Raw genomic sequence first — 55926 nt, forward strand, 5'->3', positions numbered from 1 at the left:
GGCCGAGGAGGAGGGCGGGCAGGAGCAGCAGGCCGCCGCCGCCCACCACCGCGTCGATCCAGCCGGCCGCCGCGGCGGCCACGCACAGCACGATGATCATGGTCGTTGATATGTCAGGCACGACCCGACCCTATGGACCTGTCGGGTGCAGTGACCATCAATCTCCGGAAAGTTGCGCAAAGGTTGAGCTTCGCCGGTCCGTGGCCCGGTCCGGGGCCACCGGCGCCGCCGGGTCGAGCACGGCCGTCAGCACGGTCGCGGCCAGTACGCCGGCCAACCCCAACCCGACCGCCAGGCACTGCCCGGGCCCCGCGGAAACCGGTACGACCGACCGCCGCGGCTTGCGGTGCCGGGCACCCGGCGCCGCCTCGACGGACACGGAAACGGCCACGGGCGCGGCCACCGGCACGGGCACGGCGACGTGGAGCGGATGGCGCATGGAACGGCACACCTCTCGGATCGGAAGGGGCTCAGAAGCTGAAGCACTCGGAATGGACGCGTCCGGCCGGCACCCCGGCCCGCAGCAGCGCGCCCCGGGTCGCCTCGGCCATCCCCGGCGGCCCGCACAGGTACACGTCGTGCTCGGTCAGGTCCGGCACGAGCTCGGTCAGCGCCTGCGGGGCCAGCGGATCGTAGGCCGCGCCCGACGGCCCGAGCAGGTAGTGCAGGCCCGCCTGCCGCTCGGCCGCGATGGCCTCCAGTTCGCCGCGCAGTACGAGGTGTTCCTCGGCCCCGGCCCGGTAGAGCAGGGTGATGTCCCCGGGCCCGCCGGGCAGGGTCTCGAACAGCGCCCGCATCGGGGTGATGCCGACCCCGCCCGCGATGAGCAGCACCTTGGGCCTGGTCCGCCGGGCCGCGGTGAGCGCGCCGAACGGACCGGTCGCCAGGACCCGCGTGCCCGGGCGCAGCCGGCGGATCCGCCGGGAGTGCCCGCCGAGCCCCTTGACGGTGATCCGCAGCGCGTCCCCGTACACCGGCGCGGACAGCGAGAACGGCAGGGCCGTGTGCCACAGCCGCCGCTCCAGGAACCGCCAGCGCAGGAACTGCCCCGGCTCCGCGCGCAGTTCGGCCAGGTGCTCCCCGCGGATCACGACGGAGACCACCCCGGGGCCCTCCGCCCGTACCTCGGCGACCCGCAGCCCGTGCCGCAGGGCCTGCCGTACGGGGACCACCGCGCGGTACCAGACCAGCAGCACCGCGACCGTGGTGTGGGCGAGCGCCCAGAACCAGGCGACCGGGGCGAGGTCGGGCCCGGCGAGCTGGTGCACGAAGGCGAGCGCGGCGGCGAGGTACACGAACAGGTGGACCCCGCGCCAGGTTTCGTGCGAGACCCGGCGGCGTACCGCCCTGGCGGAGGTCACGCCGACCGCGGCCAGGAGGACGGTCCCGGCCGCGGCGGCGGCGAGCGCGCGGTAGCCGAGCAGTTCCCGGACGGCGGAGACCACGTCGACTTCCTCGTGCACGGCGTATCCGAGCAGGGCGAACAGCCCGTGCCCGAAGCAGAGCAGCAGTACGTGCCGGCCGCCGAAGGCGTGCCAGCGCGCGAGCCGGTCACCGCCGACCCCGTGCTCGACCGCGGGCACCCGCGCCATCAGGAACAGGAGCACGAGCACCCCGTACCCGGCGAGCAGCCCCGTCAGGTGCGCGGCGGTCGCGAACAGCGCGTCGGGGCGGGCCGAGGGCCGCACCTGCGCCGCCCAGAGCAGGGCCACCACCCCCGCTCCGGCCGCGATCCCGCCCCTGACCCGCACCGCCGCATCTCGCATGCACAGCACGCTAAGGGCCCCGGAGGCGGCGCGGTTGATCCTTAAGACGGCGTTGAGGGAGGCCTCACCGACCCTTAATCCCGGCGCTGAGGCCGGCGTTCCGTCCGGGTAACAGGAGCGATGCGGAGGGGAAACAGCGGCCCCGCAGGCTCGTCCCATGACAGCGGAGCAGCGTGTGGTGGTGATCGGCGGCGGCCTCGCGGGCCTGCGACTCGCCGCGCGGCTCAGCGGCGCGGCGGCGGTGACGGTCCTCGGCGAGGAGAGTCACGTGCCGTACAACCGGGTGCTGCTCGCCGAGGTCCTGGCGGGCCGCTACGCGCCGGAGGTGGCCGCCCTCCCGGCGGTCGGACCGGCGCTGCGGCGCGGGGTGCGGGCGGTCCGCGTGGACCGCGCCGACCGTACGGTCCACTGCGACGACGGCGCGGCGCTGCCGTACGACGCGCTGGTACTGGCGACGGGCTCCAACGCGGTGCTCCCGCCGCTGCGGGGCCTGTTCGAGCCGGGGGGCAGGGAACTCCCGGACGGGGTCCACGCCTTCCGCACGATGGACGACTGCCTGGCCCTCTCGGCGGCCGTGGGCCCCGGGGTCAGGGCGGTGGTGATCGGCGGGGGCCTGCTGGGCGTCTCGGCGGCCCGTGCGCTGGCCGCGCGGGGCGCGCAGGTCGTTCTGGCGCAGCAGGGCGAACGGCTGATGGAACGCCAGCTGGACGCCGATGCCTCTGCCTTGCTGGCCACCCACCTGACCGCCCTCGGCGTGGAGATCCACTTGGAGTGCCGGGTGCGCGGCCTGACCAGCGGCCCGCTCCCGGGGCTCCGCCCCGGACCCCGCGCCTCAAACGCCGGCGAGGCGGGATTTGGGCTGATGTCGCCGGTCAACCGTCCGGACCCGCCGAGCGAATCCCCGGCCTCGCCGGCGTTTGAGGCGCGGGATTCCGGGGGCAGCGCCCCCGCAACGGCGCCGCACGGCAACCGCCGCGTCACCGGGGTGGAGCTCGCCGACGGGTACCGCCTGGCGGCCGACGTCGTCGTGCTCGCCTGCGGCGTCCGCCCCCGCACGGGCCTGGCTCGGGCCGCCGGGCTGCAGATCCGCACCGGCATCGTGGTCGACGACCACCTCCGCACGGACGACCCCCGCATCCACGCCGTCGGCGACTGCGCCGAGCACGCCGGCCAGGTGTACGGCCTGGCCGGTCCCGCCCTGGAGCAGGCCGACGCCCTGGCCGCCACCCTCTCCGGCCGCCCCACCCCCTACACCGGCACCCGCGCCCTCACCCGCCTCACCCTGCCGGGCGCACAAGGCTCCCTCGACCTCGCCGCCTTCGGCGAGACCACCCCGCTCCCCGGCGACGACGTGGTCCGCCTCGCCGACGCCACCCGCCGGACCTACCGCAAGGTCGTCGTCCGCGGCGACCGCCTCGTCGGCGGGGTGCTGCTCGGGGAGCTCTCGACCGTGGGGGCCCTCGCCCGCACGTGGGAGGGCGACGAAACACCGCACGACCTGTTCCACCTGCTCACCGACGACGGAGGCCACTGACATGACCGTGACCGAGCCCTTGCCCTCGATCGTGCTCATCGGGCACGGCATGGTCGGCCAGCGCTACCTCGAAGCGCTCGTCGAGCGCGGGGTCAGCGCCACCCACCGGATCACCGTGCTCTGCGAGGAGCCCCGGCCCGCCTACGACCGCGTGCACCTGACCTCGTACTTCTCCGGCAGCACCCCCGAGGACCTGTCCCTGACGCCCCGCGGCTTCATGGCGGAGCACGGCATCGCCCTGCACCTCGACGACCCCGCCGAACACATCGACCGGGCCGCCCGCACCGTCACCTCCCGCTCCGGCGAGGTGTTCCCGTACGACGTCCTGGTCCTGGCCACCGGCAGCTACCCCTTCGTGCCGCCCGTCCCCGGCAAGGACGCGCCCGGCTGCTTCGTCTACCGCACCATCGAGGACCTCCTCGCCATCGAGGAGTACGCGAAGGACAAGACCGCCGGCGCGGTCGTCGGCGGCGGTCTGCTCGGGCTGGAGGCCGCCGGCGCCCTCCAGGGGCTCGGACTCGCCACCCGAGTCGTCGAGTTCGCCCCGCGCCTGATGCCCGTACAGGTCGACGAGGGCGGCGGCGCGGCCCTGCTGCGCACCATCGAGGGCATGGGCCTCACCGTCCACACCGGCGTCGGCACCCAGGAGGTGCTGACCGGCGACGACGGCCGCGTCAGCGGGATGCGGCTGTCCGACGGCTCCACCGTCGACACCGAACTCGTCGTCTTCTCCGCCGGCGTCCGCCCCCGCGACCGGCTGGCCCGCGACTCGGGCCTGGACGTCGGCGAGCGCGGCGGCATCTCGGTCGACGCCCGCTGCCGCACCTCCGACCCGTACGTCTACGCCATCGGCGAGTGCGCCCTCGCCGTCGACGGCCGCGTCTACGGCCTGGTCGCCCCCGGCTACGAGATGGCCGAGACCGCCGCCGACGACCTGCTGGGCCGCGACAAGGAGTTCACGGGGGCCGACCTCTCCACCAAGCTCAAGCTGCTCGGCGTGGACGTGGCCTCCTTCGGAGACGCCCACGGCAGCGCCCCCGACAGCCTCGACGTCGTCTGGTCCGACTCCCGCTCCGGCGTCTACAAGAAGCTCGTCGTCTCCCCCGACGGGGTCCTGCTCGGCGGGGTCCTGGTCGGCGACGCGGACGCGTACGGGCTGCTGCGCCCGCTCACCGGGAGCGTGCCGCCCGTCGCCCCGGAGCAGCTGGTGCTGCCCGCCGGGGTCGGCGCGCCCGTCGCGCTCGGTCCGTCCTCGCTCCCCGACCACGCGGTGATCTGCTCCTGCCACAACGTCACCAAGAAGGCCATCACCGCCTGCGCCACCCTCCCCGAGGTCAAGAAGTGCACCAAGGCGGGCACCGGCTGCGGCAGCTGCGTCAAGGTGATCGGGCAGCTGCTGCCGGCCGCCGCCGACAAAGGACTCTGCGGCTGCTTCCCCTTCACCCGTGCCGAGCTCTACGAGATCGTCCGCACCCGCCGCCTGACCTCGTACCGGGAGATCCTGGACGGGCACGGCCGCTCCGAGGCGCGCGGCGGCGAGGGCTGCGAGGTCTGCAAGCCGGCCGTCGGCTCGATCATCGCCTCGCTCGCCCCCACCCTCGGCGCGAGCGGCTACGTCCTCGACGGGGAGCAGGCCGCGCTCCAGGACACCAACGACCACTTCCTCGCGAACATGCAGCGCAACGGCTCCTACTCGGTCGTCCCGCGCATCCCGGGCGGCGAGATCACCCCCGACAAGCTGATCGTGATCGGCGAGGTGGCCCGCGACTTCGGCCTCTACACGAAGATCACCGGCGGTCAGCGGATCGACCTCTTCGGCGCGAGCGTCGACCAGCTCCCCCGGATCTGGGCCCGGCTCGTCGACGCCGGTTTCGAGTCCGGGCACGCGTACGGGAAGGCCCTGCGCACGGTGAAGTCCTGCGTCGGGCAGACCTGGTGCCGCTACGGGGTCCAGGACAGCGTGCGCATGGCCATCGACCTGGAGCTGCGCTACCGGGGGCTGCGCGCGCCGCACAAGCTGAAGTCGGCGGTCTCCGGCTGCGCCCGCGAGTGCGCGGAGGCGCAGAGCAAGGACTTCGGGGTCATCGCGACGGCCGCCGGATGGAACCTGTACGTCGGCGGCAACGGCGGGGCCACCCCGCGCCACGCCGATCTCCTCGCCCAGGACCTGTCGGACGCCGAACTGGTCCGGCTCATCGACCGGTTCCTGATGTTCTACATCCGCACCGCGGACCGGCTGGAGCGGACCTCCACCTGGCTGGAGCGGCTGGAGGGGGGCCTGGGGCACCTGCGGGACGTGATCGTGCACGACTCGCTGGGGCTGTGCGACGAGTTGGAGGCCTTGATGGCCGACCACGTCGCCCACTACCGGGACGAGTGGGCCGAGACGCTCCAGGACCCGGAGCGGCTACGCCGGTTCGTGTCCTTCGTCAACGCGCCCGGCGCCCCGGACCCGACGGTGCGGTTCGTGCCCGAGCGCGACCAGGTCAAGCCCGACCTGGCCGTCCTGACGATCGGAGGAGTCCGATGACCGTGGAACTGCAGGTGGAGGAGGGCTGGTTGACCGTGTGCGAGCTGTCCTCGCTCACGCCCGGACGCGGGGTGGCGGCGCTGCTGCCCGACGGGAGCCAGGCCGCCGTGTTCGTCGACCGCTCGGGGCGCACGTACGCCATCGCCAACCAGGACCCCTTCACCGGGGCTCAGGTGCTCTCGCGGGGCCTGCTGGGAGCCGCGGAGGGCCGGCCCTTCGTGGCCTCGCCGCTGCTCAAGCAGCGCTTCGACCTGGAGTCGGGGCGCTGCCTGGACGACGAGGAGGTGGCGGTCCGGACCTATCCGGTGCGGACCGCCGCGACCTCGTAGCCGCCGGGGCTCAGCCCTGGACCGCGGCAGGGTCCATCCACACGAGCTCCCAGACGTGGTGGTCGAGGTCCTCGAAGGCGCGGCCGTACATGAAGCCCATGTCCATGGCCGGGCGGGGTTCGGTGCCGCCCGCCGCCAGGGCGGCGTCGACGATCTCGTCGACCTTCTCGCGGCTCTCGGCGCTGAGGGCGACCATCACCTCGGTGACGGAGCCGGCGTCGGCGATCGGCTTGGTCGCGAAGGTCTTGAAGTGGGCCTCGGTCAGCAGCATCGCGAAGATCGTGTCGCTGATGACCAGACAGGCCGCGTTCTCGTCGGTGAACTGCGGGTTGGTGGAGTAGCCGAGCTTCGCCCAGAAGTCCTTGGCGGCGTCCAGGTCCTTGACCGGCAGGTTGACGAAGATCATCTGGGGCTGGGACATCTCGGTCTCTCTTCTCTCGCGTGGTGTGCGCCGGCGCTTGCCGCTGCTCGCTGTTCGCTGCTTTCGAGAGGTAGACCGGGACCCCGCGGCAAACTCATCGCTCCCGCGCGAAGTTTTTCGAGGAATCTTTCCGGCGGTACGAAACCGCAGGTCAGACCGTGGCAGACGAGCGCAGCTCCAGTGCGGCCAGCGGGATGAAACCGATGCCGTCCTCGCCGGCCGTGGACGCGTCGCCGCCCGCGAGCCGCTTGTGCAGGGTGAGCGCGATCCGCTCGCCCTGGGCCTTGGCCCGCTCCGCGATCGGTCCGCGGTGCAGGCCGTCGACGGTCGCGTGCCACAGCTGCACCCAGCGGCCGAAGTCCGCGGCGGTCATCGCCCGTACCGAGTTCAGGGCGGCGTGCGGGGCGAAGGCGTTGCGCCGGTAGTCCGTGCCGCGGAACAGTGCGCGTTCCCAGAAGTCGGTGATGCGGGGCAGGTGGACCTCCAGGTCCGTGCCCGCGATCTCGGTGAAGAAGGGCCCGATCCGGGCGTCTGCGAAGGCCGCCGTGTAGAAGCGGCGCAGCACGACGTCGAGGTCGGCGCGGCCCGAGATGTCGGCGGCGGCGGCGAAGTGGTCCATGAGACCACCATCCTCCCGCACGCCCGGCCTCCCCAGGGCAGAAAGTCCCGTGCTCCCGGGCCCGCGGACCCCGCCCGCGCATTGAACGCGAAGCGGTCGCTCGCGCGTCACGCGGAATTGGAGCCGCGGCAACTCGGCACTCCTAGGTTCCTCGACGCGTGCGACCCCGCATCCGACCGGGCGCGGGGCCCCGACTCCCCCCAGGAGCGACCGTGGAACGACGTACCTTCCTGCGCGGCGCCGTCATCGGCTCGTCGGCTGCCGCCTTCGGCGGCACGCTGATGCACGGGGCCGCCTACGCGGCGCCCGCCCAGCCCGGCACCGGGCCCTACGGGGCGCTCGGCGCGGCGGACGCGAACGGCATCATGCTGCCCGCCGGATTCAGCAGCCGGGTGATCGCCCGCTCCGGCCAGAACGTCGGCTCCACCTCCTACAAGTGGCACAGCGCCCCCGACGGCGGCGCGTGCTTCGCCGACGGGACGGGTTGGATCTACGTGTCGAACTCGGAGGTCAACCCGTCGGGCGGCGCGAGCGCGGTGAAGTTCGACTCCGCGGGCACGATCACCGGCTCCTACCGGATCCTCTCCGACACCCGGCAGAACTGCGCGGGCGGCAAGACCCCGTGGAACACCTGGCTGTCCTGCGAGGAGGTCAGCCTCGGCTACGTCTACGAGACCGACCCGTACGGCGTGAACGCGGCGGTGCAGCGCCCCGCGATGGGCCGCTTCAAGCACGAGGCGGCCGCCGCCGATCCGGTGCGCCAGGTGATCTACCTGACCGAGGACGAGACCAGCGGCTGCTTCTACCGCTTCATCCCCACCACCTGGGGCAACCTCTCCTCCGGCACCCTCCAGGTGCTCGTCGCCGGGACCGCCGCCTCGGGCTCCTTCACCTGGCAGAACGTCCCGGACCCGGACGGCTCCCCGACCACCACCCGCACCCAGGTCTCGGGCTCGAAGAAGTTCAACGGCGGCGAGGGCTGCCACTACGCCAACGACACGGTCTGGTTCACCACGAAGGGCGACAACCGGGTCTGGCAGCTCAACCTCGCGAACAGCACGTACGAACTGGCCTACGACGACTCGCTCGTCCCCGGCGGCGCGGCCCCGCTGACGGGCGTGGACAACGTGACCGGCTCCTCGTACGGCGACCTGTACGTCGCCGAGGACGGCGGCAACATGGAGATCTGCCTGATCACCCCGGACGACGTGGTCGCCGTCTTCCTCCGCGTGGGCGGCCAGTCCTCCTCGGAGATCACGGGCCCCGCCTTCTCCCCCGACGGCACCCGCCTGTACTTCTCCAGCCAGCGCGGCACGACGGGCAGCTCGACGGGCGGCATCACGTACGAGGTGACGGGCCCCTTCCGCGTTTGAGGCGCGGGGCCCGGGGCGCAGCCCCGAATCCAGCCCCGCCGGCGTTTGAGGCGCGGGGGCCCGGGGGCAGCGCCCCCGCAACGGCGCCGCACGGCACCACCGGCCGCTGCCCCGACGGGTTCCGCACCCGCCGGGGCGCGGCGCGTCACGAAGCCACGGCCCCACCCTTCAGCAGCGCGGCCCCCAACGGCGTCACGGTGTGCAGCACCGCGTTCCCGTGCCGCAGCGTCGTCACCAGCCCCGCCTCCCGCATCACGCACGCGTGCTGGCTCGCGGAGGCCAGCGAGACCCCGGCCCGCCGGGCCAGCTCGCTGGTGGTGGCGCCGTCCCCTATGGCCCGCAGCACCACCGAGCGGGTGTGCCCGACGAGCTTGCCCAGGGTGCGTACGCGCTGTTCCTCCACCGCCGGCCGCGCCGCCTCGCCCCCCGCCGGCGCCGAGGCGAGCTGCGCGGCGGCCGGGTAGACCAGGACCGGCGGCAGCTGCGGGTCGTGGAGTGTCACCGCGGTGCGGCGGCAGAAGAAGGACGGCTGGAGCAGCAGCCCGCGCCCCCGCAGCCGTACGTCCCGGTCCACGGGGTAGTCGCACTCCAGCACCGGGGCCCGCCAGCGCAGCATCGGCGGCAGCGAGGCCAGCAGCTCGTCCGCGCCCCCGTCCAGCAGGGCCCGGCCGCGCGCGGCCCGCTCGGCCTCGATCTGGGCCTGGATGTGCGTCCAGTACGGCTCCACGGCCGCCCGGTGGTACGCCCGCAGCTCGCCCAGCAGCCTCGGCAGGTGCTTGGCGGAGTCGTCCATGAACTCCCGCAGCCGCGGCGGCAGCGCCACACCGGCACCGGACCCCGCACCGGACCCCGCACCCGAGCCGCCACCCAGCAGCTCCAGCTCCCGCCGCATCCGCTCGGGACGGATCCCGCGCAGCGCGTCGAGGCCCACGTCCCAGCCGTACCGCCCCTCGACGGGCGTCAGGAAATCGGGGAAATAACCCCTGCTCGGTATAAGCATACCGAGCGTGCGTGTTTCACTGTTCAACCTGATTCGCGATTCCGTCCGCCATTCACCGAACAACCGGACATCTCGCCGGTCTCTTAGCCGATGAAAGCTGAGAATCGTTTCCCACAACGCATCGGGACGCCCTGCCATCCGTACGCGTGCCAGGTCCACTCCAGTGAAATGGATACGCAGCACCGAACCCCCACCTGTGCAACCGCAATCCCCCCGCCCCATGAGTATGCATGCAGTCACACGTTGTCACCACGCCCTTTCGGCCACAGTTGAAACCCCTTTCGGCAGAGGCGTGACAACCGAAATCCTGTACTCCGCCGGGCACACTCCGATGCGACCGAAACGCTCCGCGAAGGCCGTGGGGGGCTTTGCGGGGCCTGGCGGTCGGTCGCACGGGAAGCGCCGACGTGCCCGGCAGAATGACAGCGGCGGTGGACGGGTGGGGATCCGTCCACCGCCTGCTGGCGTAAAGATTTGTTGAACAAGAAAAAATGGGCGCGTCTGCCCTCGGGGGTCAGGGAACCCGGGGGCAGACGCGCCGTCTTGCGGGGCCCTTCTCAGGGCCGGGGGTCAGCGGCTGTCGCTGCCCTTCGCCTCGGCGGCCGCACGACCGGCCTCCAGGCGCGCCACCGGAATCCGGAAGGGCGAGCAGGAGACGTAGTCGAGGCCGACCTCGTGGAAGAAGTGGACGGACTCGGGGTCACCGCCGTGCTCGCCGCAGACGCCGAGCTTGAGGTCGGGGCGGGTGGCCCGGCCCTGCTTGACGGCGTGGCGGACCAGCGAGCCGACGCCGTCCTTGTCGATGGTCTCGAAGGGCGAGACCCCGAAGATGCCCTTCTCCAGGTAGGCGGTGAAGAAGCTGGCCTCGACGTCGTCGCGGGAGAAGCCCCACACCGTCTGGGTCAGGTCGTTCGTGCCGAAGGAGAAGAACTGCGCGGCCTCGGCGATCTGGGCGGCCGTCAGGGCGGCGCGCGGCAGCTCGATCATGGTGCCGATGGAGAGCTTGAGCTCGGTGCCGGTGGCGGCCTCGACCTCGGCGATGACCTGGTCGGCCTCCTCGCGGACGATCTCCAGCTCCTGGACCGTGCCGACGAGCGGGACCATGATCTCGGCGCGCGGGTCGCCCTTGGCGTTCTTGCGCTCGGCCGCGGCCTCGGCGATCGCCCGGACCTGCATCTTGAACAGGCCGGGGATGACCAGGCCGAGACGGACGCCGCGCAGACCCAGCATCGGGTTCTGCTCGTGCAGCTTGTGCACGGCCTGGAGCAGGCGCAGGTCGTTCTCGTTGTGGTCCTGGCGGGACTCGGCGAGGGCGACGCGCACCGACAGCTCGGTGATGTCGGGCAGGAACTCGTGCAGCGGCGGGTCGAGCAGGCGGACGGTGACGGGCAGGCCGTCCATCGCCTCGAAGAGCTCGACGAAGTCCTTCTTCTGCAGCGGCAGGAGGGCACTGAGTGCCTCCTCGCGCTCACCGTCGGTGTCCGCGAGGATCAGTCGCTCCACCAGTTCGCGGCGCTCACCGAGGAACATGTGCTCGGTGCGGCACAGGCCGATGCCCTGGGCGCCGAAGCGGCGGGCGCGCAGCGCGTCCTCGGCGTTGTCGGCGTTGGCGCGCACCCGCAGGCGGCGGACGCGGTCCGCGTACGCCATGATCCGGTGCACGGCGGCGACGAGCTCGTCGGCGTCGTCGGCGCCGGCGTGCATGCGGCCCTCGAAGTACTCGACGACCGGGGAGGGTACGACGGGTACCTCACCGAGGTAGACCTTGCCGGTGGAGCCGTCGATGGAGACGACGTCGCCCTCTTCGATGACCGTCTCGCCGACCGTCATCCGGCGGCGCTTGGTGTCGACGTCGAGCTCCTCGGCGCCGCAGACACAGGTCTTGCCCATGCCGCGGGCGACGACGGCGGCGTGCGAGGTCTTGCCGCCGCGCGAGGTCAGGATGCCCTCGGAGGCGATCATGCCGTCCAGGTCGTCGGGGTTGGTCTCGCGGCGGATCAGGATGACCTTCTCGCCGGAGCGGGACCACTTGACGGCCGTGTAGGAGTCGAAGACGGCCTTGCCGACCGCCGCGCCCGGGGAGGCGGCGATGCCGCGGCCCAGCAGGGTGGTCTTGGCGCCCTCGTCGAAGCGGGGGAACATCAGCTGGGCGAGCTGGTGGCCGGTGACGCGCTGGAGGGCCTCGGCCTCGTCGATCAGGCCCTGGTCCACGAGCTGGGTGGCGATGCGGAAGGCGGCGCCGGCGGTGCGCTTGCCGACGCGGGTCTGGAGCATCCACAGCTGGCCGCGCTCGATGGTGAACTCGATGTCGCAGAGATCCTTGTAGTGGGTCTCCAGCGTCGTCATGATCGTCATGAGCTGGTCGTACGAGGTCTTGTCGATGGCCTCGAGGTCCGCGAGCGGCACGGTGTTGCGGATGCCCGCGACGACGTCCTCGCCCTGGGCGTTCTGCAGGTAGTCGCCGTAGACGCCCGCGTGGCCGCTGGCCGGGTCACGGGTGAAGGCGACGCCGGTGCCGGAGTCGGGGCCGAGGTTGCCGAAGACCATGGAGCAGATGTTGACGGCGGTGCCCAGGTCGCTCGGGATGCGCTCCTGGCGGCGGTAGAGCTTGGCGCGGTCGGTGTTCCACGAGTTGAAGACCGCCTCGACGGCGAGGTCCAGCTGCTCGCGGGCGTCCTGCGGGAACTCGCGGCCGGCTTCCTTCGCCACGATCTTCTTGAAGACCTTGACGAGCTTCTTCAGGTCGGCGGCGTCGAGGTCGGTGTCGACGGTGACCTTCTTGGCGGCCTTGGCCTCGTCGAGGGCGTCCTCGAAGAGCTCGCCCTCGACGCCGAGGACGGTCTTGCCGAACATCTGGATCAGGCGGCGGTACGAGTCCCACGCGAAGCGCTCGTTGCCGGCCTGGGTGGCGAGGCCGGTCACGGACTCGTCGGAGAGGCCGATGTTGAGGACCGTGTCCATCATGCCGGGCATGGAGAACTTGGCGCCGGAACGCACGGAGACCAGCAGCGGGTCGTCCGACTGGCCGAGCTTCTTGCCCATCTTCGATTCGAGGGCCGCAAGGTGGGCGCTGACCTCGTCGCGCAGGACGGCCGGGGCCGAACCGCTCTCGAGGTAGACCTTGCAGGCCTCGGTGGTGATGGTGAAGCCGGGAGGGACCGGGAGGCCAAGGTTGGTCATCTCGGCGAGGTTGGCTCCCTTGCCGCCGAGAAGGTCCTTGAGGTCGCGGTTGCCCTCGGTGAAGTCGTAGACGAACTTCTGATCTTTGTTTTCCGACACGGGTCTCGACTCCTCGAGGCTCGGTGGCTGCCCTGACGGCCAGGAACATACCCAGATCGAAGGCTTATGGGTACGTCCACTTGGCCGTCATGCGGCCGTAACCACCCGTGCGCCAGCAGATCGAAAGTAACTCACGGGTAATGCGAAAGTACGAAGAGCGTTCACAAGCCGAAGGGGGAGGGTCTGTTTAGGCCGCAATCCCGCTCGGATGAGCGATCATCGATACATTTGTGTTCAAGTCTTGAACGCACAAAGGGTGGCACCCAGTGCCACCCTTTGGAAGTCTTACCCGTGACTTATGCGCTCATCTGAGCAAACCCCCACCCATGCGTGGCGTATATCACGCGCCACGCAGGGCGATTTGTCAGCCGCCGGAGGTGTCCAGTTCGGCGTCCTCGCTCACACCGGCGCAGTCGTACGGGTCCTTCAGCCAGCCGTCCGGCAGGACAACTCGGTTGTTTCCGGACGTCCTGCCGCGCGGGCCGTCCGCGCTCTCGGGCCACCCCTGGTCCAGGTCAAGCTCGCTCAGATGAGCGTCCAATTCGGCCAGCGAAGAGGTCACCGCGAGCTTGCCCCGCATCTCGGAGCCCACCGAGAAGCCCTTGAGGTACCAGGCCACGTGCTTACGGAAGTCGATCACCCCGCGCGTCTCGTCCCCGATCCACTCCCCCAGCAACTGCGCGTGGCGGTGCATGGTCGCCGCGACCTCCCGCAGCGTCGGCTTGTGGAAGTCCTCGGGGCGCCCCTCGAAGGCCGCCACGAGGTCGTTGAAGAGCCACGGCCGCCCGAGGCAGCCCCGGCCGACGACCACGCCGTCGCAGCCGGTCTCGCGGACCATGCGCAGCGCGTCCTCGGCGCACCAGATGTCGCCGTTGCCGAGGACCGGGATCTCCGGCACGTGCTCCTTGAGCCGCGCGATGGCGTCCCAGTCGGCGGTGCCGCCGTAGTGCTGGGCGGTGGTGCGCCCGTGCAGGGCGATCGCGGTGATCCCCTCCTCGACCGCTATCCGGCCGGCGTCGAGGTAGGTGAGGTGCTCGTCGGTGATGCCCTTGCGCATCTTCATGGTCACCGGCAGGTCGCCGGCGCCGGCGACGGCCTCGCGCAGGATCGCGCGCAGCAGGTTGCGCTTGTAGGGCAGGGCCGAGCCACCGCCCTTGCGGGTCACCTTGGGGACGGGGCAGCCGAAGTTGAGGTCGATGTGGTCGGCGCGGTCCTCTTCGACGATCATGCGGACCGCCTTGCCGACCGTCACCGGGTCGACCCCGTACAGCTGAATCGAACGGGGCTTCTCGGTCTCGTCGAAGTGGATCAGCTGCATGGTCTTCTCGTTGCGCTCGACCAGGGCGCGGGTCGTGATCATCTCGCTCACGAACAGCCCCTTGCCGCCCGAGAACTCCCGGCAGAGGGTACGGAACGGGGCATTGGTGATACCGGCCATGGGCGCGAGCACCACCGGGGGCTGCACGGTGTGCGGGCCGATCGCGAGAGGCGGGGGGAGCGTGGTCATCCGCCCATTGTCCCGCATGCCGCGGACACGGGTGCGGACGTACCATCGGCCGCATGATCGAGACGAGTTCCCGGCAGCGCATGCTCGTCCTGGCGATCTGCTGCATGAGCCTGCTGATCGTCAGCCTCGACAACACCGTCCTGAACGTCGCGCTCCCCACGATGCGCACGGAACTGGACGCGTCGGTCGCGGGCATGCAGTGGACCATCGACGCCTACACGCTCGTACTGGCCTCGCTGCTGATGCTCATGGGCTCCACGGCCGACCGGATCGGGCGCCGCAAGGTGTTCGTCACCGGCCTGGTGCTCTTCACCGCGGGTTCCGTGCTGTGTTCGCTGGCGCCCGGCCTCGAATGGCTCATCGCCTTCCGGATGGTCCAGGCGGTCGGCGGCGCGATGCTGAACCCGGTGGCGATGTCGATCATCACCAACACCTTCACCGATCCGGCCCAGCGGGCGCGGGCCATCGGCGTGTGGGGCGCCGTCGCGGGCATCTCCATGGCCGCGGGGCCCCTGATCGGCGGGCTCCTGGTGGATTCCGTGGGCTGGCGCTCGATCTTCTGGGTCAACCTGCCGGTCGGTCTCCTGGCGCTCGTGCTGACCCTGCGCCACATCCCCGAGTCCCGGGCGGCCCGGCCGAGGCGCCCCGACCCGGTCGGGCAGGTACTGATCATGGTGCTGCTGGGCTGTGTGACGTACGGGATCATCGAGGCGCCGTCGGCGGGCTGGAGCTCGCCGGTGATCGTGGGCTGCGTCCTGGTGTCCGTCGTCGCGCTGGTGGGGCTGTTGGTCTACGAGCCCCGGCGGGAGGAGCCGCTGATCGATTTCCGGTTCTTCCGGAGCGTGCCGTTCAGCGGGGCGACCGTGATCGCGGTCAGCGCCTTCGCCTCGATGGCCGGCTTCCTCTTCCTGAACACCCTGTACCTCCAGGACGTACGGAACCTGGACGCGCTGAACGCCGGGCTCTACATGCTGCCGATGGCCGCCATGACGCTGGTCATCGCGCCGTTGTCGGGGCGGCTGGTGGGCAGTCGCGGGCCCCGGTTGCCGTTGCTGATCGCCGGGTCGGCCATGGGGGCGAGCGGGCTGCTGTTCGCCGTCTTCCGCGGGGAGACGTCCACCCCGCTGCTGTTCACCGGGTACGTGCTGTTCGGGATCGGCTTCGGCATGGTCAACGCGCCGGTGACCAATACGGCCGTCTCCGGCATGCCGCGCTCCCAGGCGGGCGTCGCGGCCGCCATCGCCTCCACCAGCCGCCAGACCGGCAGCACGCTGGGCGTCGCCGTCGTGGGCGCGGTGCTGGCCGCGGGGATGGCGGACGGTCGGGACTTCACGGAGGCGGCCGTGCCGGCGTGGTGGATCATCACGCTGTGCGGGGCGCTGGTGCTGGTGCTGGGCGCGGCGTCGACCGGGGCGTGGGCCCTTCGCACGGCGGACCGCACGGCCCGCGCCCTGGAGGAGCCGGCGAGCCCCGTGGCGGAGGTGGGCGCCCCGCGCGCGTGAGGCGCGGGTGCGCGCTGCCCGTTGGTGACCGATGCCCGCAGGTGACCGATCCCCGCGGGTGACCGATCCCCGTGGGTGACTGCCTGCCGCAGGTGACTACTCCCCGCAGTCGAAGTCCTCGGCCGAGGTGTTGACCCGGTCGAGGAGGCCGCGCAGGACCTCGCGCTCGCGGACCGACAGAGCGGCGAAGATGCCGCCTTCGACCTCGTCGAGGGCGGCGTTCGTGGTGCCGAGCGCGGCTTCGCCGGCAGCGGTGATCACCACGTTGTGACGGCGGCGGTCGGCCGGGTCCCGGCGGCGTTCGGCGAGGCCGTCGCCCTCCAGGTCGTTCAGGATCCCGACGAGCACGCTGGGGTCCACCTCCAGCCGGTCGGCGAGCGCCCGCTGGCTGATGGGGCCGTCCTCCAGGTGCATCAGCGTCATCGCGTGCCGGGGGGTGAGCCCCGCCGCCCCGAGCGCCTTCTTCATGCGGGTCTGGGTGATCGATCCGTGCCAGGCGAGCAGCAGGCCCAGCCGCTGCGGGGGGTGCGATCCGTCCTGATCTGCCGTCATGTATCACATCGTAGCAACGAAGAAATGATTGCATGGATCATATCGTTGATGTTATTCAATGATTAGCAATCATCGACTGTTGGAGATTTCCATGTTCATCGCCTACGCCGTCGTCGGCCTCCTGCTCGCCCTCGCCCTCACCGCCTCCGCCACGTTCACGCTCCAGCGCAATGACCAGATCGTCACGAACATGCGGAAGGTCCAGGTTCCGGACGCGTGGCTGCCGCGACTGGCCGGCCTCAAGGCCGCCGGGGCGATCGGCCTGGTCGTGGGCGTGTGGGTGACGCCGCTCGGCGTGGCCGCCGCGATCGGCGTGACCCTCTACTTCATCGGCGCGGTCGTCGCCCACCTGCGCGTCAAGGACTACGAGCTGGCCCCGGCGGCCGTGCTCACGCTGGTCGCGGCGGCCACTCTGGCGCTGCGGATCCTGGCCTGACACTGACGAGTGACAGATATTGAAATCTGTCACTCGTCATGCCATTCTCGTTGCATGGAGACGAACGAGAACACCCTTGCGACCACCACCGACCACCGAGACGACGCTCACCGGGGCCGCGCCCACCGCGCCCTCGGCAGCACCGGCCCCACCGTCTTCCCGCTGGGGCTGGGCTGCATGGGGATGTCCGCCCTGTACGGGACGGCCGACCGCGCCGAGTCCATCGCGACCATCCACGCCGCCCTGGACGCGGGCGTCACGCTGCTCGACACCGGCGACTTCTACGGGATGGGCCACAACGAGCTGCTGATCAACGAGGCCCTGCGCACCGCGCCCGCAGCGGCCCGCGAGCAGGCGCTGACCAGCGTCAAGTTCGGCGCCCTGCGCACGGTCGAGGGCGGCTTCACCGGGTACGACGGCCGGCCCGAGGCCGTGAAGAACTTCCTGGCCTACTCCCTCCAGCGGCTCGGCCGGGACCACATCGACATCTACCGGATCGCCCGCGTGGATCCGGCCGTGCCGATCGAGGAGACCGTGGGGGCCATCGCCGAGGCCGTCGAAGCCGGGCACGTGCGCCACATCGGCCTCTCCGAGGTCGGCGCCGACACCCTGCGCAGGGCCGCCGCCGTGGCCCCCATAGCCGACCTCCAGATCGAGTACTCGCTGATCTCCCGAGGCATCGAGGCGGAGATCCTGCCGACCGCGCGCGAGCTCGGCATGGGCGTGACGGCGTACGGGGTGCTCTCCCGCGGCCTGATCAGCGGCCACTTCACCCGGGACCGGGAGCTCTCCCCGGGCGACTTCCGCGGCATGAGCCCCCGCTTCCAGGGCGAGAACCTCGACCGGAACCTCGATCTGGTCGACGCCCTGCGCAAGGTCGCCGAGGGCAAGGGCGTCAGCGTGGCCCAGACCGCCATCGCCTGGGTCCTCTCCCGCGGCGAGGACATCGTGCCGCTGATCGGCGCCCGGACCCGCGAGCGGCTGGCCGAGGCACTGGGTGCCATGGAGATATCCCTCGACGCCGGGGACCTGGCCGCCATCGAAGAGGCCGTGCCCGAGGGCTCCGCGGCCGGAGACCGCTACCCGGCGGCGCAGATGGCCCACCTGGACAGCGAGCACTGAGCGGGCGGTACGGTCGTACCCATGTCCCCCGCCGCGGCCGAGCCCCTGACACCCGAGCGCATCCTCGAGACCACCGAGGACGTACTGCGACGCTTCGGCCCGACCAAGGCCACCGTGGTGGACGTGGCCCGCGCCCTGGGCGTGAGCCACGGCAGCGTCTACCGGCACTTCCCGTCCAAGGCCGCGCTGCGCGAGGCCGTCACGGACCGCTGGCTCGCCAAGAGCGTGGCCGTGCTGGAGGAGATCACCTCGGCGCCCGCCGAGAGCGCGCCCTCCAAGCTGGAGGCGTGGCTGGAGGCGCTCTTCGAGGCGAAGCGTCACAAGGCCGGCGACGATCCCGAGCTGTTCGCGACCTACACCGTGCTGCTCTCCGAGAACAGCGGCGTGGTCGACGCACACCTCGGCGAGCTGATCGACCAGTTGGCCCGGATCATCGCCGAGGGTGTGGCCGCGGGGACGATCGCCGCCGATGACGTGCCGGCCACCGCCCGTGCGGTGTTCGACGCCACCGGCCGCTTCCACGACCCGCAGTACGCCGCCGACTGGCGTTCGCCCGGGATCCTCGCCGAGTTCGAGGCGGTCAGCGCCCTGATCATCCGGGGCTTGCGCGCCTGACCTGGCCGAATCTGTCCGGAATCATTCCGTCCGGTCGGCTTGGTGATCATTTTAGGACGCCCGGCTTGTACATGTCATTGCCATGTCCTTACGGTCCCCCTACCGCACTATCAGGCACGTTCCAGGGGGAACCATGTCAGCCCAAGAAGCACGACCCGCACCTCCCACACGACCCGCACCTCCCGCCCGGTCCGGGGCCGCGACCGCCATCGGCTGGATCCTGACCATCGGCCTCAACGTGGTCGCGCCGATCATCACCTACAACACGCTCGTCGACGACCACGGTTGGAGCGAGTTCTCCGCGCTGCTCGTCAGCAGTGCCTGGCCGGTGCTCGACAGTGCGATCAGCGTGGCCTGGCGGCGCAAGCTCGACGAATTCGCCATCGTCACCCTGGTGTTCATCGTGATCACGGCCGTCGTGTCGCTCATCGGCGACCCCTCGGCCCGCGCCCTGCTCATCAAGGACTCGTGCGTGACGGGCCTGTTCGGGGTGCTCTGCCTGTCGACGCTGCTCGCGCGGCGCCCGCTGATGTTCTACTTCGGCCGCAAGTTCGCCACGGACGGCACGCCGGAGAGCACCGCCTGGTGGAACGGCCTGTGGCAGTACGAGGGCTTCCGCACCACCATGACCCGGATGACCCTCGTCTGGGGCGTGGCCTACGTCGCCGAGGCGATCGTGCGCATCGCGCTGGCGTACGTGCTGGACACCAAGACCATGGTGGCCGTCAGCCCGATCATGATCTACGGGGTGCTGGGCGCGCTCGGCGTGTGGACCGCGATGTACGGGAAGCGCTCGCAGGCCGAGGGCGAGCGCCGCGCGGCCGAAGCGGCGGCCGCCGAGGCCGCGGCGACCGGAACCGCCTGACCGGGCGGGACCACGTGAAAGACCGGTGGCCCGGCGCGCACTCCGCGCGCCGGGCCACCGGTCTTCTGTCTGCCGGGGCGGACCTAGCAGCCGAGCAGGCGGCTGCCGAGGTAGCCCTGGATCTGGTCCAGGGAGACGCGCTCCTGCTTCATGGTGTCGCGCTCGCGCACGGTCACCGCGTTGTCCTCGAGGGTGTCGAAGTCGACGGTGACGCAGAACGGCGTACCGATCTCGTCCTGGCGACGGTAACGGCGGCCGATGGCGCCGGCGTCGTCGAACTCGATGTTCCAGAACTTGCGCAGGTCGGCGGCGAGGCCCTTGGCCTTCGGCGACAGCTGCGCGTTGCGGGACAGCGGCAGGACGGCGACCTTGATCGGGGCCAGGCGCGGGTCGAAGCGCATCACGGTGCGCTTCTCCATGACGCCCTTGGCGTTGGGGGCCTCGTCCTCGATGTACGCGTCGAGCATGAAGGCGAGCATGGCGCGGTTGACACCGGCCGCCGGCTCGATGACGTACGGGGTGTAGCGCTCGTTCGACTCCTGGTCGAGGTAGGTCAGGTCCTTGCCCGAGGCGGCGGAGTGGGCCTTGAGGTCGAAGTCGGTGCGGTTGGCCACGCCTTCGAGCTCGGAGAACTCACTGCCACCGAAGTTGAAGCGGTACTCGATGTCGGCGGTGCGCTTCGAGTAGTGGGACAGCTTCTCCTTCGGGTGGTCGTACCAGCGCATGTTCTCCTCGCGCAGACCCAGGCCGCGGTACCAGTTCCACCGCTCCTGCATCCAGTACTCCTGCCACTGGTCGTCCTCGCCCGGCTTGACGAAGAACTCCATCTCCATCTGCTCGAACTCGCGCGTGCGGAAGATGAAGTTGCCGGGGGTGATCTCGTTGCGGAAGGACTTGCCCATCTGCGCGATGCCGAACGGGGGCTTCTTGCGCGAGGTGGCCTGCACGACACCGAAGTTGGTGAAGATGCCCTGGGCGGTCTCGGGACGCAGGTACGCCTTCGAGCCGGTGTCCTGGGTCGGGCCGAGGTGGGTCTCCAGCATGCCGGAGAACTGCTTCGGCTCGGTGAACTGGCCCTTCACACCGCAGTTGGGGCAGTTGATGTCGGCGAGGCCGTTCTCGGGCAGACGGCCGTGCTTGGCCTCGTACGCCTCTTCCAGGTGGTCGGCGCGGTGACGCTTGTGGCAGGAGGTGCACTCGGTCAGCGGGTCCGAGAAGGTCGCGACGTGGCCGGAGGCCACCCAGACCTCGGGGGCCAGGATCACGGAGGAGTCGATGCCGACGATGTCCTCACGCCCGGTGACCATCGCCTTCCACCACTGGCGCTTGATGTTCTCCTTGAGCTCGACACCCAGCGGACCGTAATCCCAGGCGGCCTTGGACCCGCCGTAGATCTCACTGCAGGGAAAAACGAAGCCACGGCGCTTGCTCAGGCTGACGATGGTGTCGATCTTGTCGGCGGCCACGGTGCTCTCTTCATTACGAGGACGAACGGCGAAGTCTTTAGGTTACCGGCGCCCGCACCTCCCCTTTCAAATCGGGACCCCCCTTCCGCGGCCACCCCCGGGGCCCCTCACCAGGGTTTTTGACAATCGTTTCCATCTTTGATGAAAATGGATGTCATGAACGTACGACGCCTCATACCCACCGCCGCCCTCGCCGCCTCCGTGGCCCTCGGCGCCACGGCCCTCACGGCCTGCTCCGGTGCGAGCGCCGCCGGTGGTGGCGGCAAGGACGGCAAACTCGACGTGATGGCGTCGTTCTACCCGATGCAGTTCCTCGCCGAGCAGATCGGCAAGGACCACGTGAAGGTCTCCACCCTGACCAAGCCGGGTGTCGAGCCGCACGACCTGGAGATCACGCCGAAGCAGACCGGGCAGCTCGGCGAGGCCGACGTGGTCCTCTACCTCAAGACCCTGCAGCCGGCCGTCGACAAGGCCGTCGCCCAGTCCGGCGTCAAGAACGTCGTCGACGCGGGCACCCTCACCAAACTGGAGGTCCACGGCGCCTCCGGCCACGACCACGCCCACGAGGGCGAGGGCGAGGGCGAAGCCGGTCACGACCACGGTCACGGCGAGGCCGGCGAGGACCCGCACGTCTGGCTCGACCCCACCAAGTACGCGGAGGTCGCCAAGGGCGTCGGCGCGGCCCTGGAGAAGGCCGACCCCGACCACGCGGCCGACTACAGGAAGAACACCGACGAACTCGTCGGCAAGCTGGCCGCGCTGGACACCGAGTTCAAGGACGGCCTGCGGAACACGACCTCCAAGACCTTCATCACCACCCACTCCGCCTTCGGCTACCTCGCCGAGCGCTACGGCCTGGACCAGGAGGGCATCTCCGGGGTCGACCCCGAGTCCGAGCCCAGCCCGGCCCGCATGAAGGAACTCCAGGCCCTCGCGAAGCAGGAGAATGTCTCCACGGTGTTCTTCGAGACCCTGGCCAGCGACAAGACGGCCAAGAGCCTCGCGACGGACACCGGTCTCACGACGGACGTCCTCGACCCGCTCGAGGGAATCTCGCACAAGTCCCAGGGCGCTGACTACTTCGAGGTCATGCGGTCCAACCTGAAGAACCTCCAGAAGGCCCTCGGAGCCAAGTGATGACAGCAGCAACGGAGGCGCGAGCCATGCAGTCCACGCCCCGACCGGCTGACGACCAGCCCGTCATATCCCTGCGCGGGGCCACCGCCTCGCTCGGCTCACGCCCCGTGCTGCGCGGCGTCGACCTCACCGTCCACCGCGGCGAGGTCGTCGCCCTGCTCGGCGCCAACGGCTCCGGCAAGTCCACCGCCGTCCGCGCCGTGGTCGGCCAGGTCCCGCTCTCCGGCGGCGACCTCTCCCTCTTCGGCACCGACTTCGGGCGTTTCCGCGACTGGTCGCGCATCGGCTACGTCCCGCAGCGCACCACCGCGGCCAGCGGCGTCCCGGCCACCGTGCGCGAGGTCGTCTCCGCCGGCCGGCTCGCCCGCTCCCGCTTCGGCCTCCTGCGCAAGGCCGACAAGGCCGCCGTCGAGCGCGCCCTCGTCCTCGTGGGGATGGAGTCGTACGCCGACGCCTCGGTCAACGCCCTTTCCGGCGGCCAGCACCAGCGCGTGCTCATCGCCCGGGCGCTCGCCGTCGAGCCCGAACTCCTGATCATGGACGAGCCGATGGCCGGCGTGGACCTCGCCAACCAGGAGGTCCTCGCGGGCGCCGTGCGCGAACAGGTCGCCGCCGGCACCACCGTCCTCCTGGTCCTGCACGAACTGGGCCCGCTGGAGCCGCTGATCGACCGCGCCGTCGTCCTGCGCGACGGCTGCGTCGTCCACGACGGCCCGCCCCCGGAGGCGGTCGGCCAGCACGCGCTGCCCGGCCACGACCACGTACACCCCCACGCGGCGCACGACGCCGAGCCCCTGCGGACGGGACTGCTGAGCTGATGGAATTCCTCGACTACGCCTTCATGCAGCGGGCGCTCCTCGCGGCCGTGCTGGTCGGCCTGACGGCCCCCGCGATCGGCACGTACCTCGTCCAGCGCCGTCAGGCGGTCATGGGCGACGGCATCGGCCACGTGGCCATGACCGGCGTCGCCCTCGGCTTCCTGCTCAACACCAGCCCGGTGTGGATGGCCACCCTCGTCGCCGTCCTCGGCGCGGTCGGCATGGAGCTGATCCGCTCCCGCGGGAAGACCAGCGGCGACATCGCGCTCGCCATGCTCTTCTACGGCGGCCTGGCCGGCGGCGTCATGATCATCAATCTGGCGCCGGGCGGCTCCACCGCCAACCTCACGAGCTACCTCTTCGGTTCCATCACCACCGTCTCGGCCGAGGACATCACGGCCGTGGTGATCCTCGCCGTGTTCGTCGTCGCCGTCACGCTCGGACTGCGCCGCCAGCTGTTCGCGGTCTGCCAGGACGAGGAGTTCGCCCGGGTCACCGGGCTGCCGGTGCGCGCGCTGAACCTGCTGATGGCGGTCACCGCCGCCGTCACCGTGACCGTGGCCATGCGCATCGTGGGTCTGCTGCTGGTCAGCGCCATGATGGTGATCCCCGTCGCGGCCGCCCAGCGGGTCACCCGCGGGTTCACCGCGACCCTCGCGGTGGCCATGACCATCGGCGTGCTCGTCTCGCTGACCGGCACGGTCACCACGTACTACGTCGACGCCCCCTCCGGCGGGTCGATCGTGCTCCTCGCCATCGCCGTGTTCATGATCATGACCGCGGTGTCGGCGCCCCTGGCCAAGCGCCGGGCGAACGCCGCACGCGCCGCCGAAGCGGTCTGCACCCGCGACGACGTGAAGGTCTAGGCCCGGCGGTCGCCTGGCACAATGGCCGCAGGCCTATACGAGGAGGAACCGGTGGCGACTGCGCCTGGCGAGATGAACGCGCCAGTACGAGGACGATCCACCCGCCAGCGGGCCGCCGTCGCGGCGGCGCTGGACGAGGTGGACGAGTTCCGCAGCGCCCAGGAACTCCACGACATGCTCAAGCACCGTGGCGATTCCGTGGGTCTGACCACCGTGTACCGCACCCTCCAGTCCCTCGCGGACGCGGGCGAGGTCGACGTCCTGCGCACCAGCGACGGCGAGTCCGTCTACCGCCGCTGCTCCACCGGGGACCACCACCACCACCTGGTCTGCCGCAAGTGCGGCAAGGCCGTCGAGGTGGAGGGCCCGGCGGTGGAGAAGTGGGCGGAGTCCGTCGCCGCCGAGCACGGCTACGTGAACGTGGCCCACACGGTGGAGATCTTCGGCACCTGCGCGGACTGCGCCGCCGCGGGCTGAACCGGACGAACCGGCAAGACAGGCCCTAGATCCGCCGCAGGTTCGCGTCCAGGAGTGCCCTCAGCCGGTCCACGTCGGCCGGCTGTCGGACGCCGCGCTTGGGCAGGACCGTCATGGCCACCGCCCCCTTGTCGTCGCTGAGCATGACGAACGCGCCGTCCGTCTCCGCGTACGTCGGCTGCGCGGCCCAGGAGATGCGCGATTCGGTGGTGGCCGTCTTCACGAGGACCCCCGAGCCGTCGACGACGGTGTGGCAGTCGCCCGCCTTCTCCAGCAGCCCCCGGAAGGCCCGCGCCTGGATGCGGGGACCGAACAGCGCGAACACCGACATCATCACGCCGGCGACGAGGAAGCCGGTCGCCTTGACCGCGGACTCGTCCCACGCGATCGCCAAGGCGCCGAGCAGCAACGACAGCACCCCGGTCACGGGGAACAGCCACCGCCTGCGGCGTCCGCCTGCGGTCCGCGAGTCGCGCAGGCGCACCGCCTCCGCGAGGTCCTTCGTGGTGATCCGATAGTCCAGTTCGACCGTCTGCGCGACGGACCCCGTCGCGCCGTACTCCATGTCCATGACAGCCGACCCTATCGGGATCACCGCGGCCGGCGGACTGCGCCGCCGGGCGCGGGTCTCGGCAGGTCAGGCCGTGGAGCCGGGCTCCGCCTGGTTGGGGACGGCGCCGCCGAAGCGGCGGTCGCGCTGGGCGTACTCCAGGCAGGCCCGCCACAGGTCACGGCGGTCGAAGTCGGGCCACAGCACGTCCTGGTAGACCATCTCGGCGTACGCGCTCTGCCAGATCAGGTAGTTGGAGGTGCGCTGCTCGCCGCTGGGGCGCAGGAACAGGTCCACGTCCGGCATGTCCGGGTAGTAGATGTACTTCGCGAAGGTCTTCTCGTTCACCTTCGACGGGTCCAGCTTCCCGGCGGCGACGTCGCGGGCGATGGCCTGCGCCGCGTCCGCGATCTCCGCGCGGCCGCCGTAGTTGACGCAGAAGTACAGGGTCATCGCGTCGTTGTCGACGGTCTGCTCCTGGGCGACCTGGAGCTCCTGGACGACCGACTTCCACATCTTCGGCATGCGGCCGACCCAGCGGATGCGGATGCCGAGCTCGTTCATCTCGTCGCGGCGGCGGCGGATGACGTCGCGGTTGAAGTTCATGAGGAAGCGGACCTCGTCGGGCGAGCGCTTCCAGTTCTCCGTCGAGAAGGCGTAGAGGGAGAGGTTCTTGACGCCCATCTCCAGGCAGCCCTTGAGCACGTCGAGGACGACGCCCTCGCCGACCTTGTGGCCCTCCGTGCGCGGCAGGCCGCGCTCCTTGGCCCAGCGGCCGTTGCCGTCCATGACGATGGCCACGTGGTTCGGGACCAGCTCGCCGGGGATCTTCGGCGGGACCGCACCGGACGGGTGCGGCTCGGGAACCTTGTACTCCCGGCGAGAGCGTCCCAGAATCCCGCGTCGTGCCATGTGCCCAGCTCCTATTTCTCGACGTATCGCAGGGAGCGTAGCCCGCGCTCCAGATGCCAGTGCAGGTAGGCCGAGACCAGCCCGCTGCCCTCCCGCACGTGACGCGCCTCGCACGCGTCGGCGTACCCCCAGTCGCCCGTCAGCAGGGCGCTGAGCAAGGCGATGGCCTCCGACGAGGGTACGACGCTGCCCGGCACGCGGCAGTCCCCGCATATGACCCCGCCCGCGGCGACGGAGAAGTGCCGGTTGGGGCCGTGGATGCCGCACTTCGCGCAGTCCTGGAAGCTGGGCGCGTAGCCGTTGACGGCGAGGGAGCGCAGCAGGAAGGCGTCGAGGATGAGGTGCGGTTCGTGTTCGCCGCGGGAGAGGGTGCGCAGGGCGCCGACGAGCAGCAGGTACTGCTGTACGGCGGGCTCGCCCTCGTTCTCTGTGAAGCGTTCGGCGGTCTCCAGCATCGCGGTGCCGGCGGTGTAGCGGGCGTAGTCGGTGACGATGCCGTTGCCGTACGGGGCGATGATCTCGGTCTGGGTGCAGAGCGGCAGGCTGCGGCCGATCAACTCGCTGCCCCGGGCGAAGAACTGCACGTCGGCGTGGGAGAAAGGTTCCAGCCCGGCCCCGAACTTCGATTTGGTGCGCCGGACGCCGCGCGCGACGGCCCGCACCCGTCCGTGACCGCGGGTGAGGAGCGTGATGATGCGGTCCGCCTCACCCAGCTTCTGGGTGCGCAGCACGATGCCGTCGTCGCGGAACAGACTCATGCGCCCATTCTCCCGTACGGGGGACAGCGCTGACCCCTCGTCCGGATGAGCGTCCGGACGAGGGGTCGGCACCCCTTGGGAGGATCAGGAGGCGGTGGTCTCCGCCGTGTCCGCCTTCTTCGCGGAGGCCGCCTTGTCGGCGTCGTCCGTCTCGTCCGCGTCGTCCGCCTTCTCGGCGCCGGCGGGGGCCGAGACCGGCTGGGCGGGGAGCTCGGTCTTGACGGCGTCGTGGGCGTCGTCCTTGGCCAGTCCGTTGAAGATCAGGTTGAGGACGATGGCGGCCGTGGCACCGAGGGTGACACCGCTGTTGAGCAGCGAGGACGCGTCGGGGCTCACGTGCTTGTCGAAGTAGAGCGGGACGGTGGCGGGGAAGAGCGCGAGAGCCAGCGAGACGCCCACGATCAGCGCGTTCTTCTCCTCCTTGAGGTCCACCTTGGCCAGGGTCTGGATACCGGCCAGGGCGACCATGCCGAACATCACGGTGGCCGCGCCGCCGAGGACGCCCGGCGGGACGGAGGCGACGATCGCGGCGGCCTTGGGCAGCAGACCCAGGATGATCATGAACACACCCGCGGCGACGACCACGAAGCGGCTCTTGACCTTGGTCATCCGCACCAGGCCGACGTTCTCGGCGAAGGCGACGTACGGGAAGGAGTTCAGGATGCCGCCGAGGGCGGTCGCGGCGCCGTCGGCACGCAGGGCGCGGGCCACGACCTCGCTGTCGACCTCCTTGCCGACGATGTCGCCGACGGCGTAGGTGTCACCGGTGGTCTCGACCATGGTGATCAGCATGACGATCAGCATGAGGAAGATCGGGAACCATTCGAACTTCGGGGCGCCGAAGTGGAAGGGCGTGGTGATGCCGACCCAGTCGGACTGGCCGACGTTGCCGAACTTGGCGTCGCCCAGCACGAAGGCCGCGAGGGTACCGCCGACCAGGCCGAGCAGGATGCTGATGCTGCGCAGGAACGGTCCGCCGAACTTCATCAGGACGAGGATGAAGAGCATGGTGCCGCCGGCGTAGGCCAGCTGCGTCGGCACACCGCCGTCGGCGAGCGTCGGAACGCCGCCGGCCGCGTCCTTGAGGCCGACCGGGATCAGCACGATGCCGAGCACCGTGATGACCGTGCCGGTGACCACCGGCGGGAAGAGCCGCATGACGGCCTTGAAGGCGCCTGCCGGCAGCCAGGCGAACGCGAAGGTCGCGATGCCCGCCGTGATGACGGCGCCGTAGATGACCAGGAGCGCCGCGGTTCCACCGCCGGCACCGAGGCCGATGGCGATCATCGGGGACACGGCCGTGAAGGTCACGCCCTGGATCAGCGGCAGTCGCGCGCCGATCCTGCCGATGCCGAAGGCCTGGATGATCGAGGCGATACCGCAGGTGAAGAGGTCTGCGTTGATCAAGTAGACGAGCTGTTCAGGGCTCAGCTTGAGCGCGCTGCCGACGATGATCGGGACGATCACCGCGCCGGCGTAGAACGCGAGTACGTGCTGGAAGCCGTACAGCGCGAGCTTGGGGAGGGGGAGCACCTCGTCGACCGGGTGCGTGCTCTGCTCTCCACTGGTGGAAAGCCGGGCGGCGACACGTGCCATCTCTGCCTTGCCCTTCAAGAGGTAGGTAATTGAGAGGAGATCTGGTTATCCCTGGGCGAAGTGGGTCCGTTATCCCGTTGATCCGCCAGGGTTTCAGTGCGTTCACGTTCACGCTGTTGCGTTGCATCCAAGCCGGGCCCTGTTTCCGGCGCCGTCTTGTCGTGTGACCGGAATTGAACGCCTGTGGGAGGCCTCACAGATATCGTCGACTTACACAAATTGTTGACCTCTGGTGACTTCGGATCTGTAGGTTTCTCCAGTGGTGCGGACCCACCCGGCGGGGCTATGCGAAACGGCACGCGGAAGTGCCCGCTCCGGGGCTGCACCCGCGAAGCACACAGGGTGTGAGCTGCGGATAAGGAGTTCGCCGACGTTCGGATTCGCGAAGTCGAACCATGCCCGTCGACCGTCCACCTGGTGGACCGATCCTGTGTGGATGACGTGATTCCGGCGTTCACAGGACGTTCACGAGGCTCTAAATCGCCCCCGTGAGGCCGGATCGTTACCTCCCGGCACGTCTGTTTCGGACGGATCTGCTCCGCTGAGCGGATGTGACCGTCCGGGAACACGAAAACGCCCGAACCCCAAGGGTTCGGGCGTCACCGTGCAGATGCGGACGACTACGGAGCGCGTACCGCCGACAACAGCCGCCCCACCTCGTCGACGTCGATGCGCAGCGCCGCGCCGACGGTGGAGAGCACCTCGCGCTCGGCCGGGGTGTACGGGCCGTCCGCGAGCGCGATGCGAGCGCCCTGCAGCAGGATCGACTCGCGGCCCGGGCCCGCGAGATGCGGCGCCAGCGGTTCCAGGGCCTCGTGGAGCTCGATCGAGAGGGCGGCCCCGCAGCACTCCGGTACGTCGTACAGCCCGAGCCGGCCCTCGTCGGCGGTCAGCGCGGCCACGAGGGCCTCCAGCTGCTCCTCGGTGCACTCGGGGAACCCGGCGGCCCGTACGGCGCCCGCCGCGGCCTCCAGCGCCCCGCGCGAGGCCGTTCCGCCGGCCGCGAGCACGGCGAGGCTCACGGTGTGCACGGCGTCGCGCAGCATCGCCGTGAAGCGGGCGGTGGTCAGGTGCTCCAGGACCTCGGTGTCGAAGCGCTCGCGGCAGCCCTGGCACTCGACGATCGGCCCGGCCTGCCCGCGCGGCAGCAGCGGGACGCCGAGGACGGTGAACCGGCGGCGCCCCGTGCGCCTGCGGTAGTTGCGGTCGCCACCGCAGGACGGGCAGAAGAACTCCCCGTCGCCCACGGTGCTCCAGGTGGTACGGGTGCCCCAGACCGTCAGCTTCCGGCCGTCCCCACCCCGAACTGGCAGCACGTCGCACCTCCGTAACCTTCCGGCAACATCGCCGGGTTGGCGTGATGTTAGCCACATGGGTGAGGCCGCGTCAGTCGTGTGACAGGACAACATGTGTCGCCGCGCGGACTTGGCCGATCCGCGCCCCTGCCTCCGAGCCCTAGGGTCTGCCCCATGAACGAGAAGTCCTGCCTGGTGACGGGCGCCGCGAGCGGGATCGGCCGGGCCACCGCCACGCTGCTGGCCCGCGCGGGGGCCCGGGTCACCGCGGCCGACATCAATGGCCCCGGCGTCGAGCGCCTGCGCGCGTCGCTCGCCGACGAGGGGTTCGCCATCACGACGGTGAGCGGCGACGTGTCCGTTCCGGAGGCCAACCGCGCGATGGTCGCCGCCGCCGTGGAGGCCTACGGGCGGCTCGACGTCGCCGTGGCGAACGCCGGCGTGCTCCCTCTTTCGGATGTACGGGAGACCACGCCCGCGGACTGGGACCACGTCATGGCGGTCGACGGCCGCGGCATGTTCCTGACGTGCAAGTACGCCATCGAGGCGATGATCGCGCAGGAGCGGCCCGGCGGGGCGCTGGTCTGCGTGTCCTCGATCTCGGGGGTGGCCGGGCAGGCGCGACAGGCCGCGTACGGGCCGGCGAAGTTCGTGGCGTCGGGGCTCACCAAGCACCTCGCGGTGGAGTGGGCGGACCGCGGGATCCGGGTCAACGCGGTGGCGCCCGGCACCATCCGTACGGAGCGGGTGTTGGCGCTGGACGACGAGCCGGGCGGTCCGGAGTACCTCGCGGAGATCTCCGCGGCGCATCCGATGGGCCGGCTCGGCGAGCCGGAGGAGGTGGCCCGGGTCATCGCCTTCCTGGCCTCGGACGCGGCCTCGTTCGTGACGGGCGTGGTGCTGCCCGTGGACGGCGGCTACCTGGCCCGCTGAGACGGCGGCCCCGGGAACGGCGGAACCCGGAACGACGGAACCCCGCCCCTCCACGAGGGAGGAGCGGGGTTCACGTGCGGGTGGATCAGCGGCCCGCGCGGTTGACGGCGGAGATGACCGCCTTCAGGGAGGCGCGGGTGGTGTTGGCGTCGATGCCGATGCCCCACAGGACCCGGCCGTCGATCGCGCACTCGATGTACGAGGCGGCCACGGCGGAGGCGCCCTCGCTCATGGTGTGCTCGGTGTAGTCCAGCAGGCGGGCGTCGACGCCGATGTCGGCCAGCGCGTCGAAGAAGGCCGAGATCGGACCGTTGCCGGTGCCGTTCAGGACCGTCTCGATCCCGTCCACGACCGCCTCGACGGTCAGCGTGTCGGTGCCGTCCTTGTCGGTGGTCGTCGAGCCGGAGCGCAGCTGGATGCGGCCCCACGGGTTCTCGGGGTTGGGCAGGTACTCGTCCGAGAAGATCTCCCAGATCGCCTTCGGCGTGACCTCGCCGCCCTCGGCGTCGGTCTTGGCCTGGATGATCCGCGAGAACTCGATCTGCATGCGGCGCGGCAGGTCCAGCTTGTGGTCGTTCTTCAGGACGTACGCGATGCCGCCCTTGCCGGACTGCGAGTTGACCCGGATGACCGCCTCGTAGGAGCGGCCGACGTCCTTGGGGTCGATGGGCAGGTACGGGACCGCCCACTCGATGTCGTCGACGGTCTTGCCCTGGGCGGCCGCGTCGGCCTCCATGGCGTCGAAGCCCTTCTTGATGGCGTCCTGGTGGGAGCCGGAGAAGGCGGTGTAGACCAGGTCGCCCGCGTAGGGGTGGCGCGGGTGGACCTCCATCTGGTTGCAGTACTCGCTGGTGCGGCGGATCTCGTCGATCTGGGAGAAGTCGATCTGCGGGTCGATGCCCTGCGAGAACAGGTTCATGCCCAGCGTGATCAGGTCGACGTTGCCGGTGCGCTCGCCCTGACCGAACAGGCAGCCCTCGATGCGGTCGGCGCCGGCCATCAGGGCCAGCTCGGCGGCGGCGACTGCGGTGCCGCGGTCGTTGTGCGGGTGCACGGAGATGCAGATGTGCTCGCGGCGGGTCAGGTTGCGGGCCATCCACTCGAAGCGGTCCGCGTGGGTGGAGGGAGTCGAGCGCTCCACGGTGGCGGGCAGGTTCAGGATGATCTCGCGGCCCTCGGACGGCTGCCACACGTCACAGACCGCCTCGCAGACCTCCAGGGCGAAGTCCAGCTCGGTGTCGGTGAAGATCTCGGGGCTGTACTGGTAGCCGAAGACGGTCTCGTCGCCCAGCAGCTTCTCGGCGTACTCCATGACCAGGCGGGTGCCGTCGACGGCGATCTGCTTGATCTGCTCCTTGGAGCCGCGGAAGACGACCCGGCGGAAGGTCGGGGCGGTCGCGTTGTACAGGTGCACGGTGGCGCGCTTGGCGCCGATCAGCGACTCGACGGTCCGCTCGATCAGGTCCTCGCGGGCCTGGGTCAGTACGGAGATGGTGACGTCGTCCGGGATCGCGCCCTCTTCGATGATGGAGCGCACGAAGGCGAAGTCGGTCTCGCCGGAGGACGGGAAGCCGACCTCGATCTCCTTGTAGCCCATGCGCACCAGCAGGTCGAACATCTCGCGCTTGCGGCTGGGGGTCATCGGGTCGATCAGCGACTGGTTGCCGTCGCGCAGATCGGTGGAGAGCCAGCGGGGAGCCTTGGTGACGCGGGCGTCCGGCCAGGTGCGGTCGGGGATGTCCACCTGCTCGTACTGGCCGTACTTGTGGATCGGCATCCCGGAGGACTTCTGGGTGTGGGTCGCGTTGGTGATGGGCGTGGGGCGACCGACAAAAGGCTGCTGGCTCATGGCGTTGGGCTCCTCGCGTGTCCGCGTGTAGTTCGCTGGAACGGCCGACGGCGGTCGTAAAAACCGCAACACCAAACTCCGCGGGGAGGGGGTCGGCCTACGACTACAGACCCTCGCCGCGGCAGCTAAGGAGAAGCAGCCCGAAACGCATGATGGGCCGAGCCTAGCCGAGCCGCGCCGTAACGCGAGGACCTGTTTCAGTATGCAAGACCGCCCTGTCCGATTTGTACCTAATGTGAGCCAAGACTCTTTCCTTCCGGGAAGGTCCGTTTGATCCGTCAATCCGACGCCACGACTTTCGGACATGCGAATGAATCATGGTCGCGGGTAGTGACACGACCATGACCCGCTGCCACCGTTTCGGGCATGAATGCCTTCAATGCCCGCCGTCATCCCGTCTTCTGCACCGTCGTCCCGCCCCACCTGCTCGACAAGGCCGCCCAGTCCGCCGACTCCCGGCGCGCCGACCTCGCCCAGAGCACCCTCGAACACGACGCCATGCTGCGCACCCGGCGCCGGGTCACCACCGTCCGCGGGATCGCCCCCGCACTCGAAGCGCCCACCTCCGACGGACCGGACCGGACGATCTACGACGCCCAGCACCGCACCCGGCTGCCCGGGAAGAAGGTGCGCGTCGAGGGCGACCCGTTGGACAAGGACGCCACCGTCAACCGCGCGTACGCGGGGCTCGGAGCCACGTACGAACTGTTCCGGCAGGGCTTCGGGCGCCGCTCGATCGACGACTCCGGGCTCCCGCTCGACGCGAGCGTCCACTACGGCGAGGACTACAACAACGCCTTCTGGGACGGCCGCCAGATGGTCTTCGGGGACGGCGACGGGGACCTCTTCCTCGATTTCACGGTGTCGATCGACGTCATCGGGCACGAGCTGACCCACGGGGTCACCCAGTACACGGCGAACCTGGCGTACCTCGGGCAGTCCGGCGCCCTGAACGAGTCGATGTCGGACGTCTTCGGCTCCCTGATCAAGCAGTACTCCCTGGACCAGACCGCCGAACAGGCCGACTGGCTGATCGGCGCCGGCCTGCTGGGCCCCAACGTCACCGGGGTCGCCCTGCGCTCGATGAAGGCTCCGGGGACGGCGTACGACGACGACGAGCTCGGCAAGGACCCGCAGCCGGCCACCATGGACGACTACGTGAACACCAACCGGGACAACGGCGGGGTGCACATCAACTCCGGCATCCCCAACCACGCCTTCTACGTCGCGGCGACCGAACTGGGCGGCAAGGCCTGGGAGCGGGCCGGGCAGATCTGGTACGACACCCTGACGGGCGGGCAGCTGGCCTCGAACGCCAAGTTCACGGACTTCGCCCGGCTGTCCACCGCGGCGGCCGCGGCCCGGTACGGGGAGGGCGGCGCCGAGCACCGGGCGCTGCAGAAGGCGTGGTCGGTGGTGGGAGTGCCGCTCGTGGGGTAGGACGGCTGCCATGCGGATTCAGGTGGTGCGGACGGGCGGCTTCGCGGGCATCGAGCGACGGGCCGAGGTGGACACCTCGGGCCGGCCGGACGAGGACGAGTGGCGGGCCCTGGCCCATCTGGCGCTGGGGCCCACCTCGCCGAGGCACGCGCCGGAGGGGGTGCGGGACGGGTTCTCGTACGAGATCACGGTGGACGGGCGGACGGTGTCCTGCCACGACCCGCACCTCTCGGACGCGCAGCGCACGCTGATCTCACGGGTCCTGAAGGAAGGGGCCTGATAAGAGGGTGCTCCGGAAGCCCCCCTTTGGTTGGATGCCGGGATGACCACGATCTTGGACTCGCTGGAGCGGTACTACGACACGGTGCCCCGGGTGGGCGGTGCGCGGGCCGAGGACTTCGGCCCGCTGACCCTGTTCGTCCAGGAGGGCGCTGGCTGGCCGTACTACGCGCGGCCCGCGCTCGGCGGCTCCGCCGCGACCGTGGCGGACGTGGAGCGGGTCCTGGCCCGGCAGCGGGAGCTGAAGGTCCCCGAATCCTTCGAATGGGTGGCCGAAACGACCCCCTCGCTGCGGGGACCGGTGGAGGCGGCGGGACTGCACGTCCACGCACACCCGCTGATGGTGCTGGGCGCCGGGGCGGTCCCCCTCTCCGCGCATCCCGACGTACGACTGCTCGGCGCGGACGACCCGCTGCTGAAGGCGGCGGTGACGGTCCCGGCCCTGGCCTTCGCGGCCCCCGGGACCGCGGTCGGCGAGGCCGGTCCGGCGGAACTGGCGGCGAAGACGGCCGAGCCGTGGGCCGAGGAGGGCCGGGCCCGGGTGGCCGGGAAGATCGCGGCGGGCACCACCGCCCTGGCGGCCGCCGTCCGCGACGGCGTGGTGCTCTGCGCGGGCCAGTACAACCCCGTCGGCGACGTCGCCGAGGTGGTGGGCGTCGGCACCCTCCCGTCGGCCCGCCGCCAGGGCCTTGCCCTCGCGGTCACCGCGGCCCTGGTCGCCCGCGCCCTGGAGCTGGGGGCGCGCACCGTCTTCCTCTCGGCGGGCGACGAGGACGTGGCTCGCATCTACGGCCGCATCGGCTTCCGCCGGGTGGCGACGGCCCTGATCGCGGAGCCCCCGGAGGCCTAGCCTCCAGGGCTGGGTTCGCCGGATCGGGTTCGCCGGATGGGGTTCGCCGGATCGGGCCGGATCGGATTTGCCGGATCGGCAACAGGGTTTGCCGGATCCCGGGCGCCGGGCGGAGCATCGGAGGACGTAGACCGGACGACCGAGCCCGAACCGGAAGAAGGCCCCATGCACGAGCACGAGCACGCCCACACCCACGCCCACACCGGCGCCGGTGAGCCCGCCGGAGAGGCGGAGTTCTGGGACGGCCGCTACAGCGAGAGCACCCGGATCTGGAGCGGCAATCCGAACGCGCTCCTGCTCCGGGAGGCCGAGGACCTGGCCCCCGGCCGAGCGCTGGACCTCGGCTGCGGGGAGGGCGCGGACGCCGTCTGGCTGGCCCGGAAGGGGTGGCGGGTCACCGGCGTCGACATCTCCAAGGTCGCCCTCGGCCGGGCCGCCGAGCACGCCGCCGAGGCGGGCGTCGGCGACCGGATCGCCTTCGAGCACCACGACCTCGGGGAGTCCTTCCCCGCCGGAGAGTTCGACCTGGTCTCCGCCTGTTTCCTGCACAGCCCGGGCGACATGCCCCGCGAACGGATCCTGCGCACGGCCGCGGCGGCCGTCGCCCCGGGCGGGGTGCTCTTGGTGGGCGGCCACGGCGGCTGGGAGCACGGGGCCGAGAACCCGCACCCGGAGCTGCACTTCCCCACCCCGCAGGAGGTCCTGGCGGACCTGGAGCTGACGGAGGACCACTGGGAGGTCCTGGTCTGCGCGGAGCACGCCCGGGTCGGCGCCGAGGCCGACCGCCCGGGCCCCGGCTACGACAACGTGCTCAAGGTCCGCCGCCTCCGCTAGCCGGCGGGGGCCGTCGGACTCCTAGAAGCCGAGCTTGCGGAGCTGCTTGGGGTCCCGCTGCCAGTCCTTGGCGACCTTCACGTGGAGGTCGAGGAAGACCGGGGTCCCGAGCAGCGCCTCGATGTGCTTGCGCGACTTCATCCCGACCTCCTTCAGGCGGGAGCCCTTCGGGCCGATGATGATGCCCTTCTGGCTGGGCCGCTCGATGTAGACGTTCGCGTGGATGTCCAGCAGCGGGCGGTCCGCCGGGCGGTTCTCCCGAGGGATCATCTCCTCGACGACCACGGCGATGGAGTGCGGCAGTTCGTCGCGCACGCCCTCCAGGGCGGCCTCGCGGATCAGCTCCGCGACCATGACCATCTCGGGCTCGTCGGTGAGGTCGCCCTCCGGGTACAGCGGCGGGCTCTCCGGCAGCAGCGGCGCGATCAGGTCGGCCAGCAGCTGGACCTGGGTGTCGCCGACGGCCGAGACGGGCACGATCTCCGCCCACTCGATGCCGAGCTCCGCGCCGAGCTGGTGGATGGCGAGGAGCTGTTCGGCCAACGCCTTCGACTCGACCAGGTCCGTCTTGGTCACGATGGCGATCTTGGGGGTCTTCTTGATCGCCGCGAGTTCCTTCGCGATGAACTTGTCGCCGGGGCCGAGCTTCTGGTCGGCCGGCAGGCAGAAGCCGATCACGTCGACCTCGGCCCAGGTGGTCCGCACGACGTCGTTCAGCCGCTCGCCGAGCAGCGTGCGCGGCTTGTGCAGGCCGGGCGTGTCGACGAGCACGAGCTGGGCGTCGGGGCGGTGCACGATGCCGCGGACCGTGTGGCGGGTGGTCTGCGGCCGGTTGGAGGTGATCGCGACCTTGGTGCCCACGAGTGCGTTGGTCAGGGTCGACTTCCCCGCGTTGGGGCGGCCGACGAAGCAGGCGAAGCCCGCACGGTGCGGGCCGGTGGACTCGGGGGAACGATCGCTCATACGGGCCATTCTCCCCGATGCGGCTCCCAGCGCCGACCAGACCACGGTGACGAGGGCCACGATGGCCGTGAGCGGCGGATGCGCGGCGAAGTCCGCGCCGCCCCGGGCCGTGGCCCCCTCCGCCCGGGCCCGGATCGTCACCTCGGCCCATTCCACGGCGGGCGGGCCGTCCCAGCGGGCGCCGAGCCGCACTTCCTGACCCGGCAGCAGTTCCGAGGGAAGTCCTGCGAGCGGGCGGCCGGCGGCCAGGGTCCGGCCCAGGGCCCCGGTGGCGGTGAGCTCGGCGCGCGGCCGCAGGGTGACGTTGCCGATGTTGTGGAGCGTGTACGAGACCTCCGCGCGGGAGCCCTTCCCCTCGACCCGGACCCCCTCGACGGCGAGGGCGGGGGCCGTCGGACCGGTCACCCGCAGGTACAGCCGGGCGGCGACGGCCTGCCGGATCCCGATTCCCTGTTTGGCGATGCCCAGCGCGTCGGCGGGGGCGGGGCGGTCCTCCATGGCGACGATCGCGCCGGGGTGGTCGCCGGGTTCGGCCCGCTCGGGCACGGTGACGGTGAACCCGACGCTGACCGCACTCCGGGCCGGGACGGTCACCCTCTCCCGGTCGAGCCGCGCCCACGCGGCGGCGGCCCGGCGCGGCTCGTCGGGCCCGCGCAGGGCGAAGCCGCCGTCGCGGGCGGTGTTGTAGGCGTCGGCGGCGTAGAGGCGGAAGGTGCGGGGGCGGTCGGTTCGGTTGGCGAGGGTGACGGCGTCGGTGACGGCCGCGCCGGGGGCGGCCGCGAGGTAGAAGTACGGCCGCTGCCCGACGGCGTTGGCCGCCGGCAGCACGGACCACTGCCCGTTGTCGGCGGCCCCGGCCACCCCGGCCGCGCCGCCCACCAGCCCCACCACCACGGCCAGGCCGCCGAACAGGGCCCCCAAGAGCCGCCGGAGCCGCCCGCCGCCGGACCTCGGCGCCGCTGCGCGGGGCCTTCCCCCACCCCGCCCCTTCCCCAAACCGGGGCTCCGCCCCGGGCCCCGCTCCTCAAACGCGGGAGGGGCTGGGTTTCGGTTGCTGCCGTCCGCCAGGTGCGGCTCCCCTGCCCGCAGGGCGACCTCAGCTCCGCCGGGGACAAATCCAGCCCCGCCGGCGTGTGAGGCGCGGGGGTCCGGGGGCGGGGCGGAGCCCCGGGGCGGGGGGCCGGGGGCGGAGCCCATGGTTTCGGGAAGGGGTGGGGTGGGAGACGCCCCGCGCAGCGGCAGCCGGGGCGTCACGAGAGGGTCAGCGTCAGGACCGCCGTGTACGCGCCCGGCGGGGTGTACCGCGGCACCTGGAGCGTGACCGCCGCGTCGACGGTGAAGGTCCCGCCGACCAGCGCGGCGTCACCCGTGGACGCCAGCACCGCACCCTCCGGCCCCACCACCCCCGCACTGCCCGCCGCACACGCACTCGCGCTCCCCGGCGCCGCCACGCACACCGGCGTCCAGGACAGCGACGCACCCGGGATGCGGACCCCGCCCGGCCCCGTGAAGTCGGTGACCTTGCCGATCAGGGACCATCCGGCCGGCCCGCCCCGCGCGTCCGTGACGGTGACCGTGCCGATGCGGCCGGGCGCGGCGCCCCCGTCGCCGTACGGGACCGCCCCCAGGGTGATGTCCTCGCCGGTCTGGGTCATGGACAGGGTGCCCGGCTCGACGGTGGCGGTGACCCGCTGCTCGGCGGTCGCCGTGGCGGCCGCCGCGCCCGCCGGCGCCGCGTCGACGACCGCGTACGCAGCCGGCCCCGAGCCCCGCTTCGCCGTCCAGGCCGGGCCCTCGTAGGCGACCACCGCCGTGGTGGCCCTGTCCTTGACCGGCAGTTCCGCCACCGCCACGCCGTGCTCGTCGGCGGTGGCGGTGACCCGGTCGGCTGTCTCCGCGGCGCCCGCCCGCCCGGCGACCGTCACCGCGGCGCCCGGGGCGAAGCCGGCCGCGGTGACCTTGACCCCGGCACCCGGTCTCCCGGAGGGAGCGGCGAGGAAGACGCTGCGCAGGTTGGCCGTGGGCAGGTCGCTCGCGGTGAGCCGGGCCGAGACCGGCACCCCGGACGGCCCCTCTGCGGCGGGGGTGCACACGGTGTCGAGGCCCAGCGGGTGGCTGGTGTGCAGGGTGTAGCCGCCCGGGGCGAGGGCCGTCTGCCCCGGGGCGGTGACGGTGAAGGTGCCGGTCATGGTGACGGCGGGCAGGGCCGCCCCGGCCGGGACGGGGTCGTTGCGCGCGGCGCCGACCACGGTGACCTCGCCGCTCTGGGCGCCGGAGAGCAGCACCCGCCCGGTCGGGGTCAGGGCGTCGGCGGGGAGTTCGGCGCCGACGGGGTTCACGGCGGGAGTGCGGGCCACCTGGTAGGTCACCGTGACGGTGTCGCCGACCTGCGGCGCCGGGTTGTCGACGGTGATCTTGGCGGTGGTCGGTCCGTCGGCGGGCGGCAGTCCGGCTTCCTGGGGCGGCAGGCAGTGCGTGGGGAACTCCACCTGGCCGACCGGGGTCTCCCCCTCGGCCGCGGCCGGTGCGCTCAGGGCGCCCCCGGTCGTCGCGGCGAGCACCGCCATGCCGACGGCTGCCGACCATCTTCGGTTCCGCGCCCCTTTTCGCACTGCCCGCCCCCTCCGCTCCGCAGGGGGCCATTCACGAGCGGCGGGCGGGAGAAGTCAATGCACGGCCTCCGCACCAACTGATGGCCCATCAGGAGATGACAGCGTGCCCGCGCCCATGCCCGCGCTCGCGCCCGTGCCCGTCGGCTCCGCCCGAGGCCTGGAAGGTGCGCCGGTAGGCGGTCGGGCTGACGCCGAGTGCCGCCTGCACGTGCTTGCGCAGCGACTGGGCCGTCCCGAAGCCCGCCTCCCGCGCCACCCTCTCGATCGGGAGGTCGGTCTGCTCCAGCAGCTGCCTGGCCCGCTCCACCCGCTGCGCCGTGATCCACTCGCCCGGGCTGACGCCCACCTCTTCCCGGAACCGGCGGGTGAAGGTCCGTACGGACACCGCCTCCCGCCGGGCCAGGTCGCCGAGGCTGACCGGCTCGTGCAGCCGGTCCATCACCCACGCCCGGGCCGCCGCCGTTCCGGCGAACTGCGGCTGCGGCACCGGGCGCTCGATGAACTGGGCCTGCCCGCCCTCCCGGTGCGGCGGTACGACGGTGCGCCGGGCCACGTCGTTGGCGACGGCCGCGCCGTGGTCGCGCCGCACGATGTGCAGGCACAGGTCGATGCCGGAGGCGACACCGGCGGAGGTCAGGACGTCCCCGTCGTCGGTGTACAGCACGTTCGCGTCGACCCGTACGGCCGGGAAGAGCCGCTGGAAGTGCTCGGCGTACGCCCAGTGGGTGGTGGCCCGGTGACCGTCCAGATATCCGGCCGCCGCCAGGACGTAGCCGCCGGTGCAGATGGAGACCAGGCGGGTGCCGGGCCGGATGTGCGCGAGGGCCGCCGCCAGCTCGTCGGTCAGGACGCCCTTCTCGTGGACCGGGCCGAGCTCGTACGAGGCCGGCACCACGACGGTGTCGGCCGTGGCGAGCAGTTCGGGGCCGTGCTCGACGTGGACCGCGAAGTCGGCGTTGGTGGACACCGGTCCGGGCCGCAGACCACACGTGAGGGTCTCGTAGTGGGCGCGCCCTTCCGCGTCCCGGGAGTAGCCGAAGATCCGGTGCGGGATGCCGAGCTCGAAGGGCAGCAGGCCCGCGAGCGCGAGGACGGCGACGCGATGCGGCTTCATGGCCCGATCGTAGCGAAGCATGTCGGTCGGGCCACTGTCGCGGAGGGCACCGCGGCCCGGAAGCTGCCTACGTGACGCAGACAGCACCAACACCCGGACCCACCTCCACCGACGCCCCTGTCGCCCCCCGCCGGGCCGGCCGCGTCCACCGCGCCTGGTTCGCCGCGGCCGTCGCCTTCGTGACGATCATCGGCGCGGCCGCCTTCGCCTCCCTGCCCGGCCTTCTCATCGAGCCGCTGCACGAGGAGTTCGACTGGTCGCGCGGCACGATCGGCCTCGCCGTCTCCGTGAACCTCGCGCTCTACGGGCTCACCGCGCCCTTCGCCGCGGCGCTGATGGACCGCTTCGGCATCCGCAAGGTCGTCGCGGTCGCCCTGACCGTCATAGCCTGCGGCTCCGCGGCCACGGTGTGGATGACCGCCGCCTGGCAACTGGTGCTGCTGTGGGGCGTGCTGGTGGGCCTGGGCAGCGGCTCGATGGCCCTCGCCTTCGCGGCGACGGTGACCAACCGCTGGTTCACCGCGCGGCGCGGGCTGGTCACCGGCATCCTGACCGCCGCGGGCGCCTCCGGCCAGTTGGTCTTCCTGCCGCTGCTGTCCTGGCTGGTGGAACACCACGGCTGGCGCCCGGCCGCGATCACGGTGGCTCTCTCCGCCCTGGCCGTGGTCCCCTTCGTGTGGCTGCTGCTGCGCGACCACCCGGCGGACGTGGGCCTCGCCCCGTACGGGGGCACGTACGCGGCGAAGCCCGCACCGGTCCCGGGCGCGGCGCGCAGGGCCGTGACCGTCCTGTTCAAGGCGGCCCGGACCGGCCCCTTCTGGCTGCTGGCGGGCACCTTCGCGATCTGCGGTGCCTCCACCAACGGCCTCGTCCGGATCCATTTCGTACCGGCGGCCCACGACCACGGCATGCCGGTGACGGCGGCCGCGGGACTGCTCGCGGTGGTCGGAGTGTTCGACGTCGTCGGCACGATCGCCTCCGGCTGGTTCACGGACCGCTTCGACGCCCGGCGCCTGCTGGCCGTGTACTACGCCCTGCGCGGCATCTCGCTGCTCTTCCTGCCGATGCTGCTGGCGCCGGAGGTGCGGCCGCCGCTGGTGTTCTTCATCGTCTTCTACGGCCTGGACTGGGTGGCGACCGTCCCGCCGACCATCGCCCTGTGCCGGGAGCAGTACGGGGAGGACAGCGCGATCGTCTTCGGCTGGGTCCTGGCCTCCCACCAGGTCGGCGCGGCGGTGGTCGCCTTCCTCGGCGGCCTGGCGCGGGACGCCTTCGGCTCGTACGACCTGGTCTGGTACGCGTCGGGGGCGTTGTGCGCGGTGGCGGCGCTGATGTCGATGACCATCCGCCGCCTTCGGCCCTTGGCGGGCCCGGCCCCGGAACACCCCCGCCCGTCCGGCGCCTGAAGCCACGCCCGGCGGCGCCTCGATCGCCTGCGGGGCCGATTGCCTCCGGCGGCGCCTCAAACGCCGGCGAGGCTGAATTCGGCTGCTTCCGTCCGCCAGGTGCGGACCGAATGGCCCCCGGGGCAAGTCCAGCAGCGGACGCATCCACCCCAGCAGGTCAGACCCAGCCCCGCCGGCACCATCCAGCCCCGCCGGCGTTTGAGGCGCGGGGTCTGGGGCGGAGCCCCAGAACGGGTCCGGGCGGAGCCCGGGGAACGGTGGAAGGGCGGGTAGGGGACGGCCCCGCGCAGCGGCACCCCGGGGCGGCCCGCACGCGAAGGGCCGTCGGGGCCGGGCGCGCGCCGGGGCACCTCCTCGGGCGTCGAACCCAATGCCGCACCGGCAACACGAGCGGGTTTCGTTCGACGCCCTGCGGGGGCGCCCCACCGCACACCCGACCCCGACGACGCGGGAGTGCCAAGTGGGGGGGGCGCCCCGCCGAGCACCGGCGTTCGACGTCCCCGCGGGGGATCGCCGCACACCCGACCCCGACGGCGCCGCGGTACGGCGCCGCAGCCGCAACGGGCCGCCGCCGGAGGCTACGCGCCGGCCGGAGTCGTCGACTTCAGGGTGCCGTCCGGGGCGGCCAGCAGGACCGGGGTGTCCGGGCCCCCGAGGTCGCGCACGGCCGCACGATCGGCCTCCGCCGGGGCATCGACGGCGGAGACGACGGCCGCCGCCTCCAACGACCGCGCCCCGCTCGCGACGGCCATGGCGACCGCGGTCTGCAGCGCGCTCAGCTTGAGGGAGTCGAGCTCCACCGTCCCGGCGACGTACGTGCGGCCGGTCTCGTCGCGCACGGCCGCCCCCTCGGGCACTCCGTTGCGGGCCCGTGCACTGCGCGCGAGCGTGATGATCTTGGTGTCCTCGGGGTCGATCCCGGTGCTGTCGGTCATGGGCGAAAGCATATGGAGCGCCCCGGCCGGGCCGTGCAACGACCCCGCCGGGGCACCCTCCCCTCCATGCCCCGTTCCCCCTGGGGCACCCCAAACCTAAGCGGCGGATAAGGGCTTCCCGCGTTCCGAAGGTCCCTTACCCACAGGACCTTCGACCCGTCACGCCCGGTCGAGCTTCAGCCGTTCCGCCTTCGGCAGGCCGGCGACCACCAGGTCGTAGCTGTCCTCCACCAGCTCCCGGACCATCTCGTCCGGCAGCCCGCCCGGCCCGCCCACCGTCACCGTGTTCCAGTGCCGCTTGTTCATGTGGTAGCCCGGCGCGATCGCCTCGTGCTCCTCCCGCAGCCGGACCGCGAGCTCCGGCTCGCACTTGAGGTTGACCTTCAGCGGCTCGGCGTCCAGCGCGGACAGCGCGAACATCTTCCCCAGCACCTTGAACACCGAGGTTTCCGGCGTGAAGGGGAACTCCTCCACCGCCGCGTTGAAGCCCAGACAGAACGCGCGCAGCTGCTCCGGGGTCATTCGCCCTCCTCGCCCTCGCCCGCCGCCGCGACCACCGGCTCCACGAGCACCGTCACGATCTTGTTCCGGCGTCCCGCCGGTGATTCGGCCGTCAGCCGCAGCGGTCGCCCGTCGGGCAGTTCCACCGTGGCCGTGGCCCCCGCGATCGGCACCCGGCCGAGAGCCTTGGCCAGCAGGCCGCCGACCGTCTCCACGTCCTCGTCGTCGAACGCCTCGACCTTGAACAGCTCGCCCAGGTCGGTGATGTCGAGCCGGGCCGTGACCCGGTAGCGGTTCTCGCCGAGCTCCTCGACGGGCGGGAGCTCCCGGTCGTACTCGTCGGTGATCTCGCCGACGATCTCTTCCAGGATGTCCTCGATGGTGACGATGCCGGCCGTGCCGCCGTACTCGTCGATGACCACCGCCACGTGGTTGCGCACCTGCTGCATCTCCCGCAGCAGGTCGCCCGCGTTCTTGGTGTCGGGCACGAAGACGGCGGGCCGCATCGCCGTCGAGACCAGGTCGGCCTCGGCCTCGCGGCTGATGTGGGTCTTGCGGACCAGGTCCTTCAGGTAGACGATCCCGACGATGTCGTCCTCGTTCTCCCCGGTGACCGGGATGCGCGAGAAACCGGACCGCAGGGCGAGCGTGGTCGCCTGACGGACCGTCTTGTAGCGCTCGATGCAGATCAGGTCGGTGCGCGGCACCATCACCTCGCGCACCAGCGTGTCGCCGAGCTCGAAGACCTGGTGCACCATGCGCCGTTCGTCGTCCTCGATCAGCGATTCCCTCTCCGCCAGGTCCACCATGGCGCGCAGCTCGGCCTCGGAGGCGAACGGCCCCTTGCGGAAGCCCTTCCCGGGCGTGAGCGCGTTGCCGATGAGGATCAGCAGCTGCGGGATCGGTCCCATGACCCGGGCGAGCGGTACGAGGACGTACGCGGCGGCCGTCGCGGTGTTCAGGGGGTGCTGGCGGCCGATCGTGCGCGGGGAGACGCCCACGGCGACGAAGGAGACCAGCACCATCACGGCGATGGCCACGAGCAGCGCCGTCCAGGTCTCGCCGAACTCGTCGAGGCAGACGTAGGTGACCAGCACCCCGGCCGCCATCTCGCAGGTGACGCGGACCAGCAGTGCCACGTTCAGGTAGCGGGTGGGGTCCGCGGCGACCTGGGCGAGCTTCGCGCTACCGCGCCGCCCCTCCCGTACGGCCTGCTCCGCGCGGAAGCCGGAGATCCGGGCGATCCCGGACTCCGCGCACGCCGCGAACCAGGCGACCACGACCAGCAGCACCGCTCCGGTGATCAGCTGGGGGGCGTTCACGAGACGGTCGGGGCCGGCGACGGACCGGTGATGCCTCGCTCGGAGCGCCAGCCGTCGACGATGGCCGCCTGGAGACCGAACATCTCGGCCTTCTCGTCCGGCTCCTCGTGGTCGTAGCCGAGCAGGTGCAGCACCCCGTGGACGGTCAGGAGCTGGAGCTCCTCGTCCATGGAGTGCTGCGTCGGGGCTTCCTGGCCCTGCTTCTTGGCGACCTCGGGGCAGAGCACGATGTCACCGAGGAGCCCCTGCGGGGGCTCCTCGTCGTCCTTCGCCGGCGGACGCAGCTCGTCCATCGGGAAGGACATGACGTCGGTGGGTCCGGGCAGGTCCATCCACTGGATGTGGAGCTCCTCCATCGCGTCCTCGTCGATGACGATGACGGAGAGCTCGGACAGCGGGTGGATCCGCATCCGGGTGAGCGCGTAGCGGGCGATGTCGAGGATCGCCTGCTCGTCGACCTCGGTTCCGGACTCGTTGTTGACGTCGATCGACATGGTGCGCTGGGTTCTACTTCCGCTGGTGGCCGTTCGCGGCCTGCTGGCCGTCGTCGTACTTCTCGTACGCGTCGACGATACGGCCGACCAGCTTGTGCCGGACGACATCCTCGGACGTCAGCCGGGAGAAGTGGATGTCCGGTACCCCGTCGAGGATCTCCTGGACCTGACGCAGACCGCTCCTGGCCCCGCCCGGGAGGTCGATCTGGGTGATGTCACCGGTGATCACGATCTTCGAATCGAAGCCGAGTCGGGTCAGGAACATCTTCATCTGCTCGGTGGTCGTGTTCTGCGCCTCGTCGAGGACGACGAACGCGTCGTTGAGCGTACGACCGCGCATGTACGCCAGCGGCGCGACCTCGATCGTGCCCGCCGCCATCAGCCGCGGGATCGAGTCGGGGTCCATCATGTCGTGCAGCGCGTCGTAGAGCGGGCGCAGGTACGGGTCGATCTTGTCGAAGAGGGTGCCCGGCAGGAAGCCGAGCCGCTCCCCCGCCTCGACGGCCGGCCTGGTCAGGATGATGCGGCTGACCTGCTTGGACTGCAGGGCCTGGACCGCCTTGGCCATGGCGAGGTAGGTCTTTCCGGTACCGGCGGGGCCGATGCCGAAGACGATCGTGTTCTTGTCGATCGCGTCGACGTACCGCTTCTGGTTGAGCGTCTTGGGGCGGATGGTGCGGCCGCGGCTGGAGAGGATGTTCTGGGTGAGCACCTCGGCGGGCGTCTCGTCCGGACCGTTGCCGTTCTCGCTCGACTTGAGCATGGCGATCGAGCGTTCCACTGCGTCCTCCGTCATCGGCTGCCCGGTGCGGAGCACCAGCATCATCTCGTCGAACAGGCGCTGGATCAGTGCGACTTCCGCAGCCGCGCCGATCGCGCTGACCTGATTGCCCCGAACATGGATGTCGGCCTTCGGGAAGGCCTTCTCGATCACGCGCAACAGGGCGTCGCCCGAGCCGAGCACGGTCACCATCGGGTGGGTGGCCGGAACGGTGAAGTGGGCTCGCGCCTGCCCCGGCGCCGGGATGTGGGCTGTCGATGTCTGAGTCATGGGCCGGCACTGTGGCCTGCACATACCTCCCGCTGAAGGGCCGCGCTGTTCGACGACCTCCGGACTACCAAGCGTACGACGCCGCGCGGTCTTCCCCGAGAGGTTTTCGCCCCGGCGAAATGCGGGCCTGCGCGACCGCACGGCTACGCGGAGTGCCGGAAGCCGATCGTCGGCACCGCCCTGCGGCGGGCGGCCGGGGCCGAGGGCCTGGGAACGAGCTCGTCCAGGAAGGCGTAGCGGCCGCGCAGCTCCTCGGGGGCGGTCCGCCACCAGTGGGCCACCTCCGGCCAGCCGGGGGCCGACAGGGAGCCGCCGAACTCCTGCACCGAGAGCGCCGCCGTCAGCCCGGCGAAGGCGAGGCGGTCCGCCAGCGGCCAGCCCGCCAGGGTGCCGGTGACGAATCCCGCCACGTACACGTCGCCCGCGCCCGTCGGATCCAGCTCCTCCACCGCGATCCCGCGGACTTCGGCCGTCTCCCCGGTGCGCCCGTCCACCGCGTACGAGCCCTCCGCGCCCATGGTCACCACCGCGATCGGCACCTTCTCGGCCAGCGCCCGGGCCGCTGCGCGCGGGCAGTCGGTCCGGGTGTACCGCATCGCCTCGCCCGCGTTCGGCAGGAACGCCTCGCAGTGCTCCAGGTCGGCCAGGGCCCCGAGGTCCCAGCGCCCGCTCTCGTCCCACCCGGTGTCCGCGAAGACCCGCGAGCCGCGCCGGGCCGCCTCCCCGATCCACTCCTCGCCCCGGCCCGGTCCCAGCGAGGCCACGGCCGCCCGGGCTCTGGGCGGGCACTGCGGGAACGGCCCGGGGCCCGCCGGGAGCGGTGCCTCGTGGCCGTGGGAGACCATCGTGCGCTCGCCCTCGTACGCCATGGAGACCGTGACGGGGCTGTGCCAGCCGGGCACCGTGCGGGACATCGAGAGGTCGATGCCCTCGCCCTGTTCGAGCGCGTCCCAGCAGTACTCGCCGTAGTGGTCGGCCCCGAAGGCCGCGGCCAGCGAGGTGCGCAGGCCGAGCCTGGCCAGGGCGGTGGCCATGTTGGCGACGCCGCCGGGGCTGGATCCCATGCCGCGCGCCCAGGACTCCGTACCGCGTACGGGCGCGGAGTCGAGGCCGGTGAAGATGATGTCGAGGAAGACCGTGCCGGTGAGGAAGACGTCGCAGCCCGGCTCGTCCGGGTCCCGCACCGGACCGAGCGGGTCCACGGCGGCTGAGGCGCTGTCGAAACTGTTCCGACTCGTCACGGTTGCTCCCCCAGTTCTGGAAGGGTCGTTCCTGCGGTGGAAAGCTGCCGATCCTGTCCTCCTCGGCCAGGATCAAAACCCAGTGTGGCGCAGATCACCCTGCGAAGGTGCCTCCGGGGCGCCGCCCGGCCCGCGCTCCGAACACCGGCGGGGCCGGTCGTCCCCGGCCGGCCCCGTACGAAGCCCCGGGGCGCGAACTAGCCGCGCTTGGGCAGCGGCACCCGGACCAGGTCCGCCGCCACCGACAACTCGCCCTCGAAACCGGCCTCCCGGGCCTCGCGTTCGAACGCTTCCGGGTCGGTGTACCGCTGCGAGAAGTGGGTCAGCACGAGGTGGCGCACGCCCGCCGCCCGCGCGACCTCGGCGGCCTGACCGGCCGTGAGGTGGCCGTGCTCGGCGGCCAGCGCGGATTCGGTTTCGAGGAAGGTCGACTCGATCACCAGCATGTCGCAGCCCTCGGCGAGCGCCTCCACCCCCTCGCACAGCCGGGTGTCCATCACGAAGGCGAACCGCTGCCCGGCCCGGTGCTCGCTGACGTCGTCCAGCGACACCTCGCCGATCCGCCCCTCGCGCTGGATCAGGCCCACGTCCGGGCCCTTGATCCCGTGCCGCGCCAGCAGCCCGGGGACCATGCGCCGGCCGTCCGGCTCGGTGAGCCGGTAGCCGAAGGACTCCACCGGGTGCGAGAGCCGGTGCGCCTCCAGGACGTACGACGGCCCCTTCGCCACCGGCAGCATCCCGTCCCCCACGACGGGGGACTCCTCCAGCATCACGGTCTCCCGGTACGCCGTCGCGTACCGCAGCCGGTCGAAGAACTTCTGCCCGGAGGCCGGGTAGTGCGCGGCGACCGGGTGCGGCACCTTGTCGAGGTTGATCCGCTGGATCACCCCGGCGAGCCCGAGGCTGTGGTCACCGTGGAAGTGGGTGACGCAGATCCGGTTGATGTCGTGCGCGGCGACTCCGGCGCGCAGCATCTGCCGCTGCGTGCCCTCGCCCGGGTCGAAGAGGATGCCCTCGCCGTCCCAGCGCAGCAGGTAGCCGTTGTGGTTGCGATGGCGGGTGGGCACCTGACTGGCGGTACCCAGCACCACGAACTCTCGTACGGACACGTTCGTTCCCGGGCCGGCTAACCGGGCGGCCACTGGAGGCCGCGGCCTCCGAGGACGTGCAGGTGGGCGTGGAAGACGGTCTGGCCGGCGCCGGCGCCGGTGTTGAACACGACCCGGTAGCCGTGGTCGTCGATCCCCTCGTCGGCGGCGATCCGGCCGGCTTCCCGCAGTATGTCGGCGACGACGGTCGGCTCGGCCTCGGCGAGGGAGGCCGCGTCGGGGTAGTGCGTCTTGGGGATGACGAGGACGTGCGTGGGCGCCTGGGGGTTGATGTCCCGGAAGGCGACGGTCGTTTCGGTCTCCCGGACCACCGTCGCGGGGATCGACCCCGTGACGATCTTGCAGAACAGGCAGTCGGCCTGCGGTTCCCCGGCCATTGCTGAGCCTCCCGTGGTGTTGATCAGTCCGCGCATCGTATCGGCCACGGCCGCCGACCCCGGGCGGGAACGGCCCCCGAAGGGCAAGTCCGCGGCCGGACGCCGCCGTCCGGACCCCGGCCGGTATCGACCCGAGGGCCTCTCCGCGCCCCGTCGGCACCACGGCCCGCCAGAGCCCCCGTGCGCCGGGCCCAGGAGCCGCCTCGACGCCCGGGTTCGGGCCGGCGTCAGCCCCAGCGGCCCGTGCGCGCCAGCAGGACCGCCGTCGCCGCGGTGCCCGCCGTGGAGGTCCGCAGGACCGAGCGGCCCAGCCGGTACGGCCGCGCCCCCGCCTCCGCGAAGACGGCGAGCTCCTCAGGGGAGACCCCGCCCTCGGGGCCGACCACCAGGACGACGGAACCGGCCGCCGGGAGCTCCGCCGTGGCCAGCGCCTCGGACGGGGTGTCCCGGTCCTCGTGCAGCACCATCGCCAGGTCGGCGCCGGCCAGCAGCGCCGCCACCTGCTTGGTGGACATGGCCTCCGCCACTTCCGGGAAGGCGACCCGGCGGGACTGCTTGCCCGCCTCCCGGGCCGTGGCCCGCCACTTGGCCAGGGACTTCGCGCCCCGGTCGCCGCGCCACTGCGTGATGCAGCGCGAGGCCTGCCACGGCACGATCGCGTCCACCCCGGTCTCGGTCATGGTCTCCACCGCCACCTCGCCGCGGTCGCCCTTGGGCAGGGCCTGCACGACGGTGATCCGGACGGCCGGTTCGGCTTCCTCGAAGACCCCGGACACCGAGACGACGAGCCGGTCCTTGCCCTCCGCCGCCTTCACCACGGCCTCGGCCCAGCGCCCGCGGCCGTCCGCGAGGACCACCGCCTCGCCCGGGTTCAGCCGCTTCACGGAGACCGCGTGCCGGCCCTCGGGGCCGTCCAGGACGAACTCCGGCCCCGCGGGGACCTCTTCGACCACGAACACGGGGGCGGTCATGACGCACTCCTCATCTGCATGTCCTTCAACACTCTCTGGGCCTCGGCAAGTTCGGCCGCCAGCACCTCCACCAGCTGCCCCGCCGGCAGCGCCCGCGCCAGCCGGTGCCCCTGGCCCGCCCACAGGGCCATGCCCTGCGCGTCCCCGGCCGCGGCGGCCGCCTTGCGCAGCCCCGCCGTCAGGTGGTGCACCTGCGGGTACGCGGCGGGGGCGTAGGGACCGTGCTCCCGCATGAAGCGGTTCACCAGGCCGCGCCCCGGCCGCCCGGAGAAGGCCCGGGTCAGCTCGGTCCGTACGAAGAGGGGGTCGGTCATCGCCCGCTTGTGCAGCGGGTCCGCTCCCGACTCGGGGCACACCAGGAAGGCCGTGCCGAGCTGGGCCGCGACCGCGCCCGCCGCCAGCAGGGCCGCGATCTGCGAGCCCCGCATCAGGCCGCCCGCCGCGGTGATGGGCAGGGCGACGGCCTCCCGTACCTGGGCGACCAGCGCGAGCAGCCCCAGGGCGGCCGTGCCATCGGCCTGGGGGTCGTCGCGGTGCGTGCTCTGGTGTCCGCCGGCCTCGACGCCCTGGACGCAGACCGCGTCGGCGCCGGCGCCCTGCGCGCTCCGCGCCTCCTCGACGGAGGTCACGGTGACGACGGTGTACGTGCCCGCCTTGCGCAGGGCGGCGAGGGCCTCGGGCGTGGGACAGCCGAAGGTGAAGGAGACGACCGGTACCGGGTCCTCCAGCAGGATGGCGAGTTTGGCGTCGTAGCCGTCGTCGCTGGTGCCGATGATGTCCTCCTCGGCGAGGGAGATCGCGTACCAGCTCGCCTCCCCGGCGAGCTGCCCGCGGTACGCCTCGACGGCGGCCGGGTCGACGTAACCCGTCTGCGGCATGAAGAGGTTGACGCCGAAGGGGCGCCGGGTGAGCGCCCGCACCTGTTTGATCTCGTGGTACATGCCGTCGGCGGTCTTGTAGCCGCCGGCCAGGTAGCCCAGTCCGCCCGCTTCGCACACGGCCCCGACGAGCGCGGGGCAGGAGCCGCCGCCGGCCATGGGCGCCTGCACGATCGGGTGAGGGGAGAGACCGCTCGGTGCCGAGGACATGGACTGCATCGTGCCACGTCCCGCTCGGTCGACCGAATCACCGCATTCGCCTGGCATAGTCCGCTTCCCGGGGTGGCCGGATCCGTTGCGGGGCCTGGCCTGCGAGGGCCTTTCCGGCATCCGCCGACTACGCGCGGAGCCCGGCCCGGGGATGCTCCCGGGGCCGGGCTCCTGCGTGTGCGTGCGGGCCGGTCAGCGGCCGTTGAAGGCGTCCTTCAGACGGCTGAACAGACCCTGCTGGCCCGGTGCGAACTGGCCCGTCGGCCGCTCCTCGCCGCGCAGCTTCGCCAGCTGGCGCAGCAGCTCCTCCTGCTGGGCGTCCAGCTTGCCCGGGGTGGTGACCTCGACGTGGACGATCAGGTCGCCTCGGCCGCCACCGCGCAGGTGCGTGACGCCGCGGCCGTGCAGCGGGATCGCCTGGCCGGACTGGGTGCCGGGCCGGATGTCGATCTCCTCCATGCCGTCGAGCGTCTCCAGCGGGCACTTGGTGCCCAGGGCCGCCGCCGTCATGGGGATGGTCACCGTGCAGTGCAGGTCGTCCCCGCGCCGCTGGAACGTCGGGTGCGACAGCTCGTGGATCTCCACGTACAGGTCGCCGGCGGGGCCGCCGCCGGGGCCGACCTCGCCCTCGCCCGCGAGCTGGATCCGGGTGCCGTTCTCGACGCCGGCCGGGATCTTGACCGTGAGGCTGCGGCGGGAGCGGACCCGGCCGTCGCCCGCGCACTCGTGGCACGGGGTCGGGACGACGGTGCCGAAGCCCTGGCACTGCGGGCAGGGGCGCGAGGTCATGACCTGGCCCAGGAAGGACCGGGTGACCTGCGAGACCTCACCGCGGCCGCGGCACATGTCACACGTCTGGGCGGAGGTGCCGGGGGCGGCGCCCTCGCCGGAGCAGGTGGTGCAGACGACGGCCGTGTCGACCTGGATGTCCTTGGTCGTCCCGAAGGCCGCCTCGTCCAGCTCCAGGTCCAGGCGGATCATGGCGTCCTGGCCGCGGCGGGTCCGCGAGCGCGGGCCGCGCTGCGAGGACTGGCCGAAGAAGGCGTCCATGATGTCGGAGAAGTTGCCGAAGCCGCCCGCCCCGAAGCCGCCCGCGCCGCCGCCGCCCGAGGAGGACAGCGGGTCGCCGCCGAGGTCGTAGACCTGCTTCTTCTGCGGGTCCGACAGCACCTCGTAGGCCGCGTTGATCTCCTTGAAACGCTCCTGCGTCTTGGGATCGGGGTTCACGTCCGGGTGCAGCTCGCGCGCGAGCCGCCGGAATGCCTTCTTGATCTCATCCTGGGATGCGTCGCGGCGTACGCCGAGAGTGGCGTAGTAGTCCGTGGCCACTTACGACTCCGCCAGGATCTGTCCGACGTAACGTGCCACTGCGCGTACCGCTCCCATCGTTCCGGGGTAATCCATGCGGGTCGGTCCGACCACGCCGAGCTTGGCGACCGTTTCGCCGCCCGAACCGTAACCGACCGAGACGACGGACGTGGAGTTCAGTCCCTCGTAGGCATTCTCATGCCCGATCCGTACGGCCATTCCCGACTCGTTGGCCTCGCCGAGCAGCTTGAGGAGCACGACCTGCTCCTCCAGCGCTTCGAGCACCGGCCTGATCGTCAGGGGAAAATCGTGTCCGAAGCGGGTGAGATTGGCGGTGCCGCCGATCATCAGCCGTTCCTCGGCTTCCTCGACCAGGGTTTCGAGGAGCGTCGCGAGCACGGTGGACACCGTGGCGCGGTCGTCGGCCTCGAAGGACTCGGGGAGGTCCTGGACGAGCGGGGGCACGTCGGTGAACCGACGGCCCACGACGCGGCTGTTGAGCCGGGCCCGCAGATCGGCGAGGGAGGCCTCGCCGAAGGGGGTCTGGCAGTCGATCAGCCGCTGTTCGACGCGCCCGGTGTCCGTGATCAGTACGAGCATCAGGCGCGCGGGGGCGAGCGAGAGCAGCTCCACGTGCCGGACGGTCGACCGGGTCAGGCTCGGGTACTGGACGACGGCGACCTGCCGGGTGAGCTGCGCGAGCAGCCGCACCGTGCGGCCGACCACGTCGTCGAGGTCGACGGCGCCGTCGAGGAAGTTCTGGATGGCCCGCCGCTCGGGGGTCGACAGCGGTTTGACCCCCGCCAGCTTGTCGACGAACAGGCGGTAGCCCTTGTCGGTGGGGATCCGGCCGGCGCTGGTGTGGGGCTGGGCGATGTAGCCCTCTTCCTCCAGCACGGCCATGTCGTTGCGCACGGTGGCAGGCGAGACCCCGAGTCGGTGCCGCTCGGTGAGCGCCTTGGAGCCGACCGGCTCCTCCGTCCCGACGTAGTCCTGGACGATGGCGCGCAGCACTTCGAGTCTGCGTTCGCTGAGCATCGCGCACACCTCCGGCTGTGGTCCGTTGCCCTGTCGTTGGCACTCTGGGCGTTCGAGTGCCAGAGATCCCCCGCTCAGTGTACGGCCGGGTAGTAAGACCCTGGCAAGGGAGGCTCGTCACGGTAGCGTCGCGGCATGGACGTGCGTTGGGAAGAGGCGGGCTGGGAACGGCTGACCGGACGGACCGGCCGCAGGCGGCTCCCGGTGTGGGACTGCACCGTGGGACTGGTGGTGGGCGACGATTCCGTCCTCCTCGTCGACCCCGGCTCGTGCCTGCGCGAGGGTGCGCAGGTGCGCGCGGAGGCGGAGCGACTGACCGGCCGGCGAGTGACCCATATCGCATTCACCCACGGCCATTTCGATCACGTCCTGGGCGCGGCGGCCTTCTCCGGTGCCGAGGTGTACGGGGCGGTCGGGCTGGACGCGCTGCTCGCCACGGGCCGCGAGGAGCTGCGCGACGACGCGGTCCGGCACGGCCTGGCGGAGGCGGAGGCGGCCGAGGCGGCGGACCTGCTGGTGGTGCCGAGGCACCTCGTGTCGGGCGAGTGGACGCTGGAACTGGGCGGGGTACAGGTGCTGCTGGCCAACGTGGGTCCCGGGCACACCCGGCACGATCTGGCGGTCTTCGTGCCGGGCGAGCGCGAGACGGTGTTCTGCGGGGACCTGGTGGAGGAGTCGGGCGAGCCCTCGGTGGGCCCGGACGCGACGCCGGGGCAGTGGCCCGCCGCGCTGGACCGGCTGCTGTCGCTGGGCGGGCGGGAGGCGTCGTACGTCCCGGGTCACGGAGCGGTGGTCGACGCGGACTTCGTACGTGCGCAACGCGCCACACTGGCGGCCCGTTTCGGCGTGTCATAGCCGCGATCACCGCACCTCCCCTACTCTCGGCCGGATGCGCGAGTACTCCCCCGACCTGACCCCCCAGTGGAAGCGTCCGAAGGCCGTGCCGGAGGTGGCGGCGGAACCGGACCTGGTGGTCGAGGTGGCCGGTACGGACTTCTGCGGCGCGGTGGTGGCCTGCGAGGCGGGCACGGTGACCCTGGAGGACCGCTTCGGCAAGCGGCGGGTGTTCCCGCTGGAGCCCCGGGGCTTCCTGCTGGACGGCGCGGTGGTGACCCTGACCCGCCCGTCACGCGCCCCCGCGGCGCCCGCCCGTACGGCCTCGGGCTCGATCGCCGTCCCGGGGGCCCGCGCCCGGGTGGCGCGGGCGGGGCGGATCTACGTGGAGGGCCGCCACGACGCGGAACTGGTCGAGAAGGTCTGGGGCGACGACCTGCGCATCGAGGGCGTGGTGGTGGAGTACCTGGAGGGCATCGACGACCTCCGGGCCGTCGTGGCCGACTTCGCCCCGGGCCCGGACGCCCGCCTGGGCGTCCTGGTCGACCACCTGGTGCCCGGCTCGAAGGAATCCCGCATCGCGGCCTCGGTGACCTCCCGGGACGTCCTGATCGTGGGCCACCCGTACATCGACGTCTGGCAGGCGGTGAAGCCGTCCGCCGTGGGCATCCCGGCCTGGCCGACGGTCCCGCGCGGCCAGGACTGGAAGACGGGCGTCTGCAGGGCCCTGGGGTGGCCGGAGAACACCGGCGCGGCGTGGCAGCACGTCCTGTCCCGGGTCACGTCCTACAAGGACCTGGAACCGACCCTCCTGGGCCGCGTGGAGGAACTGATCGACTTCGTCACGGTGGGCGACGCGGCCTGACCCCGGACCGGGGCCGGTGGGTCAGTCCACCAGGTCCCGGACCACCGCGTCGGCCAGCAGCCGCCCGCGCAGGGTCAGCACGGCGCGACCCGCCTCGTACGGCGCGGCCTCCAGCAGCCCGTCCGCCAGGGCCCGGCGGGAGGCCGCCAGCCCGGCCGGGGCCAGCAGGGACAGCGGCACGCCGTCCACCAGGCGCAGCTCCAGCAGGATCCGTTCCACCCGCCGGTCCTCGTCCGACAGGAGCTCCCGCCCGGCCCCGGGCGACCGCCCCTCGGCCAGCGCGGCGGCGTACGCACCGGGGTGCTTCACGTTCCACCAGCGCACCCCGCCCACGTGCGAGTGCGCGCCCGGCCCCGCGCCCCACCAGTCGGCGCCGCGCCAGTACAGCTCGTTGTGCAGGCAGCGCCCGGCCTCCGAGGTGGCCCAGTTGGACACCTCGTACCAGGAGTACCCGGCCCCGGCCATGACCTCGTCCGCGATCAGGTACCGGTCGGCGTGCACGTCGTCGTCCGTCATCGGGACCTCGCCCCGGCGGATCCGGCGGGCCAGCTGTGTGCCCTCCTCGACGATCAGCGCGTACGCCGAGACGTGGTCGGGACCGGCCCCGAGCGCCGCGTCCAGCGAGGCCCTCCAGTCGTCGTCGGACTCGCCCGGGGTCCCGTAGATCAGGTCCAGGTTGACGTGCTCGAACCCCGCCGCCCGCGCCTCCGCGACGCACGCCTCCGGTCGGCCCGGGGTGTGCGTGCGGTCCAGCACCTTCAGGACGTGCTGCTTCGCGCTCTGCATGCCGAAGGAGATCCGGTTGAAGCCGCCGGCGCGCAGTTCGGCCAGGTACTCCGGGTTCACCGACTCCGGATTGGCCTCGGTGGTGACCTCGGCGTCCTCGGCCAGGCCGAACTCGTCGCGGATCGCCGCGAGCATCCGTACGAGGTCCCCGGCGGGCAGCAGCGTCGGCGTTCCGCCGCCGACGAACACGGTGCGCACGGCCCTGGGGTCGTCCCCGAGCACCTTCCTCGCGAGGCGGACCTCGTCGATCAGGGTGTCGGCGTAGTTCTCCCGCGAGGCGAGCACACCGCCGGTGCCCCGCAGCTCGGTGGCCGTGTAGGTGTTGAAGTCGCAGTACCCGCAGCGCGTGGCGCAGTACGGGACGTGCAGGTAGAAACCGAGCGGCCGGTCCCCCGCCCCGT

General features: G+C 71.7%; 53 protein-coding genes and 1 pseudogene (2 of these 54 only partly in view). 21 read left to right on the top strand and 33 right to left on the bottom strand.

From position 1 onward, the window contains the following. The 3 genes in view from ACFYZL_RS17780 to ACFYZL_RS17790 are tightly spaced (at most 36 nt apart) and all read right to left on the bottom strand, a layout consistent with a single transcriptional unit that may run on beyond the window. Positions 1–121, bottom strand: the beginning of a protein-coding gene (locus ACFYZL_RS17780) for a sulfite exporter TauE/SafE family protein (protein ID WP_384759064.1). Its footprint begins 656 nt before the window's first position; only the first 121 of its 777 coding nucleotides appear in the window; the start codon lies at positions 119–121; its stop codon lies beyond the left edge, outside the window. Between the two features lie 36 nt (positions 122–157). After that, entirely contained in the window at positions 158–439 is a 282-nt protein-coding gene (locus ACFYZL_RS17785) for a hypothetical protein (protein WP_388679869.1), read from the bottom strand. A gap of 31 nt (positions 440–470) precedes the next feature. After that, complete coding sequence (locus tag ACFYZL_RS17790) at positions 471–1766, bottom strand: ferric reductase-like transmembrane domain-containing protein (RefSeq protein ID WP_384759070.1); 1296 nt, start codon at positions 1764–1766, stop codon at positions 471–473. Between the two features lie 157 nt (positions 1767–1923). On the opposite strand from ACFYZL_RS17790, the gene ACFYZL_RS17795 reads away from it, so the two are divergent. The 3 genes from ACFYZL_RS17795 to nirD are packed head-to-tail and all read left to right on the top strand — an operon-like array spanning position 1924 to position 6159. After that, complete coding sequence (locus ACFYZL_RS17795) at positions 1924–3300, top strand: NAD(P)/FAD-dependent oxidoreductase (RefSeq protein ID WP_388679872.1); 1377 nt, start codon at positions 1924–1926, stop codon at positions 3298–3300. Between the two features lies 1 nt (position 3301). Continuing rightward, positions 3302–5830: a nitrite reductase large subunit NirB gene (gene nirB / locus ACFYZL_RS17800; protein WP_384754323.1), complete on the top strand. Its 2529-nt coding sequence runs from the start codon at positions 3302–3304 to the stop codon at positions 5828–5830. Beyond that, entirely contained in the window at positions 5827–6159 is a 333-nt protein-coding gene (nirD, locus tag ACFYZL_RS17805) for a nitrite reductase small subunit NirD (RefSeq protein ID WP_384754321.1), read from the top strand. Before nirB ends, nirD begins: the two co-directional genes overlap by 4 nt. 10 nt (positions 6160–6169) lie before the next feature. Here nirD and ACFYZL_RS17810 read toward each other — a convergent pair whose 3' ends face one another. Together ACFYZL_RS17810 and ACFYZL_RS17815 are read right to left on the bottom strand one after the other, a co-directional pair. Then, complete coding sequence (locus tag ACFYZL_RS17810) at positions 6170–6580, bottom strand: VOC family protein (protein ID WP_384754318.1); 411 nt, start codon at positions 6578–6580, stop codon at positions 6170–6172. Positions 6581–6731: 151 nt separating this feature from the next. Continuing rightward, on the bottom strand, positions 6732–7199 hold the full coding sequence (locus ACFYZL_RS17815) for a group III truncated hemoglobin (protein WP_384754316.1): 468 nt from the start codon (positions 7197–7199) through the stop codon (positions 6732–6734). 212 nt (positions 7200–7411) lie between these two features. On the opposite strand from ACFYZL_RS17815, the gene ACFYZL_RS17820 reads away from it, so the two are divergent. Beyond that, a complete protein-coding gene (locus ACFYZL_RS17820) occupies positions 7412–8572 on the top strand; it encodes an alkaline phosphatase PhoX (RefSeq protein ID WP_384754314.1) in 1161 nt (386 codons plus the stop codon). Positions 8573–8717: 145 nt separating this feature from the next. Here ACFYZL_RS17820 and ACFYZL_RS17825 read toward each other — a convergent pair whose 3' ends face one another. The 3 genes from ACFYZL_RS17825 to dusB all read right to left on the bottom strand — a co-directional run bounded on the left by ACFYZL_RS17825 (position 8718) and on the right by dusB (position 14376). Then, positions 8718–9755, bottom strand: a complete 1038-nt coding sequence (locus ACFYZL_RS17825; protein ID WP_388679878.1) for a helix-turn-helix domain-containing protein — start codon at positions 9753–9755, stop codon at positions 8718–8720. 387 nt (positions 9756–10142) lie between these two features. Continuing rightward, positions 10143–12851 carry a pyruvate, phosphate dikinase gene (gene ppdK, locus ACFYZL_RS17830; RefSeq protein WP_384754308.1) on the bottom strand — a complete coding sequence of 903 codons (2709 nt, stop codon included), beginning with the start codon at positions 12849–12851 and terminating at the stop codon, positions 10143–10145. A 364-nt stretch (positions 12852–13215) separates the two neighbouring features. Continuing rightward, the gene (gene dusB / locus ACFYZL_RS17835) at positions 13216–14376 is read right to left on the bottom strand and encodes a tRNA dihydrouridine synthase DusB (RefSeq protein ID WP_384754305.1); all 1161 of its coding nucleotides are present in this window, start codon (positions 14374–14376) and stop codon (positions 13216–13218) included. A gap of 35 nt (positions 14377–14411) precedes the next feature. Here dusB and ACFYZL_RS17840 point away from each other — a divergent pair, with 35 nt between their 5' ends. Further along, positions 14412–15860: an MFS transporter gene (locus ACFYZL_RS17840; protein WP_388679883.1), complete on the top strand. Its 1449-nt coding sequence runs from the start codon at positions 14412–14414 to the stop codon at positions 15858–15860. Positions 15861–15956: 96 nt separating this feature from the next. Here ACFYZL_RS17840 and ACFYZL_RS17845 read toward each other — a convergent pair whose 3' ends face one another. Next, complete coding sequence (locus tag ACFYZL_RS17845) at positions 15957–16412, bottom strand: MarR family winged helix-turn-helix transcriptional regulator (RefSeq protein ID WP_384754300.1); 456 nt, start codon at positions 16410–16412, stop codon at positions 15957–15959. A gap of 79 nt (positions 16413–16491) precedes the next feature. On the opposite strand from ACFYZL_RS17845, the gene ACFYZL_RS17850 reads away from it, so the two are divergent. From ACFYZL_RS17850 to ACFYZL_RS17865, 4 genes are all read left to right on the top strand, one after another. Beyond that, positions 16492–16848 (top strand): DoxX family protein, encoded by a 357-nt coding sequence (locus tag ACFYZL_RS17850; RefSeq protein ID WP_388679886.1) that lies wholly within the window; start codon positions 16492–16494, stop codon positions 16846–16848. Between the two features lie 54 nt (positions 16849–16902). Continuing rightward, complete coding sequence (locus ACFYZL_RS17855; protein ID WP_384754294.1) at positions 16903–17970, top strand: aldo/keto reductase; 1068 nt, start codon at positions 16903–16905, stop codon at positions 17968–17970. Between the two features lie 21 nt (positions 17971–17991). Then, on the top strand, positions 17992–18585 hold the full coding sequence (locus ACFYZL_RS17860) for a TetR family transcriptional regulator (RefSeq protein WP_384754291.1): 594 nt from the start codon (positions 17992–17994) through the stop codon (positions 18583–18585). 133 nt (positions 18586–18718) lie between these two features. Continuing rightward, entirely contained in the window at positions 18719–19450 is a 732-nt protein-coding gene (locus ACFYZL_RS17865) for a VC0807 family protein (protein ID WP_384754288.1), read from the top strand. 83 nt (positions 19451–19533) lie between these two features. Here the strand turns inward: ACFYZL_RS17865 and ACFYZL_RS17870 are convergent, their stop codons facing one another. After that, the gene (locus ACFYZL_RS17870; protein ID WP_384753743.1) at positions 19534–20916 is read right to left on the bottom strand and encodes a glycine--tRNA ligase; all 1383 of its coding nucleotides are present in this window, start codon (positions 20914–20916) and stop codon (positions 19534–19536) included. A gap of 156 nt (positions 20917–21072) precedes the next feature. On the opposite strand from ACFYZL_RS17870, the gene ACFYZL_RS17875 reads away from it, so the two are divergent. The 4 genes from ACFYZL_RS17875 to ACFYZL_RS17890 are packed head-to-tail and all read left to right on the top strand — an operon-like array spanning position 21073 to position 24214. Continuing rightward, positions 21073–22053 (top strand): metal ABC transporter substrate-binding protein, encoded by a 981-nt coding sequence (locus ACFYZL_RS17875; RefSeq protein ID WP_384753746.1) that lies wholly within the window; start codon positions 21073–21075, stop codon positions 22051–22053. Then, on the top strand, positions 22053–22871 hold the full coding sequence (locus ACFYZL_RS17880; protein WP_388679892.1) for a metal ABC transporter ATP-binding protein: 819 nt from the start codon (positions 22053–22055) through the stop codon (positions 22869–22871). Before ACFYZL_RS17875 ends, ACFYZL_RS17880 begins: the two co-directional genes overlap by 1 nt. Continuing rightward, entirely contained in the window at positions 22871–23737 is an 867-nt protein-coding gene (locus tag ACFYZL_RS17885) for a metal ABC transporter permease (protein ID WP_388679895.1), read from the top strand. The genes ACFYZL_RS17880 and ACFYZL_RS17885 overlap by 1 nt, the downstream gene beginning before the upstream one ends. Before the next feature lie 51 nt (positions 23738–23788). Next, positions 23789–24214 carry a Fur family transcriptional regulator gene (locus ACFYZL_RS17890; RefSeq protein ID WP_376660467.1) on the top strand — a complete coding sequence of 142 codons (426 nt, stop codon included), beginning with the start codon at positions 23789–23791 and terminating at the stop codon, positions 24212–24214. A gap of 25 nt (positions 24215–24239) precedes the next feature. Here the strand turns inward: ACFYZL_RS17890 and ACFYZL_RS17895 are convergent, their stop codons facing one another. The 5 genes from ACFYZL_RS17895 to ACFYZL_RS17915 all read right to left on the bottom strand — a co-directional run bounded on the left by ACFYZL_RS17895 (position 24240) and on the right by ACFYZL_RS17915 (position 29346). Next, entirely contained in the window at positions 24240–24785 is a 546-nt protein-coding gene (locus ACFYZL_RS17895; RefSeq protein ID WP_388679898.1) for a hypothetical protein, read from the bottom strand. A gap of 66 nt (positions 24786–24851) precedes the next feature. Continuing rightward, positions 24852–25676 (bottom strand): isoprenyl transferase, encoded by an 825-nt coding sequence (locus ACFYZL_RS17900; RefSeq protein WP_376660469.1) that lies wholly within the window; start codon positions 25674–25676, stop codon positions 24852–24854. A gap of 11 nt (positions 25677–25687) precedes the next feature. Next, on the bottom strand, positions 25688–26434 hold the full coding sequence (gene recO / locus ACFYZL_RS17905) for a DNA repair protein RecO (protein WP_376660470.1): 747 nt from the start codon (positions 26432–26434) through the stop codon (positions 25688–25690). An 84-nt stretch (positions 26435–26518) separates the two neighbouring features. Next, positions 26519–28030 carry a nucleobase:cation symporter-2 family protein gene (locus ACFYZL_RS17910; RefSeq protein WP_384753759.1) on the bottom strand — a complete coding sequence of 504 codons (1512 nt, stop codon included), beginning with the start codon at positions 28028–28030 and terminating at the stop codon, positions 26519–26521. Positions 28031–28650: 620 nt separating this feature from the next. Then, entirely contained in the window at positions 28651–29346 is a 696-nt protein-coding gene (locus ACFYZL_RS17915; RefSeq protein WP_384753761.1) for a TerB family tellurite resistance protein, read from the bottom strand. Between the two features lie 153 nt (positions 29347–29499). Here ACFYZL_RS17915 and ACFYZL_RS17920 point away from each other — a divergent pair, with 153 nt between their 5' ends. After that, positions 29500–30258 carry an SDR family NAD(P)-dependent oxidoreductase gene (locus ACFYZL_RS17920; RefSeq protein ID WP_384753764.1) on the top strand — a complete coding sequence of 253 codons (759 nt, stop codon included), beginning with the start codon at positions 29500–29502 and terminating at the stop codon, positions 30256–30258. Between the two features lie 85 nt (positions 30259–30343). Here the strand turns inward: ACFYZL_RS17920 and leuA are convergent, their stop codons facing one another. Then, entirely contained in the window at positions 30344–32107 is a 1764-nt protein-coding gene (gene leuA / locus ACFYZL_RS17925) for a 2-isopropylmalate synthase (protein ID WP_384753767.1), read from the bottom strand. A gap of 366 nt (positions 32108–32473) precedes the next feature. On the opposite strand from leuA, the gene ACFYZL_RS17930 reads away from it, so the two are divergent. The 4 genes from ACFYZL_RS17930 to ACFYZL_RS17945 all read left to right on the top strand — a co-directional run bounded on the left by ACFYZL_RS17930 (position 32474) and on the right by ACFYZL_RS17945 (position 35510). Further along, positions 32474–33547 (top strand): M4 family metallopeptidase, encoded by a 1074-nt coding sequence (locus ACFYZL_RS17930; protein WP_384753770.1) that lies wholly within the window; start codon positions 32474–32476, stop codon positions 33545–33547. Between the two features lie 10 nt (positions 33548–33557). Then, a complete protein-coding gene (locus tag ACFYZL_RS17935) occupies positions 33558–33827 on the top strand; it encodes a protealysin inhibitor emfourin (protein ID WP_384753773.1) in 270 nt (89 codons plus the stop codon). Between the two features lie 42 nt (positions 33828–33869). Continuing rightward, positions 33870–34676, top strand: a complete 807-nt coding sequence (locus ACFYZL_RS17940; RefSeq protein ID WP_388679905.1) for a GNAT family N-acetyltransferase — start codon at positions 33870–33872, stop codon at positions 34674–34676. Between the two features lie 165 nt (positions 34677–34841). Next, positions 34842–35510 (top strand): SAM-dependent methyltransferase, encoded by a 669-nt coding sequence (locus ACFYZL_RS17945; protein WP_388679908.1) that lies wholly within the window; start codon positions 34842–34844, stop codon positions 35508–35510. A gap of 21 nt (positions 35511–35531) precedes the next feature. On the opposite strand, the gene era is transcribed toward ACFYZL_RS17945, so the two are convergent. From era to ACFYZL_RS17965, 4 genes and pseudogenes are all read right to left on the bottom strand, one after another. Then, positions 35532–36482, bottom strand: coding sequence for a GTPase Era (gene era, locus ACFYZL_RS17950; protein ID WP_376660479.1), 951 nt, complete (start codon positions 36480–36482; stop codon positions 35532–35534). Positions 36483–36986: 504 nt separating this feature from the next. Further along, positions 36987–37670 (bottom strand): annotated as a pseudogene (locus ACFYZL_RS17955) (WxL protein peptidoglycan domain-containing protein); the annotation flags it as partial. A 53-nt stretch (positions 37671–37723) separates the two neighbouring features. Next, positions 37724–39040 carry a beta-xylosidase gene (locus ACFYZL_RS17960; RefSeq protein ID WP_384758916.1) on the bottom strand — a complete coding sequence of 439 codons (1317 nt, stop codon included), beginning with the start codon at positions 39038–39040 and terminating at the stop codon, positions 37724–37726. A gap of 133 nt (positions 39041–39173) precedes the next feature. After that, positions 39174–40199, bottom strand: coding sequence for a GlxA family transcriptional regulator (locus ACFYZL_RS17965; protein WP_384758919.1), 1026 nt, complete (start codon positions 40197–40199; stop codon positions 39174–39176). 71 nt (positions 40200–40270) lie between these two features. Between ACFYZL_RS17965 and ACFYZL_RS17970 the strand changes: the two genes are divergently transcribed. Next, on the top strand, positions 40271–41605 hold the full coding sequence (locus ACFYZL_RS17970; protein ID WP_384758922.1) for an MFS transporter: 1335 nt from the start codon (positions 40271–40273) through the stop codon (positions 41603–41605). Between the two features lie 578 nt (positions 41606–42183). Here the strand turns inward: ACFYZL_RS17970 and ACFYZL_RS17975 are convergent. The 12 genes from ACFYZL_RS17975 to hrcA form a co-directional block, all read right to left on the bottom strand. Further along, on the bottom strand, positions 42184–42540 hold the full coding sequence (locus ACFYZL_RS17975; protein ID WP_384755406.1) for a cytidine deaminase: 357 nt from the start codon (positions 42538–42540) through the stop codon (positions 42184–42186). A 159-nt stretch (positions 42541–42699) separates the two neighbouring features. Beyond that, a complete protein-coding gene (locus ACFYZL_RS17980) occupies positions 42700–43062 on the bottom strand; it encodes an MmcQ/YjbR family DNA-binding protein (protein ID WP_384755405.1) in 363 nt (120 codons plus the stop codon). Further along, on the bottom strand, positions 43059–44363 hold the full coding sequence (locus tag ACFYZL_RS17985) for a hemolysin family protein (protein WP_384755402.1): 1305 nt from the start codon (positions 44361–44363) through the stop codon (positions 43059–43061). The genes ACFYZL_RS17980 and ACFYZL_RS17985 overlap by 4 nt, the downstream gene beginning before the upstream one ends. Beyond that, the gene (gene ybeY / locus ACFYZL_RS17990) at positions 44360–44857 is read right to left on the bottom strand and encodes an rRNA maturation RNase YbeY (RefSeq protein WP_384755399.1); all 498 of its coding nucleotides are present in this window, start codon (positions 44855–44857) and stop codon (positions 44360–44362) included. The genes ACFYZL_RS17985 and ybeY overlap by 4 nt, the downstream gene beginning before the upstream one ends. Before the next feature lie 13 nt (positions 44858–44870). Continuing rightward, entirely contained in the window at positions 44871–45908 is a 1038-nt protein-coding gene (locus tag ACFYZL_RS17995; RefSeq protein ID WP_376660963.1) for a PhoH family protein, read from the bottom strand. Positions 45909–46051: 143 nt separating this feature from the next. Further along, positions 46052–47149 carry a PfkB family carbohydrate kinase gene (locus tag ACFYZL_RS18000; protein ID WP_384755395.1) on the bottom strand — a complete coding sequence of 366 codons (1098 nt, stop codon included), beginning with the start codon at positions 47147–47149 and terminating at the stop codon, positions 46052–46054. Positions 47150–47346: 197 nt separating this feature from the next. Further along, entirely contained in the window at positions 47347–48258 is a 912-nt protein-coding gene (locus ACFYZL_RS18005; RefSeq protein ID WP_388679916.1) for a ribonuclease Z, read from the bottom strand. A gap of 17 nt (positions 48259–48275) precedes the next feature. Beyond that, positions 48276–48635 carry a histidine triad nucleotide-binding protein gene (locus ACFYZL_RS18010; protein WP_384594304.1) on the bottom strand — a complete coding sequence of 120 codons (360 nt, stop codon included), beginning with the start codon at positions 48633–48635 and terminating at the stop codon, positions 48276–48278. Between the two features lie 227 nt (positions 48636–48862). Next, complete coding sequence (locus tag ACFYZL_RS18015; protein ID WP_388679919.1) at positions 48863–49606, bottom strand: 16S rRNA (uracil(1498)-N(3))-methyltransferase; 744 nt, start codon at positions 49604–49606, stop codon at positions 48863–48865. Beyond that, on the bottom strand, positions 49603–50694 hold the full coding sequence (locus ACFYZL_RS18020; protein ID WP_388679922.1) for a nitronate monooxygenase: 1092 nt from the start codon (positions 50692–50694) through the stop codon (positions 49603–49605). The genes ACFYZL_RS18015 and ACFYZL_RS18020 overlap by 4 nt, the downstream gene beginning before the upstream one ends. A gap of 192 nt (positions 50695–50886) precedes the next feature. After that, positions 50887–52023, bottom strand: coding sequence for a molecular chaperone DnaJ (gene dnaJ, locus ACFYZL_RS18025; protein ID WP_384594285.1), 1137 nt, complete (start codon positions 52021–52023; stop codon positions 50887–50889). After that, on the bottom strand, positions 52024–53040 hold the full coding sequence (gene hrcA / locus ACFYZL_RS18030; RefSeq protein WP_384755383.1) for a heat-inducible transcriptional repressor HrcA: 1017 nt from the start codon (positions 53038–53040) through the stop codon (positions 52024–52026). 135 nt (positions 53041–53175) lie between these two features. Between hrcA and ACFYZL_RS18035 the strand changes: the two genes are divergently transcribed. Beyond that, positions 53176–53895, top strand: coding sequence for an MBL fold metallo-hydrolase (locus ACFYZL_RS18035; protein WP_384755380.1), 720 nt, complete (start codon positions 53176–53178; stop codon positions 53893–53895). Positions 53896–53929: 34 nt separating this feature from the next. Next, positions 53930–54739, top strand: coding sequence for a DUF3097 domain-containing protein (locus ACFYZL_RS18040; RefSeq protein ID WP_384755378.1), 810 nt, complete (start codon positions 53930–53932; stop codon positions 54737–54739). 21 nt (positions 54740–54760) lie between these two features. On the opposite strand, the gene hemW is transcribed toward ACFYZL_RS18040, so the two are convergent. After that, positions 54761–55926, bottom strand: partial view of a radical SAM family heme chaperone HemW gene (gene hemW, locus ACFYZL_RS18045; protein ID WP_384755375.1) — the 3' portion only. It continues 67 nt past the right edge of the window; only the last 1166 of its 1233 coding nucleotides appear in the window; its start codon lies off the right edge, out of view; its stop codon occupies positions 54761–54763.

It is taken from the genome of Streptomyces sp. NPDC001717 (assembly GCF_042892775.1).
Lineage (GTDB): Bacteria > Actinomycetota > Actinomycetes > Streptomycetales > Streptomycetaceae > Streptomyces.

Coding starts and splice junctions, on each gene's coding strand:
- ACFYZL_RS17785 (WP_388679869.1), bottom strand. CDS start 439: ATGCGCCATCCGCTCCACGTCGCCGTGCCCGTGCCGGTGGCCGCGCCC.
- ACFYZL_RS17790 (WP_384759070.1), bottom strand. CDS start 1,766: ATGCGAGATGCGGCGGTGCGGGTCAGGGGCGGGATCGCGGCCGGAGCG.
- ACFYZL_RS17795 (WP_388679872.1), top strand. CDS start 1,924: ATGACAGCGGAGCAGCGTGTGGTGGTGATCGGCGGCGGCCTCGCGGGC.
- nirB (WP_384754323.1), top strand. CDS start 3,302: ATGACCGTGACCGAGCCCTTGCCCTCGATCGTGCTCATCGGGCACGGC.
- nirD (WP_384754321.1), top strand. CDS start 5,827: ATGACCGTGGAACTGCAGGTGGAGGAGGGCTGGTTGACCGTGTGCGAG.
- ACFYZL_RS17810 (WP_384754318.1), bottom strand. CDS start 6,580: ATGTCCCAGCCCCAGATGATCTTCGTCAACCTGCCGGTCAAGGACCTG.
- ACFYZL_RS17815 (WP_384754316.1), bottom strand. CDS start 7,199: ATGGACCACTTCGCCGCCGCCGCCGACATCTCGGGCCGCGCCGACCTC.
- dusB (WP_384754305.1), bottom strand. CDS start 14,376: ATGCGGGACAATGGGCGGATGACCACGCTCCCCCCGCCTCTCGCGATC.
- ACFYZL_RS17840 (WP_388679883.1), top strand. CDS start 14,412: ATGATCGAGACGAGTTCCCGGCAGCGCATGCTCGTCCTGGCGATCTGC.
- ACFYZL_RS17845 (WP_384754300.1), bottom strand. CDS start 16,412: ATGACGGCAGATCAGGACGGATCGCACCCCCCGCAGCGGCTGGGCCTG.
- ACFYZL_RS17855 (WP_384754294.1), top strand. CDS start 16,903: ATGGAGACGAACGAGAACACCCTTGCGACCACCACCGACCACCGAGAC.
- ACFYZL_RS17860 (WP_384754291.1), top strand. CDS start 17,992: ATGTCCCCCGCCGCGGCCGAGCCCCTGACACCCGAGCGCATCCTCGAG.
- ACFYZL_RS17865 (WP_384754288.1), top strand. CDS start 18,719: ATGTCAGCCCAAGAAGCACGACCCGCACCTCCCACACGACCCGCACCT.
- ACFYZL_RS17875 (WP_384753746.1), top strand. CDS start 21,073: ATGAACGTACGACGCCTCATACCCACCGCCGCCCTCGCCGCCTCCGTG.
- ACFYZL_RS17880 (WP_388679892.1), top strand. CDS start 22,053: ATGACAGCAGCAACGGAGGCGCGAGCCATGCAGTCCACGCCCCGACCG.
- ACFYZL_RS17885 (WP_388679895.1), top strand. CDS start 22,871: ATGGAATTCCTCGACTACGCCTTCATGCAGCGGGCGCTCCTCGCGGCC.
- ACFYZL_RS17895 (WP_388679898.1), bottom strand. CDS start 24,785: ATGGACATGGAGTACGGCGCGACGGGGTCCGTCGCGCAGACGGTCGAA.
- ACFYZL_RS17900 (WP_376660469.1), bottom strand. CDS start 25,676: ATGGCACGACGCGGGATTCTGGGACGCTCTCGCCGGGAGTACAAGGTT.
- recO (WP_376660470.1), bottom strand. CDS start 26,434: ATGAGTCTGTTCCGCGACGACGGCATCGTGCTGCGCACCCAGAAGCTG.
- ACFYZL_RS17910 (WP_384753759.1), bottom strand. CDS start 28,030: ATGGCACGTGTCGCCGCCCGGCTTTCCACCAGTGGAGAGCAGAGCACG.
- ACFYZL_RS17920 (WP_384753764.1), top strand. CDS start 29,500: ATGAACGAGAAGTCCTGCCTGGTGACGGGCGCCGCGAGCGGGATCGGC.
- leuA (WP_384753767.1), bottom strand. CDS start 32,107: ATGAGCCAGCAGCCTTTTGTCGGTCGCCCCACGCCCATCACCAACGCG.
- ACFYZL_RS17930 (WP_384753770.1), top strand. CDS start 32,474: ATGAATGCCTTCAATGCCCGCCGTCATCCCGTCTTCTGCACCGTCGTC.
- ACFYZL_RS17935 (WP_384753773.1), top strand. CDS start 33,558: ATGCGGATTCAGGTGGTGCGGACGGGCGGCTTCGCGGGCATCGAGCGA.
- ACFYZL_RS17940 (WP_388679905.1), top strand. CDS start 33,870: ATGACCACGATCTTGGACTCGCTGGAGCGGTACTACGACACGGTGCCC.
- ACFYZL_RS17945 (WP_388679908.1), top strand. CDS start 34,842: ATGCACGAGCACGAGCACGCCCACACCCACGCCCACACCGGCGCCGGT.
- era (WP_376660479.1), bottom strand. CDS start 36,482: ATGGCCCGTATGAGCGATCGTTCCCCCGAGTCCACCGGCCCGCACCGT.
- ACFYZL_RS17960 (WP_384758916.1), bottom strand. CDS start 39,040: ATGGCGGTGCTCGCCGCGACGACCGGGGGCGCCCTGAGCGCACCGGCC.
- ACFYZL_RS17965 (WP_384758919.1), bottom strand. CDS start 40,199: ATGAAGCCGCATCGCGTCGCCGTCCTCGCGCTCGCGGGCCTGCTGCCC.
- ACFYZL_RS17975 (WP_384755406.1), bottom strand. CDS start 42,540: ATGACCGACAGCACCGGGATCGACCCCGAGGACACCAAGATCATCACG.
- ACFYZL_RS17980 (WP_384755405.1), bottom strand. CDS start 43,062: ATGACCCCGGAGCAGCTGCGCGCGTTCTGTCTGGGCTTCAACGCGGCG.
- ybeY (WP_384755399.1), bottom strand. CDS start 44,857: ATGTCGATCGACGTCAACAACGAGTCCGGAACCGAGGTCGACGAGCAG.
- ACFYZL_RS17995 (WP_376660963.1), bottom strand. CDS start 45,908: ATGACTCAGACATCGACAGCCCACATCCCGGCGCCGGGGCAGGCGCGA.
- ACFYZL_RS18010 (WP_384594304.1), bottom strand. CDS start 48,635: ATGGCCGGGGAACCGCAGGCCGACTGCCTGTTCTGCAAGATCGTCACG.
- ACFYZL_RS18015 (WP_388679919.1), bottom strand. CDS start 49,606: ATGACCGCCCCCGTGTTCGTGGTCGAAGAGGTCCCCGCGGGGCCGGAG.
- ACFYZL_RS18020 (WP_388679922.1), bottom strand. CDS start 50,694: ATGTCCTCGGCACCGAGCGGTCTCTCCCCTCACCCGATCGTGCAGGCG.
- hrcA (WP_384755383.1), bottom strand. CDS start 53,040: ATGCTCAGCGAACGCAGACTCGAAGTGCTGCGCGCCATCGTCCAGGAC.
- ACFYZL_RS18035 (WP_384755380.1), top strand. CDS start 53,176: ATGGACGTGCGTTGGGAAGAGGCGGGCTGGGAACGGCTGACCGGACGG.
- ACFYZL_RS18040 (WP_384755378.1), top strand. CDS start 53,930: ATGCGCGAGTACTCCCCCGACCTGACCCCCCAGTGGAAGCGTCCGAAG.